Source organism: Streptomyces sp. NPDC030799 (genome assembly GCF_055572255.1).
The window spans coordinates 115,344-170,652 of sequence record NZ_JBVIDS010000010.1; the positions used below are offsets into that span (position 1 = coordinate 115,344).

Sequence of the window (55,309 nt, forward strand, 5' to 3'; positions counted from 1 at the left end):
TCAGGGCATCGTAATGGCCGCACGCAACAGGAGGGAGCGAGTTCCGGCCGACGGGTGCCGTAAGAGCCAGCCCCGACGGATTCAGCGGTCGGCGGACACCGTCACCGAGACGCTGCGCGCGGAGTCGTCGTCGTACGGGTCGGAGTGGGTGCGGCCGTCATGGATGGCGGCGGTGATGCCGATCGCGAGCAGGGCGATCACGACGATGCCGAGCACGATGCCGATGACCCCCATGATCAGACCCGCCTGGGCCTGGCCGTGGTTGGTGGCCTCGCCGCGATCGGCCCGCCGGCGGCCCTTGATGCCGAAGACCACCGCGAGGATGCCCAGCACCACCGAGACGACGCCGTACATGCAGAACAGACACAGGGACAGGATGCCGAGCACCATCGCGGCGGTGCCCATGCCGTTCTGCGGGGCCATCGGCATGCCGGGCCAGCCGTAGCCCGCGGGGTAGCCGGGGTAGCCGTAGCCACCGGAAGCCGGCGGTGCGGGTATGCCGGGGCCCGAGGGAGCGATCGGCGGGGGCGGTACCGCCTCGCCTCCCACCGGGGCCGTGCCCGGCACGCCGAATCCGGACGCGGCGGCCGGCGGTGCGAAGCCGGGAGGAGAGGCGGGCGGAGCGAAGCCAGGGGCAGACGCGGGCGGTGCGAAGCCGTCGGTCGGCAGGGAGGTCATGGTCGCCTGGTCGTGCACGGACGGCGGCTGCACGGGCGGCTGAGCCTCCGCATGGGACGGCTTCTTCTCCAGCGAAGTCCGCTGCTCGGGCGGCGCCCACGGGTTGTAGTCGCCTCCCGAGGTGCCGCTCGCCTGCGCTCCGTCACTCACGGGCATGTCCCCCTCGGTCGTTCGTCCCGCCATGCTACGGCCTCGCCTCCGCACCCCTGCGGCCCGGTCCCGCCGCTTTCCAGCGGGCGAACGGCCGGTCGCCGTACGCCCAGTGACAGACGGCGGGGGAAGCAGTCCGCGAGGCGCCGGGTGTCCACGAGCACCGCCGTGACGAGCACCACCGCGCCGATCGCGCCACGCCGTCGCGCCGGACCTCGTGCGGGCGCCGCGGCCGCACCGCTCCTCCACCGGCCGGTCAGCACGCGCCGCCCGCCTACGATGTCGTCCGTACCGCCGATCAGCCGATCACCCGCGCCTCGCCCGCACCGGGCCGCCGGCGCCCTGCCCGGGGAGGACCCCATGACCGACAGCAGCTCCGTACCCGCCACCGGCACCGCCGACCGCGACCTGCGGACCTTCATCGCCGGGCTGCCCAAGGCCGAACTGCACGTCCACCACGTCGGCTCCGCCTCCCCGCGCATCGTCTCGGAACTGGCCGCCCGCCACCCCGACTCCAAGGTGCCCACCGACCCCGAGGCCCTGGCCGACTTCTTCACCTTCACCGACTTCGCGCACTTCATCGACGTGTATCTGTCGGTCGTCGACCTGATCCGCACCCCGGAGGACGTCCGGCTGCTCACCTACGAGGTGGCCCGCGACCTGGCCCGGCAGCAGGTGCGGTACGCCGAGCTGACCATCACGCCCTTCTCCTCGACCCGGCGCGGCGTCGACGAGGCGGCGTTCATGGCGGCGATCGAGGACGCCCGCAAGGCGGCCGAGGCCGAGTTCGGGACCGTGCTGCGGTGGTGCTTCGACATCCCCGGTGAGGCCGGGCTGGAATCCGCCGAGGAGACGGCACGGCTCGCCACCGACGACCGGATCCGCCCGGAGGGGCTCGTGTCGTTCGGGCTGGGCGGGCCCGAGATCGGCGTACCCCGGCCGCAGTTCAAGCCGTACTTCGACCGGGCCATCGCCGCCGGCCTGCACTCCGTGCCGCACGCCGGCGAGACGACCGGCCCGGAGACGGTGTGGGACGCCCTGCACGAGCTGCGCGCCGAGCGCATCGGGCACGGCACCAGCTCCGCGCAGGACCCGGAGCTGCTCGCGCATCTCGCCGAGCACCGCATCCCGCTGGAGGTCTGCCCGACCTCCAACATCGCCACCCGCGCGGTCCGCACCCTGGACGAACACCCGGTCAAGGAGTTCGTGCAGGCGGGGGTGCTGGTCACGATCAACTCCGACGACCCGCCGATGTTCGGCACCGACCTCAACAACGAGTACGCGGTGGCCGCGCGGCTGCTGGACCTGGACGAGCGGGGCCTGGCCGGCCTCGCCAAGAACGCCGTGGAGGCCTCGTTCCTGGACTCCGCGGGCAAGGCCCGGATCGCGGCGGAGATCGACACGTACACCAGCACCTGGCTGGCCTCCTGACGCCCACCACAATGGGGGGCATGCAGACCGTGACCGCCGTGGCGCACCGCGGCGACCCCTACCGCTTCCGCGAGAACACCGTCGACTCACTGCGTTCCGCGCTCGACCAGGGCGCGGACGCGGTCGAGATCGACGTACGGCTCACCCGCGACGGCGTCCCCGTGCTGCTGCACGACGAGACGCTCGCGCGGCTGTGGGAAGTCGACCGGCCGCTCGGCGCGCTGTCCGCGGAGGAACTGCGCGGGCTCACGGCGGGCGGGGTGCCGACGCTCGCGGAGGCGCTGGCGGCGACCGGTGACTGCCGGGTGATGGTGGATCTGTGCGGGCGGCCCGACCGGCGGACGGTGGACCGGGTCATGGACGTGGTCCGGCAGAGCGGGGCCCGGGAGCGCGTCTACTACTGTGCGGGCGCCGAGGCGATGCTCGCCGTGCGCGCCGCCGACCCGGCCGCGGAGATCGCCCTGACCTGGACGACCCTCGCCCCGCCCCGGCCCGCGCTGCTGGACGTGGTCCGCCCGCGCTGGCTCAACTACCGTTTCCCGCTGGTGAGCCGGGAGCTGGCGGCCCGTGTCCACCACGACGGACACCTGCTGTCCGTGTGGACCCCGGACACCCGCCGCTCGATGAGCCGCCTGCTGGACCTGGGCGTCGACTCGATCACCACGAACCGGATCGACGCCCTGCACGCGCTGCGCAACGGCGGCGGCATCGGCCGTTAGGGGGTGTCGTTTGGATCATCCCGGCGTCGCGGGCCGGCACCGCTCGTCACGGCCGGCCTGATCCAAACGACACCCCCTAGCCCCCGGCGAACTCCAGCGGGGGCGCGATGGCCTGGGCGTCCGCGCCCTCCCCCACCCACAGCCCGATCAGGAGTGCCGCCGTCGCCTCCAGCAACCCGGCCCGGTCCAGTCCTCCTGCGTTCAGCGGCTCGCAGCCCAGGTCCCGCACCAGCCGTCGTACGACCGTGAGCGCGTCCTCGTCGTCCCCGCACAGCGGGACGGCGAGCGGGCGGCCGGCGAACACCGGTGGGGTCAGGCGCCAGACGCTCTCGTGGCAGAGGTTGAACGCCTTGACCACACGGGCGCCGGGCGCGGCGGCGGCGATGCGCTCGGCCGCCGCCGGGCCGCCGGCCGTGAGCAGTGCGAAGTCCGGACCGCCCACCGGATTGGTGCAGTCGATCAACATCCGGCCGTTCAGGCCGAGTTCAGCGACCACGTCCACGACCGCCGGGTACGGCAGGGCCAGCAGCACCGCGTCGGCGCCGTGCTCCACCGCCGCCCGCACATCGCCGCGCGACCGGCTGCCCGCGACCACCTGGTGGCCGGCCCGCCGCCACTGCCCGCCCAGTGCGTCCGCCATCGCACCGGTACCGAGAATCCCTATGTGCACAACTGCCTCCCCTTGCAGGTGGGTTGGATACGGGCACGACAGTAGGAGGCGGCTCGGGCACCATTCGGTGTGTGACCGACGACCACCCCTTCCTCGCCGACTGCCGGGCCCGGCTCGCCTTCGACCTGCTCGCCAACACCTGGAACGCGGTGGTGCTGTGGGCGCTCAGGGACGGCCCGTGCCGGCCGGGCGCGCTGCGCGACCGCATCGGCGGGATCAGCCAGAAGGTGCTCACCGAGACGCTGCGCCGGCTGCAGTTCAACGGCCTGGTGGAGCGACGGGCCCATGGCGGCTCTCCGCCCCGCGTGGAGTACGGGCTCACCGCGCTGGGGCGGACGCTGCTGGGGCCGATCGACGCCTTCGGCGCCTGGGCGTTCGAGCACGGCGACGAGGTCATGGCCGCGCAGGAGCACTACACGCGCGAGCGCTGAGCCACCGCCGCCGGATCGGCCAGGGTGGCGGGGGCGACGTGCTGCGGGACCGGGGTGTCGCCCTTGCCGGTGCCACGGACCAGGCGGTAGCGCCGCGCGACCGGGGCCGGTGCGGGCCCCGTAGGGGATGTCCCGGAGAACTCCCCCAGTGCGGGCGTCCGTTACTCGGGGACAGGGGCCGGGTCGGGCGTCCTCCTCGATGAGGATCCGTGCCGCGGCACGGCAGCGGAGGATAATCACGAACCGTTCACCGGCAGGCCCCCACCGACCGGACCCGCCCGGAAACCGCCCCTGGAGCAGCAGCCATGCGTCCGCGCACTCGTGTCACCGTCCTCACCACGTCCGCCGTGGTCCTGGCCCTGTCCGCCACTCCCCTGGCGGCTCCCGCCTTCGCCTCCCCCGCGGCGAACACCGTCTGTGACACGAAGCCCACGACCGTCACGAAGACCGCCCCCGCCACGACGGCGGCCCACCCGGCGGCGGACCACCGCCCCACGGCGGACCACCGGACGGCCGGCCCGGATGCCAAGGCGCTGCGTGCCGCTCTCGGCGGTCTGCCCGACACCGATGCGACCGCCGCGCTGGTCCGGGTCGGCGGCCGTGACGGCAGCTGGCGGGGCAGCGCGGGCGTGCACGATCTGACGAGCGGTCGGGCGGCGGACCCGGATGCCCGCTTCCGGGCCGGTTCGACCACGAAGGTGGTGACGGCGGCGACCGTACTGCGGCTGGCGGCCGACGGCCGGATCGACCTGGACGCACCGGTCCAGCACTACCTCCCGGGGCTCCTCACTGCGGCCTTCCAGCCCATCTCCGTACGGCAGTTGCTCAATCACACCAGCGGCATCCAGGCGGGTGACGGCTGGGGCGACGACTTCGAGGACCAGTACGCGCACCGCTTCGACACCGTCACCCCGCAGCAGCTGGTGGCGTCAGCCGTGGCGAAGGGCCCGGAGTTCTGCCCCGGCAGGGGCCAGGACTACCTGAACATCAACTACACGGTCCTCGGGATGCTGATCGAGAAGGTGACCGGGCACTCGTACGCCGAGGAGGCGACCCGGCTGGTGCTGCGCCCGGCCGGCATGCGGCACACGTACTTCCCGGGGACCGACCCGCGTATCCACGGCCCGCACAACCACGGCTACCAGAAGGTGACCCGCCCCGACGGGACGGCTCGGTTCGTGGACGTCACGGAGTGGAACCAGGCCGCCAACTGGGCCGCCGGCGACATGATCTCCACGACGGCCGGTCTTGAGCGGCTGATCACGGCGCTGTTCGGGGGCCGGATCGTGCCGCAGCCGCAGCTGCAGGAGATGTTCACGGTGCCGGCGGGCATCAAGGACGCCACGTACAGCGCCGGGCTCCGGCAGTTGACGTACAAGGGCACGGTCTACTGGACGAAGTCCGGCGCCCGCTACGGCTACAGCACGGGAATCGTCGCGACCCAGAACCTGAGCCGCACCCTCGTCTACTCGGTGAACTCCACCGACGCCAAGGGCGACGGAATGAACCCGGTGGCCCAGCGGATCGTGCTCGCGGCCGTCAAGCAGCAGCCGGAGCAGCAAGCGGCGCGCTGAGCGCCTCCAGGCGCTTGATCTTCTTCCGTACGACGTACAGCGGGACGACTCCGAACACCCCGAAGGACATGTCGATCAGACTCCACCAGAAGGGAATCCCGCGGATCGGACCGCAGACGAGGGCGAGCGGGATGATGCCGGCGCAGGCGATCATCCCGAACTCGACCACCCAGATGTTGCGGACGGGGTCGCGGTACGGGCCGTAGAAGGCGACCGCGATGACGAGGTGGGCGAAGGCCAGCCAGTCGGTGCCGTAGAGCAGGAACGGGTAGTCGGCGTCGGCGGTGTCGAGTCCGTCCCGCACCCGCGTGATCCACGCCATGAGTCCGGGCAGGTGTTCCGGCACGGACAGGGCGCGCAACGCGCTGTCGGTCCAGCGCAGTTCGTGCACCAGGGGGAAGGCGGTGGCCCCGCTGAGCACGAGGCACACGACGAAGAGGACCAACCAGACGCGAATGCCCTTGAGCAGGGCGGCTCTGTCGCTCATGGGAGTGAGCGTACGCCTCCATTTGAACGCGTTCAAAACCGCCCTGCTCCCTGCTCACCCCAGCCGGTCGTCCAGCGGCACCTGCCACACGCCCGGCAGATGCCCGTCCAGCTCCCCCGGCTCGAAGCGGCACATGCCGACCGCGTGCCAGAACTCGCCGGTGACGTCCCCCTCGTACTTGTAGCCGCCGGACGGGGACAGCGCCGCCCAGCCGCCGGGCATGCCGACCAGGGTGACCCGCAGGGTGGCCGGGGCGTCGGCGGCGACGTTCCACAGCCGTACCGTGCCGTCCTCGCCGCCACTGGCCAGCAGGGAGCCGTCGGGGCTGAACGCCACCGCGAGGATCCGGCCGGTGTGGCCCGTCAGAACAGCCGTCTGCTCGCCGGTGTCCGGGTTCCACAGACGGACGGTCCGGTCGTCGCCCGCCGTCGCCAGCAGCGGGCGCAGCGGGTGGACGGCCGCCGTCCAGAGCTTGCCGGTGTGGCCCGTCAGCCGGTGGTCGATCTCGCCGTCCCTCCAGATCACCGCCGTACCGTCCCAGGAGGCGCTGGCCAGCCAGGAGCCGTCGGGGGCGAAGGCCACGGCGTACACCCGGTCGGTGTGGCCGTCGAATGCGCCGGTGACCCGGTGGCCGTCCACGTCCCAGATCCGCACCTTGCGGTCGTCGCAGCCGGTGGCCAGGACCGCGCCGTCGGACCGGAAGTCGATCGCGCGGACCCGCCCGTAGTGCTCGCCGATGGTGGCGACATGCGCTCCGGTGGCCCGGTACCACAGCCGTACCGTGTCATCGTCGTTCGCGGTGGCCAGCAGTTCGCCGTCGGCGCTGAACGCCTCCGCCCACACATGGTCGGTCTCGACGTCCAGTTCGCGCTGGTACTCACCGGTGGCCGCATTCCACAGATAGACGTCGCCGTCGCTGCTCGCGGTGGCCAGCAGCGGACCCACGGGTCCGAACACCGCGGAGACCAGGCGGTCGCTCTGCCCGGTCAGTTCGCGCAGCCGCCGCCCCGTGGCGGAGTGCCACACCCGCACGACACCGTCGTTGCCGCCGGCCGCCAGCATCGAGCCGTCGGCGCTGAAGGACAGGGTGCCGATGCGCCGCCCGTGGCCGCGCAGGATGCGCCGGCCCTGGCCGGTGGCCGGCTCCCACAGCCGTACGACACCGTCGTTGCCGCCGGTCACCAGCAGGGTGCCGGGGCCCTGGGCGGGTGTGTCGCCGTGCGGCCGGAACTTGCACACCCACACCGAGCCGCGGTGCTCGGCGGGCTGCCGGCTCAGGGGCGCCGCGACCGGGTCGGCCGCCGGGTCGATCCGCCACAGCCGGACCGCCCCGGCGCTGTCCCCGGCGGCGAGCAGGGTCCCGTCGGGGTCGAACAGCACCTGGTACACGGCCCCGCGGCAGCCGCCGAGCAGCCCGGCCGAGCGTCCCGCCGCCAGGTCCCACAGCCGTACCTCCCCGTTGGTGTCGCCGCTGACCAGCAGGGCGCCGCCGGGGTGGAAGTCGAGGGTGTAGACGCGGCCGGAGTGCCCGGTGAACGTGTGGCGCGGCGTCCCGGTGGCGAAGTCCCACACCCGCACGGTGCCGCCGTGCCCCTCGTCGCCGCGGTCGGCGGTGGCCAGCAGGGTGCCGTCCGGGCTGAACCGCGCCCGGTACACCACGCCGTGGTGACCGGGCAGCTCCCCGGTCTGCCGCCCGGTGGCCAGGTCCCACAGCCGTACGACGGTGGAGGCGTCCCCGGTGACCAGGGTGGCGCCGTCGGGCCCGAACGCCACGGTGTAGACGGGCGCCGCGTGTCCGGGCAGCCGGTGCAGCGGGGCGCCGGAGGCGGTGTCCCAGAGGGTGACCACGCCGTCGGCGTCGCCGGTGGCCAGGCGTGAGCCGTCGGCGTCCAGGGCGAGCGGCCACACGCCGTTCGCGTGGATCTCCAGCCGGTGCAGACAGCGGCCGGAGACCGGGTCCCACAGCCGTACCGTGCCGTCGGAGCTGCCGGTGGCCAGCACGCGTTCGCGGAACTTGACGGCGTAGACCCGGCCGGTGTGGCCCTGCAGGGTGCGCAGGGCGATGCCGGTGGCGGCGTCGCAGACCAGGACGCCGCCGTCCTCGCTGCCCACGGCGAGCAGTTCGCCGTCGGGGCTGTAGGAGATGGGCTCGGGCAGCCGGATGCGGGCCTCGTAGCCGTACGGCACCCCGACCGTGGAGGGCCGGAAGCCGGAGTCGACGGCCATGCCGGGCGCGATCGCGGCGCCCTGGAGTTCCGGGGTCCGAGCCAGGGGCCCGGTGGTCGCCGAGATCAGTGCCGCCCGCCGCCACCGGCCGCCGTCCACCCGGGCGCCGGTCAGGTCGGTGCCGATGAGCCGGGCCCGTCTGAGGTCGGCGCCGCGCAGGTCGGCGCCCGTCAGATCGGCCCCGTCCAGCCGGGCACCGGTCAGCCGGGCGCCGCGCAGAACGGCGCCGGAGAGGTTGGCGCCGACCAGCCGGGCGTCGGTGAGGTCGGCGCGGGTCAGGTCGACGCCGGAGAAGTCGCGGTGCGACAGGTCCTCGCCGGCCAGGGCGGCGCCGCGCAGATCGGTGTGGGCGGGCACCCGGAGCCGGCTGAGGATCTTCACGGCGTTGGCGTGACCGGCGTCCGAGGAGGCGTCCCCGGGAGTGCCGGACAGCTCCCGCTCGGCCCACGCCTGACAGATCCGGTGGTCGGCGAGGTCGCACAGGAACTCGACGGCGAGCTGGCTCAGTTGGCGCCGCCCCAGCAGGGCGCTGTCGCCCTCGGTGAGCCCACGGGCGCACTCCCGGGCGACGAGCCACTCCACCACCGAGCCGTGGATGAACCGGAACACACCGTCGTCGCTGCGCACCAGCAGGCTGCCGGAGCCGATGGCGTGCGCGGTCTGCGGCACCGACAGCCGGGCTTCCGCGAGCCCGCTCAGGGTCTCGGCGACATCGGTCAGCTCGTCCAGCCGCAGCGAGTCCTGCCCGCTCTCCCACAGCCGCAGGGCGAGCGCGGTGACCGCGTCCCACAGCTGGTCCAGGGAGAGCCCGGGGGCCCGGCCGGGGCTGCCGCTGCCGCGCTCGACCTCGAAGTTCAGCCAGGCCGTGAGCACCTCCTCGTACAGTCCGGCGGGGCTGAGGGCGCGCCCGGCGCCGGCGACCGCGCGCAGCCGGTCGTCGTCGAGGTCGGCGACGAAGCCGAGCAGGCGGGGGTTGCGGCACAGGGCGAGCAGGTCGGGGATGGCGTCGAGCAGCCGCAGCCGGTGGTCGGCGGCGCGTTCGTCGCCGTCGTAGCGGTTGACCAGGTAGGCGCGGATCTGCTGTGGAGAGAACTCCTGGACGGCCAGGACCCGGCGGTGCGGAAGCAGGCCGACGCGTTCGCCGAGCGCGGTCAGCACCTGGCCCTGGGAGCGGAAGTGCTGGGTGCGGCTGGAGACCACGATCTTGGCGCTGTCCACGGCGGAGTCCAGCAGCACCTGCAGGCGTTCGGCGGCGCGGTCGTAGGTGACCTGGTTGACGAGTTCGTCGAAGCCGTCGAAGAGCAGCACGATCCGCCCCTGCTGGAGCATGTACCGGAAGGCCCGCAGGTCGATGTTGTCGACGCCGTGGGCGGCGAGGTGCGCGGCGACCAGTCCCTCGAAGGAGTACGCCCGGTCCAGCGCGTGCAGCTCCACCAACAGCGGGATCAGGTGCGGCAGTTCGGCGGGGACACGGCGGGCCAGCTCGCGCAGCGCGAAGGTCTTGCCGTGCCCGAAGTCGCCGAGCAGCAGCAGGAAGCGGCCCTGGTCGGAGTCGAGCAGCCGGAGCATCTCGTCGACGAGCCCGTCGCGGTCCTCGGCGTCGAGGCGCTCCACCTCCCGGTACCGCTGCGGCAGGTACATGCCCGGGGGATAGCGCGGGTCGGTGCGCAGCCGCTCGCTCTGCGCGCCGACGTATCCGCGCAGGTCCAGCAGCCCCTGGAACTCGGTGAAACTGCGCACCCTGACGCCCCGGCGACGGGCGGCGTCCCGCAGCTCGCGGGCGGGCGGCGGGCCGTCGTGGACGAGTTCGGCCTCGCTCTCGGCGTCGGCGGCGTGCACGAGGGCCACGAACCGGTCGACGTCCTGCGCGGTCGGGGTGCCGGTGTGCACGGCCACGCGCTGCTGCCGGACGAAGCCGGACTGGGTCCAGGTGACCAGCAGTTGCGGCAGCGGCCCGTCGACCTGGCGGATCTGGGCGCCCTCGTGGCGGGTGCGGCACACCTCGGCGACCCGGGCGAGCAGTATCTCCGCCGGGCTCGTCAGGGCGCGCGGCTCCGGCTCGGGCTCGGGGAGGCCGTTTCGGCCGGCCGGGGTCACGGGGTCGGTACGGGGCATCCCGCCCGCACGGTCCCCGGGATCCTCGGGCCCGAAGGCGCGGTGGGCCCGGTGCCACCGGACCGGCCGCCGCTGCGGATCCCGCGGCCCGTCCCAGACGGCCAGTCCCTCCCGGCCCACCCGCAGCAGCTGGTGCCGGCCGGGCCCGACGGCGCCGACCACCGGCACCTCGCCGGAGGCGGTGGTGAGGACGGGCAGCGCACCGGCGTCGGCCGGGCCGTGCAGCAGCAGGTGCAGCCGGGGAGCGGTCAGCCGGGTCAGCACATCGGTGTCCCGCAGCGGCCCGGCGCCGTCCAGGGCGGCCGTACCCGGCGCACCGCCCCGGCGCACACCGGAGGGGACGGCCCGGGCGGCGCCCGGCGCATGCCGCACGACCCCGATCCGCAGCCATCCCTCCGTCTCGTGCGGCCGCAGCGCCTGCGCGAACCAGGCGGCCTGCTCACGCCCGACCATCCCGTACTGGTCGTCACGCCGGTGGCTGTAGGCCATGGACGAGTTCAGTCCCGCGACCACGGTGTGCAGCTCCGGCACGGGAAAGAGGGTCCACGGCTGATCACTGTCGAAGACGACGTCCAGCCCCTGGTACAGCTCCTGGAACAGCCGGGCGAAGTGCCGCCACTTGGGCCAGTACGGCGGCCGGGGAGGCATCTCGTCCGCCTCGCAGGTGCTGAAGTAGGCCTGACAGGCGGCCTGGTTGACGTCCTGCCCGCCCGGGACGAGGGCGACCCGGTGCGGTTCGAGCCCGAGCAGGGCCCGCATCCCGGTGAGGAAGGCGAGGGCCTGCTCGAACTCGCGCCGGCTGCCGGAGGCGGTCAGATCACCGGTGACGACCAGCAGGTCCGGGGAGGGCGCCCCGGCATCCGCCAGCTCGACCAGGTCGCCCCAGATCGCCGCCTGCAACTCGGCGGGGTCCTGCCCCCGGCCGAAGGCGGGTCCGGCCAGCTGGAGCACGGTGACCGCCTCCTGCTCGCCGGCCGCCGCGGACAGGCGCGGATACGACGGCGGCGCGGCGGGCCTGCGCCGCCCCGCCCACCCCGGTCCGCCGAGCGGCCGGCCGGGACCCGGGGCGGACGGGGCGGACGGTACGGCGTGGCCGTTCGCCCCCGGGTAACCGGGCGGCAGGCTGGGCCGGGCCCGCCCGTCGAGGGCCTGCCGCACCCGGGCGAGCAGCAGCTCCCGCGCCGCCCCCGCATCGGCGACCGGCACCAGATCCACATAGGTGATGGTGGCCAGCAGCCCCTCCACCGGGATGTCCTCGACCCGCACGGTGATCAGCCGGCGCTCCGGCGCATCCGGATCCGCCCGCAATGCGGCCTGCCACTCCATCCGCCCGTACCGGGACCGCTCGTAGTTCCGCGACAGTACGGCGATGACGGCGGCGGACTCGCTCACCCCCCGGTCCATGAAGTCCACGAAGTTCGTGCCCGGCACGAAGTCCCAGGCCTGCAGGACCGTGCGGTATCCGGCCTCCTCCAGGGTCCAGGCGATCCAGGACGCCCAGCGTTCGTCGGCGGGTGAGTAACTGATGAAGAAGTCCAATGGCCCGGTGCTGTCCCCCGGGGCGTTCTGACGAGCCACCATGTATTGATAATGCCGTGAAAAGAGAGGTTGATACCGGTCGTTTCCAGGCGTTCGACGACGCCCTGGTCACAGGAACGCACAAACGTGCGACCCTTCCAACCGTGCGTGCCTTATTGCTGCGTCTGCATGTCCTCGACCGGGTGGCGATCGGTCTGCTGGTGACCGGACTGCTCTGCGTGGCCACGGGGTTGCTGCCGACGGATTCCGCATCCGATGCGATGCAGCGCATCGCCCCGCTCCTCGCCTTCCTCGGCACGGTCATCGTGCTGGCCGAACTGACCAGCAGGGCCGAGGTGTTCGACGTGGTGGCGGCGCGCGTGGCGCGGGCCGGGCGGGGCAGCTATGCGCTGCTGTTCCTGCTGTGCGTGCTCTTCGCCTCCGTCACGACGATCGCCCTCAACCTGGACACGACGGCCGTCCTGCTGACCCCGGTGATGCTGGCGCTCGCCTCCCGGGTGGGCATCGCGCCGGTGCCGCTGGCGATGACCACGGTGTGGCTCGCCAACACCGCGAGCCTGCTGCTGCCGGTGTCCAACCTGACGAACCTGCTGGCCGCCAACCGGGTCGCGCTGTCCCCGCTGGGCCTGGCGGGACGGATGTGGGCCCCGCAACTCGCCGCGCTGGCGGTGACGATGGCTTGTTTGTGGCTGTTCTTCTGGCGGCGGGGCAGGCGTGGGGGTCCTGTTGCGGAGGAGTCCGGCCTGGTCGCCGTACCGGTGTCGGGGCCGGGTGCGGCCCGCGCCGACGACGTGCGCGTGGACGCCGCCGACCGCTATGTGCCGCCCGCCGTGCACCGCCCCGCCGACCCGGTGCTCTTCCGCGCCTGCGCGCTCGCGTGCGCCGGCTTCCTGCTCGCCATCCTGGTGGCCGACGTACCGCTGTGGACGGCGTCCGCGACAGCGGCGCTCGTCGCCGTGGCGGCGTTCGGGGTACGGCAGCGCTCCGCACTGCGACTGTCGCTCATCCCCTGGCGGCTGCTGGTGATGGTGCCCGGCATGTTCCTGGTGGTCGAGACGTTCGACGCGCACGGGCTGCACCATCTGCTGGCCTCGGCGGTCGGCACCGACGGCGGCGCGCTGGGCCTGTTCCGCGCGGCGGCGGTCGGCGGCGGCCTGTCCAACGCGCTCAACAACCTCCCGGTGTACCTGGCGGGAGAGGCGGCCGTTCCCCCGGGCAACCACGACCAGCTCCTCGCCCTGCTGATCGGCACCAACGCCGGTCCGGTGGTCACGCCGTGGGCGTCCCTCGCGACGCTGCTCTGGTACGAGCGCTGCGTGTCGTACGGGGTACGGGTGCCGTTGGCACGGCTGATGGGGACGGGGGCGGTGCTGGCCGCCTCGGCGGTGGTGGCCTCGGTGAGCGCGCTGGCGCTGACACGCTGGTAGACCGGTCCGGCGATGGACCCCACTCAGCTCCTCCCTCAGCGGGTGGGGCCCTCCGCCGCATGGGGGAGACGGTCTGCCACAGCGGACGAAGCGCGGCCGCCACGTCCGCGGCCAGCATGTACGTCATGACCACGGAAACCGCTCCCCTCCCCGCTCCCGCGCCCGTCTGGGCCCGGCGCGCCGCCCACTCCATCGCCCTGTGCGCCGTCCCCTCCGGCCTGTGGCGCATCGCCATGGCATCCGGTGTCTACGTCGGCTACAGCGACCGCGTGCTGCGGGACGTCTTCGACATCCCGGGCTGGGGTGTCGCGTACGTCGTCGGCCTCTCCGTCCTCACCGAACTGGCCGCCCTGCTCCCGCTGCTCCTCGTGAGCGACCGGTGGCGGCCGCTGCGGCCCCGGACCCTCGCCACGCTGGCCTGGACCGCCTCGGCCGTCCTGGTTCTGGTGGCCCTGTGGCAAGTCGTGGTCGCCTTGACGGTCGAGAGCCGGACCTACATGTCGAGCGGTACGGCCCAGACCGTCTGGGCCTGCGCCTACGCCCCACTGCTCGCCGTCCCGGCCCTCATGACGGCGGTGACCTGGTCGTACACGAAGCGGCTGCGCTAGGGCGTGTATCGAAAGCGGATCTTTACCGAGCTGCAGGCCCGTGCCGACGCCCAGGACCTGATCACCTGGGACCTCAATGTCGACTCCGCCATCGTCCGGGCCCACCAGCACGCGGCCGGGGCAAGGAAAAGGGGGACCTGCAAAAGGAACCGCCCGGCGGCATCGTCATCGAGCCGCACGACCATGGGCTCGGGCGCTCCCGCGGCGGCCTGACCACCAAGCTGCACCTGGCTGTCGAGCAGGGGCAGAAGCCCATGTCCATCGTGGTCACAGCCGGACAGCGCAGCGACTCTCCGCAGTTCGAGCCCGTCCGCGCTTACCTGCGCAGACGTAGAATCCGCTGCACCATCCCGGACAAGGTCGACCCGGGCCGTCGCCACGCGATACGACAAACTTGCTGTCCGTTACGAAGCGACATTGCTGGTCGCCGCCATCAACGAATGGCTGTGACCGGCACGCGACCACGTCTCAAGCCCACACCGCCCTGACCACGGCGTGGCCTGCTGCAGCCGCCCGCTCATAGAACCCTTGGAGGCCCCTGTGATAGTTGAGGAACTCCTGCCTGACCTGCGCCTCGTCCCAGCCGGCCCAGACGAGCTTGGCACCAGCGACGTTCCACAGCTCGTCGAACGAGACACGTGCGAGGAAGCCTGCGGCCTGTGACACCCCAGGCGGCTCGAGAATCCCCAGGGGCGGGTTGGAGGGGTCGGCATCGGCACTGTGTGCCACTGGCCGCCCGCCGTAAATCGGCAGCTCCCAGGAGTCGTCGGCATCCGCATCGAGGACATGGGCAGCGGCATAGAGGTCATTGACGGAGCCCCAGACCTTGTCGATCGACTCGGCGATGCCCGCTGCGTACTCGTCGGGGTGGTTCTCCCAAGCCTCCCACATGAACGCCGCAAGCCAGGTGTGGTCGTCCCGGATCTCGGATTCCGCGACGGAGCGCATGTGCATGTGGATGCTCACGGCGACGAGTCCTCCCAGTTCGGCGGCCCGCCTGTCGGGCCGAACGGAGAGAACCTACTCGACGGCACTGACGGCGCGATGCCCGTCTCTCAACGCCGGGATGCCCGGCTCTGCCAGGACGCCCTCCGACACCCGAGCGCCGCGTGTCGTCGAGATCGACCACCGCGGACAGGTACACATCCGTACGGACTTTCGCAACAGGCCCTAGCCGCCGACGGGGCATTCGAAGCCGCTGTCGTTCGCAAAGCGCACGGGCGCCCCCCTTCGGGGAGTTCGCGCTCGGTCATCTACCGCTGAGGATCTCCCGGGACCGGGGCCGGACCTGGCGGGGCGGCTTCCGCCCTGTGAATGTGCGCGGTGCCCGGAGGCGAAGAGCTGACGAGGTCCAGTAGGTGCGGCAGCATGTCCGGGCGGCCGGCGACGAAGGAGCGTGCGGTGTCGGGGCCGGCGTACCCGCCGGTGAACTCGGCGCCGTCCAGGTGCCGCAGGGCGATGCCGGCCTCGCGGGCGAGCAGCGCACCGGCGGGCAGGTCGATCGCCTCCGCGCGGTAGCCGACGAAGCCGTCGATGTCGCCGCGGGCCAGCATCGCCCAGGCCACCAGGGGCGCCCAGAGCTGGAGCAGGCGGCGGGAGCGCAGTTCGAGGGTGTGCCGGAGGGAGCAGGCCACGGGGTCGTCGCGGGAGACGCCGTGGCCCTGGGTCCAGGCCAGCAGGGGTCCGGCGGCCGGAAGCGGGCGGCCCGGCGCGGCCACGGCGAGCCGCCCGTCCGGACCCCGCGCACCATCGCCGCGCAGGGCGGACCACGTACGGCCGGTCATCGGGTCGTGGACGACCCCCACCACGGGCGTGTCATCGACGCACAGCGCGATGCCGACGACGTAGACCGCCAGCCCGATGACCACGTTGTTGCTGCCGTCGAGGGGATCGATGAGCCAGGTGCGGCCGCCGCCGTCGCCGGCGAGTTCACCGGACTCCTCGGCCAGGATGCGGTCGTGCGGGAAACACTCCCTGATCCGTCCGATCACGAGCTTCTCGGCGGCTACGTCCAAGTCGGTGACGACGTCACCGAGTTCGCCCTTCTGCCGCGCGGCGAAGCCGTCGGGGAAGCGGGACCGCAGCAGTGCCCCGGCCTCCTCGGCGGCGCTCACGGCCGTCCGGTGCTCGCTGCGGTAGCCGGGGTCAGGGTTCGGGCTCATGGATCCTCCTGAGGGCGGCCCGAGCGATCCGGGCGGTCTGGGGCGCGTCGCACGTGCTGCGGACCATGCGGTGCCCCGGCGCGGACAGCGGGCCCAGCGAGAGGTCCACCCGGCCGGGCAGGGTCCGCCCCAGTACCAGGGTGGCGGTGGGGCGGCCGTCCGGCACCACGGTGGTGTGGAATTCACCCGCCGGCAGGGCATAGGTCTGGCCGGGTGCGCTGGTGTGTTCGGCGCCGGGCCGGCAGCGCACCAGCCGCTCGGTGGGCCGCAGTTCGTCGACGCCCGAGGGATCGCTGAACACCTCGAAGACCCGGTGGGTGGGTGCGCCGGCGTCCTCCTCGATGTGCATGCGCCGGTTGCCGAGCCGCCCGTACAGCACGGTGCTGGTCAGGTCCCAGCTGTGGCAGTGGATTTGAGGGGCGGCGCGGTCCGGTTCCGCCTCCGGTGTGCGGAAGACGTGGACGCAGACGCCGTCGCCGCCGTCACGCAGGACGGGGAAGCAGACGAACCCCAGCGGATGGCGCACCGCGCGCAGGGCGCGGCGGCCCGAGGCGATCCGGTCCAGTTCCGCTGTGGCGTGCCGTATCAGCTCGGCGGTGGCGTGCCGCCGGGCGGCCCGTTCCAGGGCCGGATAGTCCATGTTCCATCCCCCTTGGCCGGAACACGACGCTCACCTGCGGTACGGGTTCTCCGCGCGCAGCGCCTTGTCGATGATGTCGCCGACGTCACGATCGGTGAAGCTCGGCGGAAGTGGCAGGCCGAGCCGGTCGAGCAGGCGTCTGACCTCGTCGACGGTCGGCTCCTCGGCGAGGGGGACGGCCTCGCGCAGATCGAGCTTGACCGCCTGTTCGCGGCTCTGGTGCAGCTCGGTGACGTAGTAGTCGTAGAGCGGCCGGTCCCGCTCCACGTACAGGCTGACCCGGCTCGGGTCGTCCTGGGTGATGATCAGGCAGGTGTCCGAGAGGTCGAACCGCAGGGCCGGTGCCACCGACGACAGGTGGACGTCGATCTCCAGCGTGTCCAGCCGCTGCCGGTGCCAGCCGGCGGCGACGACGGTGGCGTACGCCTCCTTGCGGGTGCGCTCGACGGTCCACTCGCCGAAGCCGCCGCCGAACGTGCTCCGGAAGCGGGCATACGCGGTGCAGACCTGGTCGTCGGCCGGGTTGATGATGTCGATCTTCATGCTGAGGGAGCGCCGCTGACGTTGTGCCTCCAGCACGCACTCGGGCAGCGTGACGGCGCGCAGATAGGTGCCGGTGCCGCCCTTGAACACCCAGCGGGTGGTGGCGCGCCGGGCCCGCTCGTGCGCGAGCGCGACCTCGGCGCCGGACAGCGTGCGGACCATCGCCAGGTCCTCGATGGCCCGGCTGGTCCCGGCCGCCGCGGCCCGGATGTCGGCCAGCCGCCGGCGGCGCTCGGTGAGCCCGCCGTACACCAGCGCCGCCAGGACGAGCAGCGTGGCGCCGGAGACGATGTTGGTGTCCATGTTCTGGTTGAGGACGTCCATGAGCCCGACGACCAGGGCGACGCCGATGGCGACGATCCCGTCCGCGTTCCGGACCGCCCAGGCGATCCCGTCCTCCAGCCGGCGCCCGGCCCCCTGCGGCGTACTGCGCGTCACGTCCACCCTCCCCCGACGGTGGCCTCCATCGTAGGAGCAAGGACACCTCGTCAACCATGCAGCAATCAGCCGTGCACCCTGCGTGGTTGAGACTCCCCGGCGACCTTATATCCCAAATACGCCGTATGTGGCAATATTGTCGTGTGTGGTTTTTGGCACTGAAGACAGGCGAGAGGAGTGCATCATGATCGCCAAGCTGCTCGCCAAGCTGTCCTTCACCCGCCACTACGGTGCGTACGGAGCCCATGAATGGGATGCGTACGCCGGCGACGACTAGGACTCACCGCACTGCCGGCGGGCGCTTCTGGGCGCCCGCCACTTCCCAGCCACGCTGCCGACGGCATCGGCCTGGACAGGTACCAGAGCCAGGGACGATCTCATGGGCCGAAGGAATGAGCCGCCGCGGTTGCCCGGAGGCAGCTTCGCGGCCTGGAGCCGCGACCGGCTGGCGCTGGCGCGCCGTGGCGCTGAAGAGTGTGGGGACGTCTGGCAGATGGAGCCGCGTGTCTACGTAGCCGCTGCGGCCGGGCCGTGTGAAGCAGTCCTGCACCGCTCGCAGGACTTCCCCAAGGCATCCTCGCCTCTCTTCCCGCCGCTGAAGCGGTCGAGCGGAGCACCGACACCCGAGGAGCGTGCGTACGCTCACGCCGCTCGCATGCGTGGACTACGTGCGCAGGCGGTCGCAGCCCGGATCGGTGAGATCGCGCCCCGGACCGCTCGATTTGCCGACGAGTGGCCGACGGGCCAGGACGTCGAGATTCTGCCTCTGGTCCGGCACGCCCTGGCAGAGATCGGCGTGAGCTACCTCTTCTCCGAGGACGCACCCACGCTGCTGCCCCATGCCTCACAGCTCTTCCTGGCCCGGGAGGCGCTGGTACGCCCCTCGCGTTGGGTATGGCCGCCCTGGATCCCCACACCGGCACGGCGGTTCCGCACGCGGCAGCAAGTCGCCTTCACCGACGCCTTGCGGCCCATCGTCCGCCGGCGTCGTTCATCGGGCCGGCTCGGTGACGACATGCTGGGACAGATGCTCCGGCCCTCCCCCCACTACGGCCTGCTGCCGGAAGAGGCCATCCTCGACACTCTCCCCGGAATCACCGTCGCCACCTTCGAGACCCCTTCCCGGGCAGCCGGATGGATCCTGCTCCACCTGGCCCGGCACCCCCAGGCAGCGGGCCGCGTCGCGGCCGAAGCCGCCTCGCTGCCCGCGGACCCGGCCGCGACGACCAGCAGCCACCTCGCCAGCCTGCAATACACCCGGGCACTGGTGAGTGAGGTGCTCCGGCTGTACCCCCCGAGCTGGCTGCTGACCCGGCGCGCCCCACGGCAGACCCAGCTCGCCGACTACACCATCGACGCCGGGTCCACCGTTCTCGTCTGCCCTTACACCGCCCACCGCGATGCACGGGAATACTCCGAGCCGGACGAGTTCCGGCCCGAGCGCTGGCTCGACGATTCGGGTTCGCCGGCGAAACCCGGGGTCTTCCTCTCTTTCGGCACCGGGCCGCATGGCTGCGAGGGAGCCGCTCTGGCCATGGCGATGCTGACGCTCCTGACCGCGCAGACCGCCCGCTGCCACCACTTGAGCGAGCCGCCCGGACCGGAACCCGGCTACCAGGTCACCACCCTCGAGGGTCTCGCAACGGTGGGCTTGCGCCTGCGGGCCACCTTGCGCAGCTGAGGCCGGTCCTGCTTTCGGCGACAGGCCGCCTCCACTCATGGTTCGCTCATCGTGTGCCGCTGGTCGAATTCGTCGGCGAGCATGCCCATCATGACGAGGTCGTGGTGCCGGCCGGCGAAGAAAACGTGTTCCCGCAAGCGCCCCTCCTCGGTGAAGCCGAGCCGACGGAAAAGTCCCAGTGATGCCTCGTTGTGGGAAAAGATCGCTGCCAGGCATTTGTGATAGCGCCGCTCGGCGAACATGAAGCGCAGCAGCAGCACCACGGCTTCCGCCGCGTAGCCCTTGCGCCGGTGGTCAGCGCCGATCATGACATCACACTCGAACCAGCCTGAACGAGGGCCGGTGCGATGTGAGCCGACTGTGCCCACCAGCTCCCCCGTGGCCGTCGCTTCAACTGCCAGCCCGAAGCGGTCGTCATGGCACTTGGCAACGGCCTGCTCCTTCGCCCAGGCACGGTGGCTCTCGGCGGACCGCGGCAGATCCAGCCGGCTCCCTCGCCGCCCGTCGTCGTCGGCGAAGCGCATGAACGCTGTCCAGTCGTCAGGCTCGATGGCGCGCAGGCGTACCCGATGACCAGTCCAGGACGATGCCATGCCCCATTTGATCACGCTGCCGGGCGCGCGAGGCGGAGAGGCACACCGAGGCAGTGCTGGTGCGCGCAGGAGTGGCGCCGGCTTGAGGGTCTGCAGCGCGCCCTCGCCGCCGGGCCCTCCCGCGTTCTGGTCATCGGTGCGGGATTCACCGGCTCCGAGATCGCCTCCATCTGCCGCGAGCGGGACATCCCGGTGGCCGTCGCCGTACTCGCGCCGGCCCCGCTGGTCGGGGCGCTCGGCGAGGTTGCGGCCGTCATTCCCTGGCGGGCGGCGTACAGCGACATCACCGTCGCCGGCACCGTCATCCCTCGGGGCTCGCGGATCATGCTCATGCCGGCCTCGGGCAGCCGCGATCCGAAGCGCTTCCACGATCCGGACCGCTTCGACCCGGATCGGCGTGACAACCAGCACCTGGGGTTCGGCAGCGGCAGACGCGGCAGCCGGGGGCAGTGGCCAGGGCGCGCCGCGGACGGCGCCCCCTCCATCCCGGTGCCGGCCGATCCCCCGCCGGAGGAAGCCCTGGTCACAGGCCCACGATCGTGTTCCAGCGCTTGGCGAACTCCGTCCGTTCCGTGGCGGTGATGTCGCGGGCGATGGCGAGGCGCCCGCGCATCCCGGCGTCGGGGAAGATCAGCGGGTTGCCGGCGAGGGCGGCGGTGTCCTTGTCCTTCGATGCCGCCAGGACTTCCTTGGCGGCCGGGACCGGGCAGACGTAGTTGACCCAGGCGGCGAGCTTCGCGGCGGTCTCGGGGGCGTAGTAGTAGTCGATCAGCCGCTCGGCATTGGCCTTGTGGCGGGCCCGGTCGGGGATCATCAGGGAGTCCGACCACAGCTCGGCGCCCTCCTCGGGCACGACGAAGCGGATGTCGGGGTTGTCCGCCTGCAGCTGGATGACGTCGCCGGAGTACGCCTGGCAGGCCAGCACGTCCCCGCTGACCAGGTCCTTGGTGTAGTCGTTGCCGGTGAAGCGGCGTATCTGGCCGCGGTGGACCTCGCGCTCCACCTGGTCGCAGACGGTGTGGAAGTCGTCCGCCGTCCACTTGGTGATGTCCACGCCGTTGCCCTGCATCAGCAGCGCGAAGGACTCGTCCAGACCGGACAGGAGCGTCACGCGGCCCTTCAGATCGCTCGCCCAGAGGTCCTTGACGTGCCGTATCTCGCGGCCCAGCCTCTTGCGGTCGTAGGCGATGCCGGTGATGCCCGACTGCCAGGGCACGGAGAACCTGCGGCCCTTGTCGAAGGCGGGCGAACGGAGCAGCGGGTCGAGGTACTTCGCCACGTTCGGCTGGCGGGCGCGGTCCATCTCCTGGACCCATCCCAGCCGGACGAACCGGGCGCACATCCAGTCGCTGATGACGATCAGGTCGCGGCCGGTGGACTGGTGGTTCATCAGGGCGGGGCTGATCTTGCCGAAGAACTCGTCGTTGTCGTTGATCTCCTCGGCGTAGTCCACCCGGATCCCGGTGCGCCTCCCGAACGCCTCCAGCGTGGGCCGCCGGTTGGGGTTGTCGTCGTCGGTGTCGATGTACAGCGGCCAGTTCGCCCAGGTCAGCTTCTTGTCGGCCGCGGACTGGTCGGCGACGGCCCGGTCACCGGGCGCGACACGGGCGGCGGGCACCCCGCAGCCGGCGAGGGCACCGATCGCGGCGGTGCCGCCGAGGGCGCGCAGCAGGGAACGGCGGGACGGCGCGGATGTACGAGAAGAAGTCTGGGGCACCCAGGAAGAATGCCGCCCGGCACGGATGAGGGACAATCGACGCTGCGTCGAGCATGGCCGCGCCGGTCCGACAGGTTGTCGATCAAGGCTGTTCACGCATCGGTCAGGCCCCAGCTCCCCACCAGCCCCAGCGCCTCGGCCGCGTCCTGTTCCGGCGCCGGCAGGTAACTGACCAGGACCTGGCCCGGTTCGGGAAGGTGCAGCACCTCGAAGTCCAGGGTGAGCGGGCCGACCAGCGGGTGGTGCAGGGTGTAGCGGCCGGGGCCCTTGTCCGCCACGTCCTGCCTGGCCCACAGCGCGGCGAACTCCTCGCTCCGCATGGCGAGCGTGCCGATGAGCGAGGCCAGCGCCGGGTCGTCGGGGTAACGGCCCACGCTCACCCGCAGAAAGGCCACGGTCGCCTCGGCCTTCGAGCGCCAGCTGTCCGCGAACAGCTCGCGGTAGCGGGCGTCGAAGAAGACCAGATGCGCGAACGTCCGCCGCTCGCAGGGCAGTTCGCCGAAGTCGCCGAAGACGGCGGCGGCGAGCGGGTTCCAGGCGAGCACCTGGGTGAGGTGACCGCAGACGTAGGCGGGTCCGGGCTGGGCGTCGATCAGCCGGCGCAGGGAGGGCCGTACGGTCTCGGTGGCCGGTGCCGCGTCCGGCAGGGCGCGGTCGGGGCGGGCCAGGTTGCGCAGGTGCGCGCGCTCGGCCGGGTCCAGGCGCAGCGCCCGGCCAACGGCCTCCAGCACGGCGTCCGACACATGCGGATTGCGGCCCTGCTCCAGGCGTACGTAGTACTCGACGCTCACCCCGGCCAGCTGCGCCAGTTCCTCGCGCCGCAGCCCGGGCACGCGCCGGGGGCCGTACGCCGTCAGCCCCACGTCGGCCGGGGTGAGCCGGGCCCGCCGGGACCTGAGGAACTGGCTGAGTTCGGTGCGCCGTTCTCCGGGTGTCGTCATGTCCACGAGTATCCGGGACACACGCGGAAGAAGGGTGGGCAAGTCTTTCCCCCCTATAAAACGTGCCTGTCGAGGGGGGTTCCGGGGGTCGCACAGTGGTGGACGTCAGCGAACGACGAGTGCGACAAGGACGTACGACGATGACTCTTCCCCTCCGCCCCCTCGGCGCCTCCGGCCTCGACATCTCCGTGATCGGGCTCGGCGCCTGGACGTTCGGCGGCGACGGCTGGCGCTTCACATGGGGTGCGCAGGACGACCGCCGGTCCATCGAGACCGTGCACCGGGCGGTCGAGCTGGGCGTCAACTGGATCGACACCGCCGCCGTGTACGGGCTCGGCCACTCCGAGGAGGTGGTCGGCAAGGCGCTGGCCGGACTGCCCGAGGCCGACCGGCCGTACGTCTTCACGAAGGTGGGCCTGGTCTGGGATCCGGAGAACCCGGCCGCGGCACCCCGCCGGATCATGCGGCCCGACAGCGTGCGGCGCGAGGTCGAGGACTCGCTGCGCCGGCTCGGCGTGGAGGCGATCGACCTGTACCAGGTGCACTGGCCGGACACCGGCGCGTCCCTGAACTGGGACGGCACCGAGCCCCCCGAGGATGCAAAGGCCACTCCGCTGGAGGAGTACTGGCAGGTGATGGCCGACCTGAAGGCGGAGGGCAAGGTGCGGGCGATCGGGCTGTCCAACCACTCGCCCGAGCAGCTGGCGGCGGCGCACCGCATCGCCCCGGTCGACGCGATCCAGCCCCCGCTGTCCCTGCTCAACCGCTCCGCCGAAGCGGAGATCGACTGGGCCGCCGACCACGGCACCGGTGTGATTCCCTACCAGCCGCTCCACTCGGGCCTGCTCAGCGGCACCTTCACCCGGGAGCGCCTGGCCCTGCTGGACCCGTCCGACTGGCGCCGCACCCACCCCGACTTCACGACGCACCTGGACACCAACCTCCGTACGGTGGACCGGCTGCGGTCGGTCGCGCAGGCGCACGGTACGACGGTGGGAGCGGTGGCGATCGCCTGGGTGCTGGCCCGCAGGGGCGTCACCGGGGCGATCGCAGGAGCGCGGCGACCGGAGCAGATGGCGGACTGGGGGCGGGCGGCGACGCTGCGGCTGAGCGAGCAGGAGCTGGAGTTCGTCGCGGGGAAATGAGACAGCGCGGCCCCGGGCAGGGAAGTGCCCCTGCCCGGGGCCGCGCTTTGGGTGCCGGTTGCCGAAGAGCGGCCGAACCCGGCGGAGCGCTACTCGCCGAGGGACGTCATCACGTGCTTGATCCGCGTGTAGTCCTCGAAGCCGTACGCCGACAGGTCCTTGCCGTAACCGGACTTCTTGAAGCCACCGTGCGGCATCTCCGCGACCAGCGGAATGTGCGTGTTGATCCACACGCAGCCGAAGTCGAGCTTCTTGGACATGCGCATCGCGCGGGCGTGGTCCTTGGTCCACACCGAGGAGGCGAGGGCGTACTCGACGCCGTTGGCCCACTCGACGGCCTGGTCCTCGTCGGCGAAGGACTGGACGGTGATGACCGGGCCGAAGACCTCGTTCTGGATGATCTCGTCGTCCTGCTTCAGCCCGGAGACGACGGTCGGGGCGTAGAAGTAGCCCTTGTCGCCGACCTGGTGGCCGCCCGCCTCGACCTTGGCGTGCGCGGGCAGGCGGTCGATGAAGCCGGAGACCTGCTTGAGCTGGTTGGGGTTGTTCAGCGGGCCGAAGAGGACGTCCTCGTCGTCCGGCTGGCCGGTCTTGGTCTCGGACGCGGCCTTGGCGAGCGCCGACACGAACTCGTCGTGGATGGACTCGTGGACGAGGACGCGGGTCGCGGCCGTACAGTCCTGGCCGGCGTTGAAGAAGCCCGCGACGGAGATGTCCTCGACGGCCTTGGCGATGTCGGTGTCCTCGAAGACGACGACCGGGGCCTTGCCGCCCAGCTCCAGGTGGACCCGCTTGAGGTCCTTGGACGCCGACTCGGCCACCGACATGCCGGCGCGGACCGAGCCGGTGATGGAGGCCATGGCCGGGATGTCGTGCTCCACCATCAGGCGGCCGGTGTCACGGTCGCCGCAGATGACGTTGAAGACGCCCTTGGGCAGGATCGAGCCGATGATGTCGGCGATCAGCACGGTGGAGGCCGGGGTGGTGTCCGAGGGCTTGAGGACCACGGTGTTGCCGGCCGCGATCGCCGGGGCGAACTTCCACACCGCCATCATCATCGGGTAGTTCCAGGGGGCGACCTGGGCGCAGACGCCGACCGGCTCACGGCGGATGATCGAGGTCATCCCCTCCATGTACTCGCCGGCCGAGCGGCCCTCCAGCAGTCGCGCCGCACCCGCGAAGAAGCGGATCTGGTCGACCATCGGCGGGATCTCCTCGGAGCGGGTGAGCCCAGTCGGCTTGCCCGTGTTCTCCACCTCGGCCGCGATCAGTTCCTCGGCGCGCTCCTCGAACGCGTCGGCGATCTTCAGGAGGGCCTTCTGCCGCTCGGCGGGGGTGGTGTCCCGCCAGGCCGGGAAGGCGCGGGCGGCGGCCTCCATGGCGGCGTTGACGTCCGCCTCGCCGGACAGCGGCGCGGTCGCGTACGCCTCGCCCGTCGCGGGGTTGACCACCTCGGTGGTCCGTCCGTCGGCGGCGTCCCGGAACTCACCGTCGATGTAGTTGCGCAGACGACGCAGCTCGGTGCTCACTGCCGGCCTCCTGATCAGGTTCTTTGCGTCCACTGACTGAGACACCCACCCTAGCCGCCGGACCCACGTTTTCAACACCCCCGTCGCCCACCGTTCTGCGAAATCCGCAAGACACGGAGTCCCAAACAACGGATTTCATCGATCGGGCCTTGCGAAACTGTCGAGACGTCGTGCACAGTGAGGTCGTGGCCAGTCGAAGCGCAGACCAGAGGGACTCCTCCCGCGAGTCCAGGAACGGCACCCCTCAGCTGGATGCCGTCTCCCTCGCCATCATCCAGCAGCTCCAGGAGGACGGCCGCCGGCCGTACGCCGCGATCGGCAAGGCCGTCGGCCTGTCCGAGGCGGCCGTGCGCCAGCGTGTGCAGAAGCTGCTGGACCAGGGCGTGATGCAGATCGTCGCCGTCACGGACCCGCTCACCGTGGGCTTCCGCCGGCAGGCGATGGTCGGGATCAACGTCGAGGGCGATGTCGAGTCGATCGCGGACGCGCTGACCGGCATGTCGGAAGTCGAGTACGTGGTGATGACCGCGGGCTCGTTCGACATCCTCGCCGAGATCGTCTGCGAGGACGACGACCACCTGCTGGACGTCATCAACAAACGCATCCGGTCCCTGCCCGGAGTGCGCTCCACCGAAAGCTTCGTCTACCTGAAGCTGAAGAAGCAGACCTACATGTGGGGAACCCGATAACCGTGAGGACCCGATAACCGTGAGCACCAAGGACCTCAGCCGCACCGCGTACGACCACCTGTGGATGCACTTCACCCGCATGTCCTCGTACGAGAACTCCCCGGTCCCGACCATCGTCCGGGGTGAGGGCACCTACATCTACGACGACAAGGGCAAGCGCTACCTCGACGGTCTCGCGGGTCTGTTCGTGGTCCAGGCCGGTCACGGCCGTACGGAACTCGCCGAGACCGCCTTCAAGCAGGCCCAGGAGCTCGCCTTCTTCCCGGTGTGGTCCTACGCCCACCCCAAGGCCGTCGAGCTGGCCGAGCGCCTGGCCGACCACGCCCCGGGCGACCTGAACAAGGTCTTCTTCACCACCGGCGGCGGCGAGGCCGTCGAGACCGCCTGGAAGCTCGCCAAGCAGTACTTCAAGCTGCAGGGCAAGCCGACCAAGTACAAGGTCATCTCCCGTGCGGTCGCCTACCACGGCACCCCGCAGGGCGCCCTGTCCATCACGGGTCTGCCCGGTCTGAAGGCGCCGTTCGAGCCGCTCGTCCCGGGCGCGCACAAGGTGCCGAACACCAACATCTACCGTGCCCCGATCTTCGGTGACGACCCGGTCGCCTTCGGCCGCTGGGCCGCCGACCAGATCGAGCAGCAGATCCTCTTCGAGGGCCCGGACACCGTCGCCGCGGTCTTCCTGGAGCCGGTGCAGAACGCCGGCGGCTGCTTCCCGCCGCCGCCCGGCTACTTCCAGCGCGTGCGCGAGATCTGCGACAAGTACGACGTGCTGCTCGTGTCGGACGAGGTCATCTGCGCCTTCGGCCGCCTGGGCACGATGTTCGCCTGCGACAAGTTCGGCTACGTCCCGGACATGATCACCTGCGCCAAGGGCATGACCTCGGGCTACTCCCCGATCGGCGCCTGCATCGTCTCCGACAAGCTCGCCGAGCCGTTCTACAAGGGTGACAACACCTTCCTGCACGGCTACACCTTCGGCGGCCACCCCGTGTCGGCCGCGGTGGGTCTCGCCAACCTCGACCTGTTCGAGCGCGAGAACCTCAACCAGCACGTCCTGGACAACGAGGGCGCCTTCCTGCAGACCCTGCAGAAGCTGCACGACCTGCCGATCGTCGGCGACGTCCGCGGCAACGGCTTCTTCTACGGCATCGAGCTGGTGAAGGACAAGCACACCAAGGAGTCCTTCAACGAGGAGGAGACCGAGCGCGTCCTGTACGGCTTCCTCTCCAAGGCGCTGTTCGACAACGGCCTGTACTGCCGTGCCGACGACCGCGGCGACCCGGTGATCCAGCTCGCCCCGCCGCTGATCTCCAACCAGGAGACCTTCGACGAGATCGAGCAGATCCTGCGCGCCACCCTCACGGAGGCATGGACGAAGCTCTGAGCCTTCCGTGGAAGGTCCGATCATCCGACCGGCTGATCGGCACCGGCCCCGGTGCCTCCGTTCGAGTGGGAACGGCGGCCCGGGGCCGTGTGCTGTCCGGGCTGCCGCAAGGGATCTGCCTAGCGTTCAGTGACCGATCGGCCCAGCCTTCGTTCCCCCGCACGAGGGACCAGGCAGGGAAAAACGGATCAGAACCGAGGTGTACGCGCATGGAGGCCCCGCCGGACAACGACGTGCTCTGGGCACGCTCCCTGCACTTCAGGTACCCGGACGGATCGCCCGGGCTCGCCGGGGTCGCGCTCGCGGTGCGCGAGGGCGAGATCGTGGCCGTCACCGGCCCGCGCGGCAGCGGCAAGACCACCCTGCTGCGCTGTCTGTCCGGCCTGCTGCCGGTGCGGCACGGCGAGGTGTGGTTCAACAGCACGCCCCTGCACACCCTCGGCCCGATGCGCCGGGAGCGGCTGCGCCGGGACCGCTTCGGCTGGATCGACTCCGCGCCCGTCCTGGTCCCCGAACTGAACGCCTGGGAGAACGTCGCGCTCCCGCTGATGCTGCGCGGTGCCGGCCGCCGCAGGGCCAAGGTCGCCGCGCTGGAGTGGCTGGAACGGCTCGACGTCGGCGAAAAGGCCCGCAACCGCCCGCACGCGCTCCAGCAGGCCGAACGCCAGCGGGTGTCGATCGCCCGGGCGCTGGCCGCGGCCCCCATGATCCTCTTCGCCGACGAGCCGACCGCGCCGCTGCACCGCTCCGACCGCATCCAGGTCCTGCGCACCCTCATCACGGCCGCCCGCTCGCACGGCATCACCGTGGTCCTCGCCACGCACGACCCCGAGACCGCCGCCCTCGCCGACCGCGCCGTGGGCCTGCTGGACGGCCGGAGCGTGCGCACCGTACACCTGCCGGAGGCACCCGACACGGAAGGGCGCGCCGCGTGGTCGCTCTCCGTCTGACCCGTGCGGGACGTCCCGCCGTCCAGCTGCGCCGCCTGCTGGTGGCCGCGGCCTCGGCGGGCACCGGTTTCCTGCTCCTGTCCTGCCTCGGCTACGCCCTGCACCACCCCGAGTCGGCGGGCGCCGCCACGCTGCGCCTGGCCTGGTGCACGGTGCCGCTCGCCGCCACGGTGTACCTCGCGCTCGCCGTCGCCCGCACCGACCCCGGCACCCGGCCACGCCCCGGCCTGTCCGCCGTGGGCCTCGGCCCGGCACACCTGATGGCCGTCTCCGCGCTGACGACGGCGCTGTCCTGCGCCCTGGGCTCGGTGCTGGCGCTGCTGGTCTTCCTGCACCTGCGCGGCGACCTGACGGGCATGCCCTTCGACGGTGCGGCGGCGGACGTCCTGGCAGCGGACCAGCCCCTCCCCGCCCCCGCGACCCTGACCCTGCTGACCCTGCCCCCCGCCCTCGCCTCGGCAACGGTGGCCCTGGCCCTGCGCCCCAAGGACCCGCACGCCACCACCCCGGCCCACCACAGGTACGGCCGCTTCGGGGCGTACGGCTCGATGGCCCGGGAGACATTCGGCACGTACGCACGGTTCGGGGCGCGGTTGCTGCCGGGGGCCGATGGCGCCCGCGCCCCGCGCGGCCGGGACGAGCACGAACCAGCCGACGCCGGCACACAACCGCACCGGCACCCCGCGGACAACCACGCCACCACAACAGCCGACCACAGCACACAGCCGCAGCGGCATCCCACGCACCACAGCGTCACCGGCACGGCCGACCACGGCACACAACCCCACCCACACCCTACGAGCAACCACACCACCGGCACCGCCGACCACAGCGCACAACCCCATCCGCACCCCACGGACAACGACACCACCACAACAGCCGACCACCTCGCGCAGCCCCATCCGCACACCGCGCACCACGGCGTCACCGGCACAGCCGACGACGGCGCACAGGCCCTTCCGCATCCCGCGGGCAGTCGTGCCGCCGGGGCGGCTCCCGGCCCGCAGCAGGGCGGCAACGGCACAGCGCCGGGCAGCGTGGCCGGCCCCGAACCGCGGACCCCGGACGCGGACTGGGCCGACCTCGGCGAACACCCGCCCACGGACGCCCCCGTCGGCTTTCCCTGGGGCGTCGCCCTCCTCGCCACCGGCCTGACAGCCCAGGCATACGCAGACCGGTCCGCCTTCGCCGTACTCACCGGCTGGCTCCTCACCACGACCGGCCTCGTCCTTGCCGCTCCCGGCCTCACCCACCTGTGCGGTCGCCTCCTGCAGTCCACCCGTCCCGGCGCCCTCCGCCTCCTCGCCGGCCGGGTCCTCATGACGGAGGCCACCCGCATCGGCCGGCCCCTGGGCGTCGTCTGCGCGGTCGCCTCCGCCGGCCTCGCCAGGACCACCCCGTACGCCGGCTCGGCACCGGCGTTCGGCCCCCTGACCACCTTCGGCACCCTGCTCGTCGCCGGCTGCACGGTCGCCACCCTCCTCACCGCGGCCGTGGAGACCCGCCAGTGCCGGGCCGGCACGACCGCCGCGCTCCTCCGCCTCGGCGCTCCGGCCTCGATGCTGCGTACGGCCGCGGCCCTCCGCGCGGCGGCCCTGCTCGCGTTCTTCGGCCCGCTGACCCTCGGCGTGGCCGCCCTGACGGCGCTCCCCGTGACCCGCTGAGCGGCCCGCCGAAAAAAATCTCCTGCGACCGATGAGTTCTCCCGGGGCCCGGGGTCTACCCCGCCGAACACGCTGTACCCAAGGCGAACCACGGAAGCGAGAACCTCATGTACCAGCAGATGATCTTCGTCAACCTGCCCGTGAACGACCTCGACGCCTCGAAGAAGTTCTTCACGGAGCTCGGCTACACGATCAACCCGCAGTTCAGCGACGAGAACGCCGCCTCCGTGGTGATCAGCGACACGATCTTCGCGATGCTGCTCACCAAGCCGTTCTACGCGACCTTCACCAAGAAGGAGATCGCCGACGCGACCACCACCAGCGAGGTGCTGGTCTGTCTGAGCGCCGAGAGCCGCGAGAAGGTCGACGAGCTGGTCGACAGGGCGATCGCGGCGGGCGGCACGGCGAGCGGCCCGACCCAGGACCACGGCTTCATGTACGGCCGCGCCTTCGACGACCTCGACGGCCACACCTGGGAGGTCATGTGGATGGACCCGGCCGCGGTCGAGCGTCAGGACTGAACCGGGATCAAACGTAACGGCAGTTAATAAGCAGGTAAAGCCAACTGCCCTGGGCGGCATATGCATTGACACTGCTTACGGAGCGCTTATAGACCTGTGAGCCTCCTGGGGGTGATGGGGCCTCACCTCATCCGTAGCTCCAACGCCCCCACAGCCCCCCGCAGTTATGCACCTGTAAAGGACAAACGTGTCCATAACTCGCCGCAGTGCACGCCGTTCCGTGCGCATTCTGGGTGTCACCTCCGCCTCGGCCGCCGTGGTGCTGGGTCTGTCCAGCTCCGCGCTCGCGTGCACCATCCGTGACTTCAAGGCCGAAGCCAAGTGCGACGGCGAAAAGGGCGTCATCGTCGTCACCGACAGTGACGCCGCCCGTACCCCCGCCACCATCTCGGTGTTCCTCAAGAGCAACGGCGGCGTCGAGACCCAGGTGGGCAAAAAGGAGGTCAGGGGCTCGGCGCAGGGCACTCCGGTCAGCTTCCCGGAGGACTGGAAGCCGAACGCGACCTACCGCGTCCACATCAAGGCGGCCAACCTCGTCGACGAGGACATCCAGCCCGACCTGCTGGCCCCGTCCACCGCCTGCAAGACCGAGAGCAGCACCCCCACCCCTACGGCCAAGCCGAAGCCGAAGCCGAAGCCGAAGCCGTCGAAGTCCGCCCCGGCCGAGTCGGCGACCCCCACTCCGTCGGCCTCCGAGTCCAGCTCCGCCCCGGCGGCCGCGCCGAGCAACGCGCCGTCCCCGGCGGCCGGTAACTCGAACCTCGCCGAGACCGGCGCCGGCTCCAACACCGGCCTGATCGCCGGTATCGCGGGCGCGCTGGTCGTCGTCGGCGGCGGCGCGGTCTTCTTCGGCATGCGCCGTCGTGGGACGCGCGGCAACGGCTGACGCCCCGCCCTCCGTACACCGCCGCGGCCCGTCCTCCTATCCCCAGGGGACGGGCCGCGGTCGTTCCTCCGCCCGCCTCAGCCGAAGTCGCCCGCTCCAGCCAGAACTCCAGCGCCTCCCGCTCACCGAGGACTTCGAGGCCGGGGCCGTCCCGCGGCAGCCGGCGACAGAAGGCCGGCAGCACGGAGGTGAGCGGGCCGCGCAGGGCGACCGTGGCCTTCCCATGGCCGTGCCGGCGCACACCGTCCGGGCCGAACTCCACCAGCCACTCGGCGTTCAGCGCCGGGCCGGCGCGGAGTCCGGACCGGCCTCGCGCAGCGTCGCGACGACCAGTTCACCTGGTCGCAGGGGACGCTCTCCTGGGTCCGGGTGCGCACCGGGGTCTCCACCCACCGCCGGGCGCCGCCCACATGCCGTACGAGGTCTCCCAGCGACCAGTCGGGGCAGGTCGGCACGGCCCCCAAGGGGCCCGTTGATCAGCCGAGCACGACGATTTCGGCCGCGTCGAACTCCACGCCGACCCCGTCCCCGGCCTCCGGCGCCTCCCGCAGCGCGCAGGCCGCCTCCAGGCGCGGCCCGTCCTCGGGCTGGAGCTGGACGGCCACATGGGTGCCCTTGAAGGTGCGGGCGGTCACCGTGCACGGCAGGCCGGTGTGGGCGGCCACGAGCCGTACCCCGGCGGGCCGCACCAGTACGCTGTGGGCGCCCTGGGGAGAGCCCTCGGGTACCGGCAGCTTGCCCCAGGGGCTGTCGGCGGCCGTCCCCGCGACGGTCGCCGGGACCACGTTGTCGAAGCCGAGGAAGCGGGCCACGAACGCGTCGGCGGGCCGCTGCCACACCTCAAGCGGCGTACCGGACTGCGCGATCCGCCCGTCCCGCATCACCACCACCCGGTCGGCCAGCGCGAACGCCTCACCCTGGTCGTGGGTCACCGCGAGCACGGTGGTGCCCAGCCGGCCGAACAGCTCGCGCAGTTCGACCACCAGCCGTTCCCTGAGCGAGCGGTCGAGCTGGCCGAGCGGCTCGTCGAGCATGAGCAGCCGGGGCCGCGGCGCGAGCGCCCGGGCGAGGGCCACACGCTGCTGCTCGCCGCCGGACAGCGAGGCCACGGCCCGCCGGGCGGCTCCCGGCAGCCCGACCAGCTCCAGCAACTGCCCGACCTCGGCGTCGCGTTCACTCCTGGCCACGCCGTGCATCCGCAGCCCGAACGCCACGTTCGCGCCGACGTCCCGCTGCGGGAAGAGCTGGTGGTCCTGGAACATCAGACCGACACCGCGTTTGTGCGCGGGCACGCCCGACTGGTCACGGCCGTCGAGCAACACCCTTCCGCCGGACAGGGGTTGCAGCCCGGCCACCACCCGCAGCAGCGTGGACTTCCCGCTCCCGCTGGGCCCGAGCACGCACACCACCTCGTGCTCGGCGACGTCGAGGCCGACCGCGTCGAGCACGGCCCGCCCGCCGAAGCGCACGGTCGCGGCGTCGAGGCTCAGCAGCATCGAGAACTCCCCCGTCGGGCCGGCAGCATCTAGAACTCTCCCGTCCGGTCGGTGCGCAGCCGCTCCAGGACCAGCAGCGCGGCGGCGCACACCACCATCAGAATGGTCGAAAGGGCCATCGCCTGGCCGTAGTTGAGGTCCCCGGGGCGGCTGAGCAGCCGGGCCACGGCGACCGGGAGGGTCGGGTTGTCGGGCCGGGCGATGAACACGGTCGCCCCGAACTCGCCCAGCGAGACGGCGAACGCGAACCCGGCCGCGACCAGCAGCGCCCGTCGCACCAGCGGCAGGTCCACCTCCCGCCACACCCGCCAGGGCGAGGCGCCGAGCACGGCGGCGGCCTCCCTCAGCCGTGCGTCGACCGCGCGCAGCACCGGCAGCATCGTCCGTACGACGAAGGGGGCGCCGACCAGCGCCTGGGCGAGCGGGACGAGCATCCAGGACTGTCTGAGGTCCAGCGGCGGCTTGTCGAGAGCGATCAGGAAACCGAAGCCCACGGTCACGGCGGACACGCCGAGCGGCAGCATCAGCAGCGCGTCGAAGCCCCGCACCAGTCGTCCGGCGTCCCGGCGGGCCAGCGCGGCGGCGGCGAGACCTCCGATCAGGACGGCGACGGCGGTGGCGGCGACCGCGTACTGCAGCGAGGTCCACACCGCGTGCACCGGCGCCACCAGGAACGTACCGCCGTCGGAGTGCGCGAGCGCCCGGTAGTAGCCGAAGCCGGGCGCGTCGAGGGAACGGCGGACGAGCACGGCGAGCGGCAGGACGAGGAGCAGCACGATGGTCGCGAGGACGCCGGCGAGCAGGGCCCACTGCCCGGCGCCGCGCGGCCGGCGGGCGGTCGCCCTCGGGTCGACGAGCCGCAGGGCGGCCTCCCGGCGCCGTACCGTCCAGGCGTGCACGGCGAGGATCGCGCCGACGGCGGCGAACTGGACGAGCGTGAGGACGGCGGCCGTGGCCAGGTCGAAGACCTCGGAGGTCTGCCGGTAGATCTCCACTTCGAGGGTGGAGAAGGTGGGACCGCCGAGGATCTGGACGACACCGAAGGAGGTGAAGGTGAACAGGAACACCATCAGCGCGGCGGCGGCCACGGCGGGCGCGAGGGCGGGCAGCGTCACCTTCCGCCAGGCGTGCCACGGGGAGGCGCCCAGCATCCGGGCGGCCTCCTCCTGCCGGGGGTCGAGCTGGGACCACAGGCCGCCGACGGTCCGTACGACGACCGCGAAGTTGAAGAAGACGTGGGCCAGCAGGATCGCCCACACCGTGGTGTCCAGCCGTACGCCCCACAGCTCGTCCAGCAGCCCGCCGTGCCCGACGAGGGCCAGGAACGCGCTGCCGGCGACGACGGTCGGCAGCACGAACGGCACGGTGACCACGGCCCGCAGCAGCTGCTTGCCCGGGAAGTCGAAACGGGCGAAGACATGGGCGGCGGGCAGCGCGAGCAGCAGTGTGAGCGCGGTGGAGGCCAGCGCCTGCCAGGTGGTGAACCACAGCACGTGCCGGATGTCCGGCCGCATGACCACGTCCGTGAGCCGCCCGAACTGCCAGGCGCCGCCCACCTTCAGCCCGCGCGCGACGATCGCGGCCACGGGCCAGGCGAAGAACAGCGCGAAGAACGCGACGGGCAGGGCCATGAGCCCGAGCCGCGCCGCGCTCCCCGCGCGGTCCTTCCGAGGGGCTACTTCAGTACGAGCGAGGTCCACGACTTGACCCACTGGTCACGGTTGGCGGCGATCTTGCCGGGGGCCATGGTCTCGGGATGCTGGGCGGCCTTGCCGTACTCGGTGAACTCGGCGGGGACCTTCGCCCCCTGCACCACCGGGTAGACGTACATGTTCAGCGGCATGTCCTCCTGGAACTCCTTGGAGACCAGGAAGTCGATGAACGCCTTGGCGCCCTTGGGGTTCTTGGCGTTGCCGAGCAGTCCGGCGAACTCGATCTGCCGGAAGCAGGTGCCGTACGCCACGCCGGTCGGGGCGGTGCTGGGCCGCTTCTTGGCGTAGATCACCTCGGCGGGCGGGGAGGAGGCGTACGTCACCACCAGCGGCCGGTCGCCGCCGGCCTTCTTGCCCTCGGACGATCCCGAGAACTCCTGGTAGTAGGCCTGCTCCCAGCCGTCGACGACCTTGACGCCGTTGGCCTTCAGCTTCTTCCAGTAGTCCGGCCAGCCGTTGTCCCCGAACCGGGCGGCGCTGCCGAGCAGGAAGCCGAGGCCGGGCGAGGAGGTGGCGGCGTTCTCGGTGACGAGGAGGTCCTTGTACGCCGGCTTCGTCAGGTCGGCGAAGGACTGCGGCGGGGTGAGGTGGTGGTCTGCGAAGTACTTCTTGTCGTAGTTGACGCAGATGTCGCCGTAGTCGACGGGCGTGACCCGGTGCTTGGCCTGGTCGAGTTGGTAGGCGGCGCCGACCTTGTCGAGGCCCTTGGCGGTGTACGGCTGGAAGAGGCCGTTGTCCAGGGCCCGGGACAGCAGCGTGTTGTCGACGCCGAAGAAGACGTCGCCCTGCGGGTTGTCCTTGGTCAGGACGGCCTTGTTGACGGCCTGCCCGGCGTCACCGTCCTTGAGCACGTGGACCTTGTACCCGGTCTTCTTCTCGAAGTCCTGGAGCACGTTCTTGGACACGGCCCACGAGTCGTGGCTGACGAGGGTCACGGACGTGGAGTCCGCGGACGACGTGCCCTCGCCGGAACCGCACGCGGAAAGGCTGATCAGGCCGAGCCCGACCGCCACGGCCACGAAGGTCTTGTTCTGCACTGGATGTCCTCCTGGGGTTGGCCAGGAAGAGACGCGGCCCTGCCCGGGCTTCGCGAGGAAGACCCGGGCAGGGCGCAACAGCTTGAGTGATGACCGAACTCCCTACCCAGAATGACCTGGGCGAGGTTCAGAGGGTCTGCGGCCCTGTCCGCCGCACTCTCAGCGCTGTGGCGCTCCCCTGTCGGAATATGAAGATGTGTGGACCCGGCCAGATTACCGCTCGGTGGCCGCCAGCTGACCACAGGCTCCGTCGATCTCCTGGCCCCGGGTGTCCCGGATCGTCACCGGCACACCATGAGCGGCGATGGCCTCGACGAAGGCCTTCTCGTCCTCCGGCCGGGAGGCGGTCCACTTCGACCCCGGCGTCGGGTTCAGCGGAATGAGATTGACGTGCACGGGCTTGCCCTTGAGCAGCCGCCCGAGCCGGTCACCGCGCCACGCCTGGTCGTTGATGTCCCGGATGAGGGCGTACTCGATGGACAGCCGGCGCCCGCTCTTCTCCACGTACTCGAACCCGGCGTCCAGCACCTCGCGCACCTTCCACCGCGTGTTCACGGGGACGAGGGTGTCACGCAGCTCGTCGTCGGGGGCGTGCAGGGAGATCGCGAGCCGGCACTTGAAGCCCTCGTCGGCGAACCGGTGGATGGCCGGCACGAGCCCGACGGTGGACACGGTGATCCCGCGCTGCGACAGCCCCAGCCCGTCCGGGGCGGGATCGGTCAGCGCCCGGATGGCACCCACGACCCGCTTGTAGTTGGCGAGCGGCTCGCCCATGCCCATGAAGACGATGTTGGACAGCCGGGCCGGGCCGCCCGGCACCTCGCCGTCCCTGAGCGCCCGCATCCCGTCGACGATCTGGTGGACGATCTCGGCCGTGGACAGGTTCCGGTCCAGCCCCGCCTGCCCGGTGGCACAGAACGGACAGTTCATGCCGCAGCCCGCCTGCGAGCTGATGCACATGGTGACCCGGTCCGGATACCGCATCAGCACGGACTCGACGAGGGTCCCGTCGAACAACCGCCACAGCGTCTTGCGTGTGGTTCCCTGGTCGGTCGACAGATGCCGGACGACGGTCATCAGCTCGGGGAACAGTGCTTCCTGGAGCTTGGCGCGCGCCCCGGCGGGGATGTCGGTCCACTGCTCCGGATCGTGCGCGTACCGCGCGAAGTAGTGCTGCGAGAGCTGCTTGGCACGGAACGGCTTCTCACCGATCTCGGCCACGGCGTCCTTGCGCTCGGCGGGCGTGAGGTCGGCGAGATGCCGCGGCGGCTTCTTGGCTCCGCGGGGGGCGACGAAAGTGAGTTCTCCGGGCTTAGGCATGGCTGTACCAGTGTCGCAGATCCAATTGGGTGACCTGGGGCTGTTGCTCAACGACCGAGTCAAGGCGACGGGCGCCGGCCGATGCCGTGGCCGGCGCCCGTACAGGCCAAGGCTTTGAAACCGACCGCTCGCGTCCGCACCTGTTGGTGTCAGGCAGTGGTGTCAGCCGGCAGGGGCAGTCCTCTACAAGCGGGAGTGCAGAAATGACATGAAAGCAGGGATCGGTCGACTGTCTACGTGCTTACAGCAGTCGGCGCAGGTCCGGCTCTTCGGTGACGGCTGGATCAGGAGAGGGCGGCGTCGTCCACGGTCTCTCGTATCTCCAGCACGGCGTCGGCTCCGGTGATCACAAACAGGCGCTGAAGCTGCCTTGGCGGCGCTGCCACGCGCACGGTGCCCGTCTGGTGGGCACGGATCAACAGGTTGAGGAACGACGAGTCCGCGAAGTCGACCCCGGAGGCGTCCAGGACCACCTTCGCATGCTTCCTGACAGCGGCGTTCAGTGCCTCCGCCAGAGGCGGGATCGAGTGGATGTCATAGGAGCCGTGAGCGGCGATCACCCAGGCGTCGCCGCATTCGTACTGGTGCAACGCAGCCACTGGTCCGGGCCCGCCGACGTGGCCCGACCCCTCCATGGCACCAGCGCTACTCATGAGCTTTGGCATGACGGCCTCATTTCAGGACACCTTCGACGCCCCTTACCGCTGCGCGCAGCGCGGAGCACGCCATCAGTTACCGGAAAAGTATGTCATGTATCTGGCTTCGTCAATGAGGGTCCCCTAAAATGCTGGGCATGGTTGGAGTGCCCGAACCTCACAGCGGATGGACGTTCATCACCAACCACGCGCGCGTACTGGCGGCCATCGCCGACAACCCGAACGTCCGGATCCGCGACATCGCCGCCCGCTGCCGGCTCACGGAGCGCGCCGTCCAGCGCATCATCTCCGATCTTGAGCAGGACGGTTACCTCTCCCACACTCGGGACGGGCGCACGAACACCTACCGCATCGAGCCCGACAAGGTGCTGCGCCATCCGGCAGAAGCCGGCCTCTCCGTAGCCTCCCTGCTGTCCCTCCTCGTACAGGATGAGACCGATCGGGGCAAAGAGCAGAGGCCGACTATGGCGCACACCCCCTAAGCCCACCACTGACCCCAGCGCCCATCCCGTACGCCGTCGACCCACACACCGAGCTCCCTTACCAACACGTCCCACAAGGTGGCTTCACCTCTTGCCTCAAGGGGCACACGGCCAGTGAGATCCACGGAGGTACCGAGATGAGCGCCGGAGAACGGGCCAAGGCAAAGGCCGAACAGATCGTCGGAAAGACCGTGCGGACGGCGGCCCACGCGATGCACAAAGAAACCCTCGCGGCGAAGGGAGCCGCTCTCGAAGCACGAGGCAGGATGCGGGGCGCGAAGGAACAGGCCAAGGGCTCCTTCAAGCGCTGAGCGCGCTGCCGCAGGCTTGAACCCGTCCGGGGAACGGCTGGAGGCCCGGGAGATGGGAACAACCTCTTGCCCGGGCCTTCGGCGTTCGGAGCGGGCGGCACGCCGGATCGGGCGCAAGAGGGTCACGTATGCCCTCACCGGACGAAGTGTCGATGAGAGCGCCGGGACCAGCGCACACCGAACAGGACCAGGTCCGCCACGAAGACCACGATGCCGATGATCAGGAGGTAGGACAGCCCCGCCGCCACCGTACCGATGAGTCCCAGAACGACGGCCACGAGGATCAGGAACAGGAAAAGCGCCATGGTGAGCACATCCTCAGCCTCTGCTGCGGGCGATGAGTCGCCGCTGTGACCAGCGATTTGGTCGGGCTTCGGCCCTCTTGGGAGGGAGGCCGGTCAGCGGCGTGCGAGGCGGCGCCCCTTACCGCGCTCGTAAGGCCTCTCGTAGTGTTTGAAGACCTCTTCTTCCCGCTCGACCGGCAGGACGTCATCCATGCCTATGGACGGAGCCTTCCTCACCAGCCCTCTCCCGTGCGCCACCTTTACGTACCCGGGGCCCAGCGTTGCTTCGTCGAGGGGCACGAAGACCAGCCGGTGCCGAGTCGGCAGGCCGGTACGGACAGTGGCCATGGTCGGCGCGTCGGTGGTGGTGTCCACGTAGACCGCTTCCAGGGCTCCGATCTTGCGTCCCTTGGGATCGATCACGTCCCGGTTGCGCCACTCGCGGATATCGGCTGAATGGATCATGCCTTGCTCCCTGCGGCCTGCGCCTCCCGAAGGCATCGCATCCGATAGAGGAGTGGCTACGGAAGGTTTACCGCCTCTTCATCGTACTCTGACCGCTTGTGAATGCCGTCGAAAAAGCCTGATCGCAGGCCGTCGCCTCCCCGCCTCCCGCCCACGCCGTTCGTACGCTTCGGTCACATCGTCCGGTACTTGCCGGCTGATCCGCTGTGCGTGTGTGACGGTCCGGGTGCGGGCGGTGAGCTGTGAAGTTCTGCCGACGAACGGTCGGGTTTCCTGGTCGGTCCTTGTCGCCGCCCCGCGGCCTGCCGTAACCACATGGGCCATGAACCTATTCGGCCGCAACTCCTTCCAGCGGCGCGCGCAGCCGTCCCCCACCCCCGTGACGAGCGCGGCCCCGGTGGCCAGAGCCACCGCCGTACTGCCCGATCCCGAGCTGGCGGGTCTCACCGGCGAGTGGCTGATCGATCCGGCGCACAGCAGGATCGGGTTCTCCGTGCGGCACGCGATGGTGACGACGGTGCGGGGCTCGTTCGCGGAGTACGAGAGCCGGCTGTACTTCGACGGACGCGACCCTGCCCGCTCCCGGGCCGACATCGTGCTGTACACCGCCAGCGTCGACACCGGTGTCGAGCAGCGCGACGCCCATGTGGTCGGCCGCCAGTTCCTGGACTCGGCGACGTACCCGCGGATGACCTTCACGAGCACCGCCGTGCGGCTCGCCGGCAAGGACGTCTACCTCATGACCGGCGACCTCACCATCAAGGGCACCACCCGCCCGGTCGACCTGGAGCTCACGTACATCGGCCATGTGACCGACGCGTTCGGTGACGAGCGGGTCGGCTTCGACGGCACCACCACCGTCAACCGCTCCGACTGGGGCCTGTCCTACGACGCCAGGCTGGCCCAGGGCGGCTCCATGGTGAGCGACAAGGTCCGCCTCCAGTTCGACATCGCCGCCATCCGCGCCACGCCGTCGGCCTGAGAGGCTGAGGAACCTGCCGTACGCGACGGGCCCCCGCCCTGTACCAGGACGGGGGCCCGTGAGCCGTACGGCGCGGGACTCACGACTCATGCGGACGACTCATGCGGAGCCGACGAAGAGCACCAGCAGCAGCCACACCACAGGGGCCGTCGGCAGGAGTGAGTCGAGGCGGTCCATGATGCCGCCGTGGCCCGGGAGCAGGGTGCCCATGTCCTTGATCCCCAGATCCCGCTTGATCATGGACTCGCCGAGGTCGCCCAGCGTGGCGCTGGCCGCCACCGCGAGGCCCAGCAGCAGGCCCTGCCACCAGGTGCCGTGGTCGATCAGGAACTGCATGCACAGGGCGCCCGCCACCATCGCGAACAGCACCGCGCCGAGCAGGCCCTCGCGGGTCTTGCCGGGGCTGATGCGCGGGGCCAGCTTGTTCCTGCCGAACCGCCAGCCGACCGCGTACGCGCCGGTGTCGCTGACGACCGTGAGGAGGAGGAAGACCAGGACGCGCCACGGCCCGTCCTTCGCCGTCAGCATCATGGCGACGAACGTGGCCAGGAACGGCACGTAGAAGGCCGCGAAGACGCCCGCCGTGACGTCCTTGAGATAGCCCTCCGGCGACTCCGTCATGCGCCAGACCAGGACCGCCAGGGCCGTGAGGGCCATGGCGACCCAAGCGCCCTCGGCGCCGCGGACGTACCCGGCGACGACCATCGCCGCACCGCCGACCGCGAGCGGCGCCAACGGCGCCTTGATGCCCTTGCGTTCCCGCAGCCTGCTGGTCAGCTCCCACAGGCCGACGACCACGGCGACCGCGATGACACCGACGAACACGGCCTTCCAGACGAACAGGGAGGCGACGATGACCACACCGAGCCCGACGCCGACCCCTATGGCCGCGCTCAGGTCACGGCCCGCGCTCTTCTTCTGCGGCGCTGGCGCCGGCTGGTGGGCGTCGGGCATGGGCTCCGGATTCTGGTTCTCGGCCGGGACTGTCCGGGTCGACGCGGGCTCGGAGCGGAACTCGTCCTGGAACAAGGAGCCGCTCACCCGAGCGGCCCCCCGGTCGTCGGCTCCGCCCTGGGCGGATTCGTCGGGCACGATGGGCATGGGGCGAGTGTGCTGCGCCTCAGGCGCATCGTACGCGGGACCCGCCGGGGCGGCCCCCTGGACAGGCCCACCCGCGGTGGGCCCCCAGTAGCGGGCCTGCCCCGCCGGTGGCGGCGCCCCCCAGGAAGAGTCGCTCATCAGACTTCGAGCAGCTCCGCTTCCTTGTGCTTGAGGAGCTCGTCCACCTGGGCGACGTACTTCGCCGTGGTGTCGTCCAGCTCCTTCTCCGCACGGCGGCCCTCGTCCTCGCCGACCTCGCCGTCCTTGATCAGCTTGTCGATGGCGTCCTTGGCCTTGCGGCGCACGGAGCGGATCGAGACCTTCGCGTCCTCGCCCTTGCCCTTGGCGACCTTGATGTACTCGCGGCGGCGCTCCTCGGTCAGCTCGGGGAACACCACCCGGATGATGTTGCCGTCGTTGCTGGGGTTGACGCCCAGGTCGGAGTCGCGGATCGCCTGCTCGATGTTGCGCAGCGCGCTCTTGTCGAACGGGGTCACGACCGCCATGCGCGGCTCCGGCACGGAGAACGAGGCCAGCTGGTTGATCGGCGTCGGGGCACCGTAGTAGTCGGCCACGATCTTGTTGAACATCGCCGGGTGCGCACGGCCGGTGCGGATCGCGGCGAAGTCCTCCTTGGCGACCACGACGGCCTTCTCCATCTTCTCCTCGGCCTCGAGGAGGGTCTCTTCGATCACCACTTGCTCCTGCGTGTCTTGAGTAAGGCCCGGCTGCGGTTCCTGAAGTCGGTCGGCGGCCGGCTGCGTCGCGTCTTCTTCCTGCACGGTTCCCGACCGGCAGGACATTGTCCATCCCCCGGCCGGGGTCCGGTCCCCTTACGGGGCCGCGCGCCACCGGCCGGGTTGCTGCCGGGTCAGTCCCGGCTGCCCTGGTCACCCACCAGCGTGCCGATCTTCTCACCCTTGACGGCGCGGGCGATATTGCCCTCCGCGAGAAGCTCGAAGACGAGGATCGGAAGCTTGTTGTCGCGGCACAGCGTGATGGCGGTGGCGTCGGCGACCTTGAGGTCGCGGGTGATGACCTCGCCGTAGCCGAGGGCGTCGAACTTGACGGCGTCCGGGTTGGTCTTGGGGTCCGAGTCGTAGACCCCGTCCACGCCGTTCTTGCCCATGAGCAGCGCCTCGGCGTCGATCTCCAGGGCGCGCTGGGCGGCAGTGGTGTCGGTGGAGAAGTACGGCATGCCCATACCGGCGCCGAAGATGACCACGCGGCCCTTCTCCAGGTGGCGCACGGCGCGCAGCGGGATGTACGGCTCGGCGACCTGGCCCATGGTGATGGCGGTCTGCACCCGGCTGTCGATGCCCTCCTTCTCCAGGAAGTCCTGGAGGGCGAGGCAGTTCATCACGGTGCCGAGCATGCCCATGTAGTCGGAGCGGGCGCGGTCCATGCCGCGCTGCTGGAGTTCGGCGCCGCGGAAGAAGTTGCCGCCGCCGATGACGACCGCGATCTCGGCGCCGTCCCGGACGACGGCCGCGACCTCGCGGGCGATCTTGTGCACCACGTCCGGGTCCACGCCCAGGCCCCCGCCACCGGAGAAGGCCTCTCCGGACAGCTTCAGCAGAAACCGGCCGCGTACTTTGCCGTCGTCGCTCTTCTGGGCCTTGGTGGTCATGGGGATCCCGCCTCTTTCACGTGTTGCACATACGAAGAAGACCATTGCCGGTGGGGTCGCTTTTCGCTCCCATGCGCGGCAATGGCCTCCTCGTCAGATCTGCTGCCGTCCGCCCCACGCCGGGGTGTGGCGGTGTGCGCGGACGACTGCTTACGACCCTATCGGGATTCCTCCCGGGATTGTTCCCGGAATCTCCCCGTGGGTCGTGCGTCGATCGCGGTACGGACTCAGATGCCGACCTTGATGCGCGAGAAGCGCTTCAGGGTGACACCGGCCTCGTCGAGCACCTTCTGAACCGACTTCTTGTTGTCGAGCGCGTACGGCTGGCCGAGCAGCGTGGCGTCCTTGAAGAAGCCGTTGAGGCGACCCTCGACGATCTTGGCGATCGCGGCCTCGGGCTTGCCCTCGGCGCGGGTGGTCTCCTCGGCGATACGACGCTCGGACTCGACGACGTCGGCCGGGACCTCGTCCTTGGACAGGTACTTCGGCGCGAAGGCGGCGATGTGCTGGGCGACGCCCTTGGCGACCTCGGCGTTCGGCTTGTCCAGCTCGACCAGGACACCGATCTGCGGGGGCAGGTCGGGCATGGTGCGGTGCATGTAGGCGAGCACGAAACCGTCGGAGAACTGCGCGAAGCGGTCCAGGACGATCTTCTCGCCGAGGTTGGCGTTGGCCTCGTCCACGAACGCCTGGACGGTCTTGCCGGCCTCGATCTCGGAGGCGAGCAGGGCCTCCAGGTCGGCCGGGGAGGTCTTGGCGACGTGCTCGGCGATGGCCTTGGCCACGGCCTGGAACTTCTCGCCCTTGGCGACGAAGTCCGTCTCGCACTTCAGCTCGACCAGAACGCCGGAGGAGTTGTCGTCGGCGATGATGGAGACGACGGCGCCGTTCTCGGCGGAGCGGCCCTCGCGCTTGGCGACGCCCTTCTGGCCCTTGATGCGCAGCGCCTCGACGGCCTTCTCGACGTTGCCCTCGGCCTCGTCCAGCGCCTTCTTGCAGTCCATCATGCCGGCGCCGGTGAGCTCACGGAGCTTCTTGACGTCGGCGGCGGTGTAGTTCGCCATGAGTCTGTGAGTCTTTCTCGAAGTCTGGAGATCTTGAGATCCGCACGGTGTGCGTTCCACATGTAGCCGCGGAGCGCGTACGTCGTGCCGACCTACGGGTGAACAGCGGGGGCGGACTTCACCGCGCCAGGGGTGCTGCCGGATGCAGTGCCGCCCCCGCCGTCGAACGCTGAACGGACCGGCGTCAGGCCTGCTCGCCCTCGGCGGCCTTCTCCTCGGCCGGAGCGGCCTCGGCGGCCGGAGCGGCCTCGGCGGCCGGAGCGGCGTCGGCAGCCGGCGCCTCCTCCTTCTTCTCACCCTCGAGCAGGTCGCGCTCCCACTCGGCGAGCGGCTCGCCCGCGGCCTTCTCGCCCTTCTCACCGGCGGCGACGCCGGAACGGGCGATGAGGCCCTCGGCGACGGCGTCGGCGATCACACGGGTGAGCAGGGTGACGGAGCGGATCGCGTCGTCGTTGCCCGGGATCTTGTAGTCGACCTCGTCGGGGTCGCAGTTGGTGTCGAGGATCGCGACGACCGGGATGTTCAGCTTCCGGGCCTCACCAACGGCGATGTGCTCCTTCTTGGTGTCCACGATCCAGACGGCGCTGGGCACCTTCTGCATCTCGCGGATACCACCGAGGGTCTTCTCCAGCTTGGCCTTCTCGCGCGAGAGCACGAGAAGCTCCTTCTTGGTCAGACCCGAAGCGGCGACGTCCTCGAAGTCGATCTGCTCCAGCTCCTTGAGGCGCTGCAGACGCTTGTAGACGGTCGAGAAGTTGGTGAGCATGCCGCCCAGCCAGCGCTGGTTGACGTAGGGCATGCCGACGCGGGTGGCCTGCTCGGCGATGGCCTCCTGCGCCTGCTTCTTGGTGCCGACGAACATGACCGTGCCGCCGTGGGCGACGGTCTCCTTGACGAACTCGTAGGCGCGGTCGATGTACGACAGCGACTGGAGCAGGTCGATGATGTAGATGCCGTTGCGCTCGGTGAAGATGAAGCGCTTCATCTTCGGGTTCCAGCGACGGGTCTGGTGACCGAAGTGGACGCCGCTCTCCAGCAGCTCCCGCATCGTGACGACGGCCATGGCCGTTTCTCCTTGTTGTTCTCGGTTGTGCCGCGTCCGCCGGACGGCGGCCGCGCCTGACGCCCGCAATGCGCCTTGCCGCGAAGGACCGAGGGGCGCTGACAGGGACCGTTGCCGGCCGCCGTGTCGGGGCGTGCGAAGTCGACCCGGTGACCCGGATCGCCAGAAGAAGTGTACGGGACCGCCGGGGCACCGGGTGACGCCGCTGTCCACAACCGGGCAGCTGTCCACAGACTCCGGCCATGGCCGGTGGGGATGCGGGACGGTTGTCGCATGCGACGAGCGATGCGATACGTGTCTGTGCGGGCGGTTCTGCTGCCGGCCCTGACGGTGGCGGTGCTCACCCCGCCGGCCTGGGCGGATCGCCCTGCCCCGGCGCCCGGCCCGACCCCTGCGTCCCCGGTGCCGGCCGTCGCCCGCACCTGGCCCGTGGGCGTGCACCCGTTGGTGTTGCGGGGCTGGGAACCCCCGGCGACGGTGTACGGCCCCGGCCACCGGGGAGTCGACCTGTCGGCGCCGGCCGGTGCACCCGTCCGTGCCGTCTCGGCCGGCCGGGTGACCTTCGCGGGCCGGGTGGCGGGGAGAGGGGTGGTCTCGGTCGACCTGTCGGGCACGGATCTTCGTACGACGTATGAACCGGTGACTCCGTCGGTGCGGAAGGGAGACGAAGTGGGGCCCGGCGACGTCGTGGGGACGGTGGAGCGGACGGGTTCCCACTGCGGCACGGCGACGTGCGTCCACTGGGGCTTGCGGAGAGGCGGGACCTACCTGAACCCCCTCTCCCTCCTCCCGCCCTGGCTCCTGCACCGGGGCCCACCAAGACTGCTGCCGGTGCTGGAGGTGCCCCTGCTGTCCTAGCTGCGCAGCCTCGCAGCGGCGGCCGAGGTCAGCCCTTCACGCCGTGCAGCACCATGGCCACGGCCGCGTCCGTCACGACGGAAGGATCCTCGGCGGCACCGAGCTCGATGCGCCGGACCGCCGCGTCCACAACGCCCTGCAGCAGCATCGCGGCCAGCCGAGGCTGCTCGTGCCCCATCTCCCCGAGCGCCTCCGCGATCATCGCGACCAGCTCCCCGTGCGCCGCCCGGATCTTCTCCCGGGCCCCGGCGTCCAGCTCGCTCGCGGAGATGGCGACGACCGCCCGGTGCCGCCGGTCCCCGACCAGCGCCAGCTGCTGCCGTACATACGCCTCGACCTTGCCCTCGGCGGACTCGGCCCGCTCCATCGCGGCGGCCACCTCCGCCGCCCACAACGGAAAGTCGACCTCGCACAGCTCCTCGACCACGGCGGCCCGCGACCGGAAGTACTCGTACACGGACGACCGCGCCAGCCCCGTCCGCTCGGCCAGCGCGGGAAAGGTCAGCGCTTCGGTCCCGCCCTCGGACAGCAGAGAGCGAGCCGCGTCCAGCAGGGCGGCTCGCTGCATCGACCGGTGCTCGGCCACGGAGGCCGCTCGAATCCTTGGCACGTCAACCACTTTACGGAGGAGGCCACCCGAACGGGAGCCTCTCACCGCCGCGCCGCCGGTTCGCACCAACCGCGCCGCCGGCGTCAGCGCCCGAAGCTCGCCAGCTTGGCCCGCAGCTGCAGCACCGACTTGGTGTGGATCTGACTGACCCGGCTCTCGGTGACTCCGAGCACATTGCCGATCTCGGCGAGGGTGAGCCCTTCGTAGTAGTACAGCGTGACCACGGTCTTCTCCCGCTCGGGCAGCGTGTTGATCGCCCGGGCGAGAAACCTCCGCAGTTCCCGGTCCTCGGCCACCTCGACCGGGTTGTCCGCGGCGGTGTCCTCCAGCGTGTCCATGAGACTGAGCCGGTCCCCGCCCTCGCTGCCGACGTGCAGCAGCTCCTCCAGCGCGACCACGTTGGCCAGCGACAGCTGGCTGAACACCGCATGCAGCTCATCGACCTCCATGCCCAGTTCCGCGGCGACCTCGCCCTCGGTCGGGGTGCGCCGCAGCCGGGCCTCCAGGGTGGCGTAGGCCCGCTCCACGTTCCGCGCCTTCTGCCGCACCGACCGTGGGATCCAGTCCAGCGCCCGCAGCTCGTCGATCATCGCGCCCCGGATCCGGGTGATCGCGTACGTCTCGAACTTGATCTCCCGGTCGATGTCGAACTTCTCGATCGCGTCGATCAGCCCGAAGACACCCGAGGAGACGAAGTCGGCCTGCTCCACATTGGGCGGCAGCCCGACGCTCACCCGCCCCGCCACGTATTTCACGAGCGGCGAGTAGTGCAGGATCAGCTGCTCCCGCAGCCGCTCGTCCCCCGTCGCCTTGTACGACCGCCACAGCTCGTCGAGCGTCGAGGGAGCGGGCGGCCGCACGCTGCCACCGTCGCGGGCGGCTGGGGGGATCGCCGCCCGGTCGGACCCGGAGGTGTGCTGGGGCATTCGTCGCCTTGTGCCGTTCTGCCGTGAAGTGCCGTGAAGTGCTGCGAAGTGTGCGGGGTGGGACTGACTGGGGTGAGGTGGGCTGCCTGGGTGAGCTGTCGGTCTGGTGTCGAGTTGGCGCGATCTGTGTGGCCGCCTTCGTGAGCGTAGCGTGACTGAGCTGTCGCGGTGTGCGAACAGCGAGGCGCCACCCGTGCGCGGGGCGCTCCAGCCGGTCTCGCGCGCGCCTGCCGCGGCTCGCTCTGCGTGACCGGCCGGAACGCCAACTCCGGGAAACTTCAAGGGCGTCGGCGGTTCCCCCGGACGGCCGAACACGCTCGGTCAACACGGACCGCGACCCGTGCGGACCGACATCACCGCCTGGCGTGTCAACTTCCAGCCGTCGCCGTGTCGTTCGACGTAACCAAGTGCTCGGAGTTCGTACAACCTCGCGATCGCCTCGTCCCGCGTGGTCGGCGCGCCGAGCGCGATCTCGTCGACGGGGGCCGCGCGGTTGCCGGGCAGGGCGGCGAGGACCGCCCGGGCGGCGGGTTCCAGCAGGTCACGTGGGAGGACGGGGCCCCGGCGGGCCGGGGCCAGCTCACCCATGTCACCCACGAGTTCCACGACTTCCGCGGCATCGGTGACCAGCGTGGCCTCTCCGCGCAGCAGTTCGTGCACGCCTGCGGAGAGAGCGCTGGTGGCGGGGCCGGGCACGCCCATGGTGAACCGTCCGAGGCGCGCTGCGGCCCGCGCGGTGGCCAGCGAGCCGCTGCGGGCGGCGGCCTCCACGACGACGGTGCCCCTGGTCAGTGCGGCGATGACGCGGTTGCGCAGGATGAACCGGCTCGGCGTCGGATGGTCCCCCGGCGGCAGCTCTCCGACCACCAGTCCCTGTTCCGCGATCCGGCCGATCAGGGCGGCGTGGCCGCGGGGGTAGGGCCGGTCGACGCCGCAGGCCAGGACGGCGGCGGTGGCTCCGCGGGCGGCGAGGGCGCCCCGGTGGGCGGCGCCGTCGACGCCGTACGCGCCGCCCGAGACCACGACCCAGCCCCGCTCGGCGAGCCCTGCGGCGAGGGTGGCGGCCATATGGGTGCCGTACTCGGTGCAGGCGCGTGCCCCCACGACGGCCACGGATCTGAGCGCCCACATCCGCAGACGGGGCCGGCCCCGCACCCACAGCCCGATGGGCCGGGCGTCCCCGAGATCGTCGAGCTGCCGGGGCCACTCCGCGTCGTCGGGCCCCACGAACCGCGCCCCGGCGGCCCGCGCCACGGCAAGATCCCGCTCCGGTTCGGCCCGCCGGGCCCGCGCGACCAGCCCGGCCCACCGCACGTCACTCACCCCGGGCAGGGCCCGCACGCCCTCCTTCAGCCGCCGCACCACCTCCCCCACCCCGAACTCCCGAACCCACCGCCCGCCCACCTCGTCCCCCGGCTCGACGACCCGACAGAGAAACACCCGCCCGAGCAGCTCGTCGTCCGCGTCGTCGTCCGTGGTCATGTCAGCGCCCCGATGGCCATCGGCACCCCTCGGGGGACTCCGGTGCGCAGCTGCAGGGCCAGGGCGACGTCGGTCGCGTCCGGACGGTCGTGCCCGACGAGGTCGGCGACGGTCCAGGCGACGCGCAGGACACGGTCGATCCCGCGGGCGGTGAGGACACCCCGCTCAAGGTTGCGTTCGGCCTCGTCCATGGCGCCGGCGACGGGGTGGTGGCGGCTGCGCAGTTCCCGCCCCGGTACTTCGCTGTTGGTGCGCCACGGTGTGCCGGCCAGGCGGGCCGCCGTACGGTCGCGGGCCTGCCGCACCCGCTCGGCCACGGTCGCCGTGGACTCGCCCCGGGCCTCGGGCTGGGTGAGCTGGGCGCGCGTGACCGGGTCGACCTCGACGCGTAGGTCCACCCGGTCCAGCAGGGGGCCGGAGAGCCGGGACTGGTAGCGGCGGATGGCCGACGGCGGGCACTCGCACAGGGAGTCGCGTTGCGAGAAGCGTCCACAGGGGCAGGGGTTGGCCGCCAGCACCATGAGAAAGCGTGCCGGGAACCGGACGACGCCCGCGCTGCGTGCGATCACCACGTGCCCGGACTCCAGCGGCTGCCGCAGGGCGTCGAGGGTCTGGCTGTGGAACTCGGGCGCCTCGTCCAGGAACAGCACGCCACGGTGGGCGAGGGAGACCGCACCGGGCCGGGCGATGCCGGGGCCTCCGCCGACGAGTGACTGCATCGTGGCCGAGTGGTGCGGGGCGCAGTAAGGAGCGACGTCGATGAGCGGCTTGCCCGGTGGCAGCAGTCCAGCCACCGAGTGCACCGCCGTGACCTCCAGCGACTCCGCCCGGGTGAGCCGGGGAAGGACGGCGGGCAGCCGCTCGGCGAGCATGGTCTTGCCCGCGCCGGGCGGTCCCTCCAGGAACAGGTGGTGTCCTCCGGCGGCGGCCACTTCCACGGCCGTGCGGGCCGAGGTCTGGCCGACGACGTCCGCCAGGTCGTGATCGTGGTCGTGCTGAGCGGCGCCGACGCTGTGCATACCGGTGGCCGCGCCGGTGCCGGGCATGCGCAGCCCGGCCAGCAGGGGGTCGGGGCGCCCCTGCTCGTCCGGTTCCTCGTCGGGGACGGGCTCTTCGGTGAGGACCGCGATGAGCTGCCGCAGACTGCGGACGCCGAGCACCGATACGCCGGGGACCAGCGAGGCCTCGGCGGCGGCGCACTCGGGCACGACCACCTGCTCGTAGCCGGCGTCGGCCGCGGCGAGGACGGCCGGGAGGATGCCGCGGACCGGTCGGACCCGGCCGTCCAGGCCCAGCTCCCCGATCATGACGATGTCCGCGAGGACGCGCGGGTCGATCCGTTCGGCGGCGCCGAGCACCGCGCAGGCGACGGCGAGATCGAAGCCGGAGCCGGCTTTGGGCACCGACGCGGGGCTGAGTCCGACGGTGAGCTTCTTCTGCGGCCATTCGCCGCCCGAGTTCACCACCGCCGCCCTGACCCTGTCGCGGCTTTCCGTCAGGCTCTTGTCCGGGAGGCCGACCAGGGTGAAGGCGGCGACGCCGGGTTCCAGGTCGGCCTGGACCTCGACGACGACTCCCTCGACACCGACCAGGGCCACGGAGCATGTGCGGGCGAATCCCATTCAGGCCACCCCCCGTGCGTGCTCGACGGACGGGCCGCCACGGTGCGGCAGCAGGACGCCGATCAGGTCGATGCGGACGCCTCCCGGCGGGGCTCCTCCGTGGGCCTGGATCCAGCGTTCCGCCAGGCCGCGCAGGCGTTCGGCCTTCCGGGGTGTGATCGCGGCCATCGGATGCTGGAAGGCCCCGCCCCTGCGGGTCTTCACTTCGCAGACGACCAGGGCATCTCCGTCCCTGGCCACGATGTCGATCTCGCCGGACCTGCCGGAACGCCAGTTGCGCTCCAGGATCGTCATGCCGGCCTCGGCGAGTCGCCGGGCGGCCAGGTCCTCGCCGTACTTGCCGAGTCCACTGCGTGTCTTGCTCATGTCGGCACCACCTCCGGCGCCAACGGTCACGCATCCCGGCTTCAGTTGTTGATCTTGGTGCGCTACCCGGCGGTTGTGGAAAACTCCGTCACCCGCACAGGTGAGGCGGGATCACCCGCCCGGCAGCTCCAGGTCGCTCTTGTTGAGCTCCTCGATGTTCACGTCCTTGAACGTAAGGACCCTGACCTGCTTCACGAAGCGGGCCGGCCGGTACATGTCCCAGACCCAGGCGTCGGCCATCGACACCTCGAAGAACACCTCGCCCTGCACCGAGTGCACCTGCATCTCGTAGTCATTGGTGAGGTAGAAGCGCCGCTCGGTCTCGATCACGTATTTGAACAGACCGACGACATCTCGGTACTCCCGGTAGAGCTTCAGCTCCATCTCGGTCTCGTACTTCTCGAGGTCCTCGGCGCTCATGGCATGTTCCCCTTCAGCCGTGCGATCCCCCCATTGTGCGCCAGTCCGACGGGCCCTCAGACGATTTCCGGGTCGAGGGTCACGGGACTGGCCGGGGGACCCTCGTCGAGCAGCGTGCGCAGCAGCTCGGCGAGTCTGGTCGGATACACCGTCTCATGTGCCCGGGTCAGTTCCTGACACGTCCACCAGCGTGCTCCGGCGACACTGCGCCGCTCCAGTTCCGTGAGCCCCTGCGCCGCGGTGGCCGTCTGTGTCGTACGGGCCAGGTAGTACCACTCGTCCTGGTTCCAGCGGCGGCCCGCGAACGGGAAGGAGCACCTGCGCCGCCACAGCACCGGCCCGAGGTCGACATCGGTGATTCCGGTCTCCTCGGCGAGTTCCCTGAGTGCGGCCTCCTCGCGCGTCTCGGCGCCCTCCAGACCGCCGCCCGGGGTGAACCACCAGTCGTCGGCCTTGTCGTCCGGCTCATGGCCGTGCAGGAGGAGGATGCGGTCCTGGGGGTCCAGGAGGACCACTCGGGCCACCTTGCGCGGGGCGCCCTCGCCCCCGTCCCCGCCCCCGTCCTCGCCCGTCCGCGTGGGCTCAGCGGACACCGGCCGTCTCCGTGCGGGCGGTACGGGCGCGGGAACGGCTCATGCGCCCCGCGATCGGGCCGTAGGCACCGCCGGCCAGGACCAGGACGGCACCGGCGACGATCAGCAGCTCGATCGTGCTCAGCGGGCCGGGCTGCGAGAGGGCACCGAGCGTCTGGAAACCGGTGGGGCGCTCGAGGGGGCCCTTCCAGGGCCATACGACGGCGTCCACGCGGGCGGTCACGGCGTCCCGGGAGACCGTGCCCTTGGCGGCGTCGGTGAGGTGGGCCGTGGAGTCCAGGGAACCCTGGCGCTCGTCACCGAGGAGGAACAGGCGGCCCTGGGGGACGGTCACCGTCGGGATGGTCTTGGTCTCGGCGAGGCTGCCCTTGGGCAGATACGGCTCGTCGATCTGCTTGCCGTTGACGGTCAGCTTGCCGTCGGTGCAGCAGGAGACGGTGTCGCCGCCGACCGCGACCACGCGCTTGACCACCTTGGAGCCTGCGACCCAGCTCCGGTCCTCGAAGACGACGACGTCGCCGCGCTTGACCTCGCTGCCGTCGACCTTCTGCGCCAGCACACGGTCACCGACGTCGATCGTGGGGGTCATGGAGCTGGTGGGCACGGTGTACGGCCGGTAGCTCACCGCTGCCCAGCCGAACCCGCCGAGGAACAGCACCAGCCCCAGCGCCACCGCGACTCCGGACAACCGCTGTCCGAGCCCCTGCCTGCTCTCACCAGTCATGGACCCGGACCCTACCCGGCGGTACCCGGGCTTGCCCACCCACCTGGGTGACTTCGGCGGGCGGGCCCGATCGCCCGTTGTGTCGCGGCCCGCTTGTCAGCCGCGCTTCGTCTTCACCGCACGCCGGCGCCGCCACACCGCCACCGGCAGCACCGCTCCGACGGCCATGCCCTGCGGGGCCACCGTCAGGGCGGCGGACGCCGAGGTCTGCTGCCCGATGCCGGGCTGGTCGAAGGTGTCCGGGACCGGCAGGGTGCCCCAGCGGTTGATCGGCCAGGCCTTGACGATCGCGCGGCCGACGACCTTGCCGACGGGGACCATGCCGTGGTTCTTGTCGGACTGGTTGTAGCGGGAGTCCTTGGAGTTCTGGCGGTGGTCGCCCATCACCCAGATGTAGCCCTTGGGGACCTTCACCTTGAACTGGCCACCGACCTGGTCGTCGGTGCAGGGCGTGTTGCCGGGGTAGACGTACGGCTCGTTCAGCGCCTTGCCGTTGACCAGCAGCGGGCCGGTGCCCTTGCACTGGACGGTGTCGCCGCCGACGCCGATCACGCGCTTGATGAGGTCCTTCTCGTTGGCGGACGGCATCAGGCCGATCCAGCTGAGGACCTGCTGCACGGCGTTCGGGGTCGGCGCCGGTTCGCCCGCCAGCCAGTCGTCCGGGTCGTGGAAGACGACGACCTCACCGCGCTCGGGCTGGGAGCCGAACCACGGGGTGAGCTTGTCGACCAGGACGCGGTCACCCACCTGGAGGGTGTTCTGCATCGAGGCGGAGGGGATCGAGAACGCCTGCACCAGGAACGTCTTGATCAGCAGCGCCAGGACCAGCGCGATGACGACGAGGATCGGCAGCTCCTTCCAGAAGGAGCGCGGCTGCTTCTTCGGCCGGCCGGCCGCCTCGCCCGCACCCTCGCCCTGGGTCCTCGGCCGCTGCCCGTGCTCCGGCGTGCCCTCGCCGCCGGCTGGTTCATTCTCTGAGGTCATGGCGCTGTCCGGTGCGGGGGCGTTCGCTTCCACGGGGTGCCCGCGGTGCTCCTCGCCGTCGTGCCCCGACCGTGCGCCAACCGCCACATCCCCCACGCCAACTCCTTACTCTGTGCCGCCGCCTGCCCCACATACGACGCAGGCCCACCACTCCCATAACGAGCGGGAGTTCCGCAGGGGTCGGGAGCTCGGTCATTCCGTTCGGATTCTCGGAGGCAACCCTATGCGACGCCCGGGGACCGGCGGTCGCCCCCGACACGGAGTCGGCGACGCTTGCGAAGGTTTTAGGTTCCCGCAGACGTGCCCAGTGGCCCATCGGCCAGCCGATGACGATGGCCCGGCCGACGACGGAGTCCTCGGAGACCGTGCCGCCGTAGGGAGTGTTCTGGTGGGCGCGGGAGTCGGCGGAGTCCTCCCGGTGGTCGCCCATCACCCACAGGCGGCCCTTGGGCACGGTGATGTCGAAGGGTGTGGAGGCGGGCGACGTGCCCGGGTAGAGGTAGTCCCCTTCGGTGAGCGGCACACCGTTGACGGTCACGCGGCCCTGCGCGTCACAGCACTTGACGTGGTCGCCGCCGACCCCGATGACCCGTTTGATCAGGTCTTTCTCGTTGTCCGACGGAAGCAGGCCGATGAAGGTGAGGCCTTCCTTGAGCTGTTTGACGACGACCGGGTCGTGCTTCTTGGCCGTCTGCTCGTCGGCCAGCCAGCCGCCCGGGTCGTGAAAGACGACGACGTCCCCGCGCTGCGGCGTGGAGCCGAACCACGGGGTGAGCTTGTCGACCAGGACGCGGTCGCCGATCCGGATGGTCTGCTCCATCGAGCCGGACGGGATCACGAACGCCTGGACGAGGAAGGTCTTCAGGACCAGCGCTATCAGGACGGCCACACCGACCAGAAGCGGGATCTCCCGAACGGCCGAACGACGGCGCTTGCGTTTGACCTTGCGCTGGAGTTTCCGGCGCTCCGCGCGCGTACGGCCGCCGCCGGGCGCGGAGGCGCGACGCGACCCGGTGGGCAGCAGTTCGTCGGCGGGGCTGCTGGGCACCCCGCGCCGTTTTCCGCGGTTACCCATGGGCGCCCTCCGGCGAAGCGGCGGGCACGCGCGCGTAGGCGGACGGCCGCGTCAGATGCGTCCAGTGGGCGTACGGCCACAGGATCCAGTCGGCGCGGCCGATGACGTCGCCGACCGGGATCATACCGCCGCCGGGCGAGCCGAGATGGTCCCGGGAGTCGCTGGAGTCGCTGCGGTGGTCGCCGAGGACGAACAGACGGCCGGCGGGCACGGCGACGTCGAAGGGCACGCCGGAGGCGCTGTCCCCCGGATAGAGGAACGCCGACTCGTCGACCGCGCGGCCGTTCACCTCGATCCTTCCCTTCTTGTCGCAGCAGACGACATGGTCTCCCCCCACCCCCACGACGCGCTTGACGTAGTCCGCGTCCCCGAAATACCCGGTGCCGTCGAAGACGATCACATCACCGCGGCGTGGCTGAGCACCGAAACGGTACGCCAACTTATTTACGAGAACGCGGTCCCCGATCCTCAAACCCTGTTCCATGGATCCGCTCGGAATCTGGAACGG

The 55,309-nt window shown here is 71.1% G+C and carries 54 protein-coding genes and 2 pseudogenes (1 of these 56 running past the window's edge); 20 read left to right on the forward strand and 36 right to left on the reverse strand.

All coding sequences use genetic code 11. From position 1 onward, the window contains the following. Nucleotides 1-81: 81 nt before the first annotated feature. Complete coding sequence (locus ACZ41I_RS24780; protein WP_468515150.1) at nt 82-834, reverse strand: DUF4190 domain-containing protein; 753 nt, start codon at nt 832-834, stop codon at nt 82-84. Nucleotides 835-1,133: 299 nt separating this feature from the next. Between ACZ41I_RS24780 and ACZ41I_RS24785 the strand changes: the two are divergent. Beyond that, nucleotides 1,134-2,259, forward strand: a pseudogene (locus tag ACZ41I_RS24785) (adenosine deaminase). Nucleotides 2,260-2,279: 20 nt separating this feature from the next. Continuing rightward, nucleotides 2,280-2,978 carry a glycerophosphodiester phosphodiesterase gene (locus ACZ41I_RS24790; protein ID WP_363218108.1) on the forward strand — a complete coding sequence of 233 codons (699 nt, stop codon included), beginning with the start codon at nt 2,280-2,282 and terminating at the stop codon, nt 2,976-2,978. 76 nt (nt 2,979-3,054) lie between these two features. Here ACZ41I_RS24790 and ACZ41I_RS24795 read toward each other — a convergent pair whose 3' ends face one another. Next, a complete protein-coding gene (locus ACZ41I_RS24795) occupies nt 3,055-3,648 on the reverse strand; it encodes an NADPH-dependent F420 reductase (protein ID WP_468515082.1) in 594 nt (197 codons plus the stop codon). A gap of 71 nt (nt 3,649-3,719) precedes the next feature. Between ACZ41I_RS24795 and ACZ41I_RS24800 the strand changes: the two genes are divergently transcribed. Together ACZ41I_RS24800 and ACZ41I_RS24805 are read left to right on the forward strand one after the other, a co-directional pair. Continuing rightward, a complete protein-coding gene (locus ACZ41I_RS24800; protein ID WP_363218106.1) occupies nt 3,720-4,079 on the forward strand; it encodes a winged helix-turn-helix transcriptional regulator in 360 nt (119 codons plus the stop codon). A gap of 305 nt (nt 4,080-4,384) precedes the next feature. Beyond that, entirely contained in the window at nt 4,385-5,653 is a 1,269-nt protein-coding gene (locus ACZ41I_RS24805) for a serine hydrolase domain-containing protein (RefSeq protein ID WP_468515083.1), read from the forward strand. Here the strand turns inward: ACZ41I_RS24805 and ACZ41I_RS24810 are convergent. Both ACZ41I_RS24810 and ACZ41I_RS24815 read right to left on the reverse strand, forming a co-directional pair. Then, entirely contained in the window at nt 5,619-6,140 is a 522-nt protein-coding gene (locus ACZ41I_RS24810; protein WP_399770879.1) for a hypothetical protein, read from the reverse strand. The two genes, ACZ41I_RS24805 and ACZ41I_RS24810, sit on opposite strands and share 35 nt — an antisense overlap. Nucleotides 6,141-6,194: 54 nt before the next feature. Further along, on the reverse strand, nt 6,195-12,062 hold the full coding sequence (locus ACZ41I_RS24815; RefSeq protein ID WP_468515084.1) for a WD40 domain-containing protein: 5,868 nt from the start codon (nt 12,060-12,062) through the stop codon (nt 6,195-6,197). A 101-nt stretch (nt 12,063-12,163) separates the two neighbouring features. Here ACZ41I_RS24815 and ACZ41I_RS24820 point away from each other — a divergent pair, with 101 nt between their 5' ends. From ACZ41I_RS24820 to ACZ41I_RS24830, 3 genes and pseudogenes are all read left to right on the forward strand, one after another. Beyond that, a complete protein-coding gene (locus tag ACZ41I_RS24820; protein ID WP_399770873.1) occupies nt 12,164-13,447 on the forward strand; it encodes an ArsB/NhaD family transporter in 1,284 nt (427 codons plus the stop codon). 116 nt (nt 13,448-13,563) lie between these two features. Then, nucleotides 13,564-14,055, forward strand: coding sequence for a hypothetical protein (locus tag ACZ41I_RS24825; protein ID WP_399771075.1), 492 nt, complete (start codon nt 13,564-13,566; stop codon nt 14,053-14,055). 188 nt (nt 14,056-14,243) lie between these two features. Beyond that, nucleotides 14,244-14,420 (forward strand): annotated as a pseudogene (locus ACZ41I_RS24830) (IS5 family transposase); the annotation flags it as partial. Nucleotides 14,421-14,523: 103 nt separating this feature from the next. On the opposite strand, the gene ACZ41I_RS24835 reads toward ACZ41I_RS24830, so the two are convergent. The 4 genes from ACZ41I_RS24835 to ACZ41I_RS24850 all read right to left on the reverse strand — a co-directional run bounded on the left by ACZ41I_RS24835 (nt 14,524) and on the right by ACZ41I_RS24850 (nt 17,838). Beyond that, the gene (locus tag ACZ41I_RS24835) at nt 14,524-15,021 is read right to left on the reverse strand and encodes a DUF1877 family protein (protein WP_468322495.1); all 498 of its coding nucleotides are present in this window, start codon (nt 15,019-15,021) and stop codon (nt 14,524-14,526) included. Nucleotides 15,022-15,308: 287 nt separating this feature from the next. Then, nucleotides 15,309-16,217 carry an inositol monophosphatase family protein gene (locus ACZ41I_RS24840; protein ID WP_363219794.1) on the reverse strand — a complete coding sequence of 303 codons (909 nt, stop codon included), beginning with the start codon at nt 16,215-16,217 and terminating at the stop codon, nt 15,309-15,311. Further along, nucleotides 16,201-16,857, reverse strand: coding sequence for a hypothetical protein (locus ACZ41I_RS24845; protein ID WP_363219793.1), 657 nt, complete (start codon nt 16,855-16,857; stop codon nt 16,201-16,203). Before ACZ41I_RS24845 ends, ACZ41I_RS24840 begins: the two co-directional genes overlap by 17 nt. 30 nt (nt 16,858-16,887) lie before the next feature. After that, nucleotides 16,888-17,838, reverse strand: coding sequence for a hypothetical protein (locus tag ACZ41I_RS24850; protein WP_468515085.1), 951 nt, complete (start codon nt 17,836-17,838; stop codon nt 16,888-16,890). A 655-nt stretch (nt 17,839-18,493) separates the two neighbouring features. Between ACZ41I_RS24850 and ACZ41I_RS24855 the strand changes: the two genes are divergently transcribed. Continuing rightward, a complete protein-coding gene (locus ACZ41I_RS24855; RefSeq protein ID WP_468515086.1) occupies nt 18,494-19,519 on the forward strand; it encodes a cytochrome P450 in 1,026 nt (341 codons plus the stop codon). 35 nt (nt 19,520-19,554) lie between these two features. On the opposite strand, the gene ACZ41I_RS24860 is transcribed toward ACZ41I_RS24855, so the two are convergent. Beyond that, the gene (locus ACZ41I_RS24860) at nt 19,555-20,523 is read right to left on the reverse strand and encodes a GNAT family N-acetyltransferase (RefSeq protein WP_468515087.1); all 969 of its coding nucleotides are present in this window, start codon (nt 20,521-20,523) and stop codon (nt 19,555-19,557) included. Here ACZ41I_RS24860 and ACZ41I_RS24865 point away from each other — a divergent pair. Then, nucleotides 20,437-20,694, forward strand: coding sequence for a hypothetical protein (locus tag ACZ41I_RS24865; protein ID WP_468515088.1), 258 nt, complete (start codon nt 20,437-20,439; stop codon nt 20,692-20,694). The two genes, ACZ41I_RS24860 and ACZ41I_RS24865, sit on opposite strands and share 87 nt — an antisense overlap. On the opposite strand, the gene ACZ41I_RS24870 is transcribed toward ACZ41I_RS24865, so the two are convergent. Continuing rightward, on the reverse strand, nt 20,636-21,829 hold the full coding sequence (locus ACZ41I_RS24870) for a polyamine ABC transporter substrate-binding protein (RefSeq protein WP_363219789.1): 1,194 nt from the start codon (nt 21,827-21,829) through the stop codon (nt 20,636-20,638). The genes ACZ41I_RS24865 and ACZ41I_RS24870 overlap by 59 nt on opposite strands. 92 nt (nt 21,830-21,921) lie before the next feature. Continuing rightward, entirely contained in the window at nt 21,922-22,770 is an 849-nt protein-coding gene (locus ACZ41I_RS24875) for a helix-turn-helix transcriptional regulator (RefSeq protein WP_399770853.1), read from the reverse strand. A gap of 140 nt (nt 22,771-22,910) precedes the next feature. Here ACZ41I_RS24875 and ACZ41I_RS24880 point away from each other — a divergent pair, with 140 nt between their 5' ends. After that, on the forward strand, nt 22,911-23,915 hold the full coding sequence (locus ACZ41I_RS24880; protein ID WP_468515089.1) for an aldo/keto reductase: 1,005 nt from the start codon (nt 22,911-22,913) through the stop codon (nt 23,913-23,915). Nucleotides 23,916-24,004: 89 nt separating this feature from the next. On the opposite strand, the gene ACZ41I_RS24885 is transcribed toward ACZ41I_RS24880, so the two are convergent. Then, entirely contained in the window at nt 24,005-25,444 is a 1,440-nt protein-coding gene (locus ACZ41I_RS24885; protein WP_363220071.1) for a gamma-aminobutyraldehyde dehydrogenase, read from the reverse strand. Nucleotides 25,445-25,614: 170 nt separating this feature from the next. Here ACZ41I_RS24885 and ACZ41I_RS24890 point away from each other — a divergent pair, with 170 nt between their 5' ends. From ACZ41I_RS24890 to ACZ41I_RS24915, 6 genes are all read left to right on the forward strand, one after another. Further along, a complete protein-coding gene (locus tag ACZ41I_RS24890; protein WP_360095292.1) occupies nt 25,615-26,133 on the forward strand; it encodes an Lrp/AsnC family transcriptional regulator in 519 nt (172 codons plus the stop codon). 19 nt (nt 26,134-26,152) lie between these two features. Next, a complete protein-coding gene (locus ACZ41I_RS24895; RefSeq protein ID WP_363220070.1) occupies nt 26,153-27,517 on the forward strand; it encodes an aspartate aminotransferase family protein in 1,365 nt (454 codons plus the stop codon). Nucleotides 27,518-27,726: 209 nt separating this feature from the next. Then, nucleotides 27,727-28,467, forward strand: coding sequence for an ABC transporter ATP-binding protein (locus tag ACZ41I_RS24900; protein ID WP_399770848.1), 741 nt, complete (start codon nt 27,727-27,729; stop codon nt 28,465-28,467). Further along, on the forward strand, nt 28,449-30,131 hold the full coding sequence (locus tag ACZ41I_RS24905) for a hypothetical protein (RefSeq protein ID WP_468515090.1): 1,683 nt from the start codon (nt 28,449-28,451) through the stop codon (nt 30,129-30,131). Before ACZ41I_RS24900 ends, ACZ41I_RS24905 begins: the two co-directional genes overlap by 19 nt. Nucleotides 30,132-30,238: 107 nt before the next feature. After that, nucleotides 30,239-30,652 carry a VOC family protein gene (locus ACZ41I_RS24910; RefSeq protein ID WP_363220067.1) on the forward strand — a complete coding sequence of 138 codons (414 nt, stop codon included), beginning with the start codon at nt 30,239-30,241 and terminating at the stop codon, nt 30,650-30,652. Between the two features lie 187 nt (nt 30,653-30,839). Beyond that, the gene (locus ACZ41I_RS24915) at nt 30,840-31,538 is read left to right on the forward strand and encodes an LAETG motif-containing sortase-dependent surface protein (protein WP_468515091.1); all 699 of its coding nucleotides are present in this window, start codon (nt 30,840-30,842) and stop codon (nt 31,536-31,538) included. 122 nt (nt 31,539-31,660) lie between these two features. Here the strand turns inward: ACZ41I_RS24915 and ACZ41I_RS24920 are convergent, their stop codons facing one another. The 6 genes from ACZ41I_RS24920 to ACZ41I_RS24945 all read right to left on the reverse strand — a co-directional run bounded on the left by ACZ41I_RS24920 (nt 31,661) and on the right by ACZ41I_RS24945 (nt 37,702). Next, a complete protein-coding gene (locus ACZ41I_RS24920) occupies nt 31,661-31,993 on the reverse strand; it encodes a maleylpyruvate isomerase N-terminal domain-containing protein (protein ID WP_468515092.1) in 333 nt (110 codons plus the stop codon). Nucleotides 31,994-32,014: 21 nt separating this feature from the next. Then, nucleotides 32,015-33,034 carry an ABC transporter ATP-binding protein gene (locus ACZ41I_RS24925; RefSeq protein ID WP_399770837.1) on the reverse strand — a complete coding sequence of 340 codons (1,020 nt, stop codon included), beginning with the start codon at nt 33,032-33,034 and terminating at the stop codon, nt 32,015-32,017. A gap of 29 nt (nt 33,035-33,063) precedes the next feature. Next, the gene (locus ACZ41I_RS24930; protein WP_468515093.1) at nt 33,064-34,665 is read right to left on the reverse strand and encodes an ABC transporter permease; all 1,602 of its coding nucleotides are present in this window, start codon (nt 34,663-34,665) and stop codon (nt 33,064-33,066) included. 44 nt (nt 34,666-34,709) lie between these two features. Beyond that, nucleotides 34,710-35,783, reverse strand: coding sequence for a thiamine ABC transporter substrate binding subunit (locus tag ACZ41I_RS24935; protein ID WP_399770831.1), 1,074 nt, complete (start codon nt 35,781-35,783; stop codon nt 34,710-34,712). A 213-nt stretch (nt 35,784-35,996) separates the two neighbouring features. Beyond that, nucleotides 35,997-37,103 carry a dual-specificity RNA methyltransferase RlmN gene (gene rlmN, locus ACZ41I_RS24940; RefSeq protein WP_363218151.1) on the reverse strand — a complete coding sequence of 369 codons (1,107 nt, stop codon included), beginning with the start codon at nt 37,101-37,103 and terminating at the stop codon, nt 35,997-35,999. 284 nt (nt 37,104-37,387) lie between these two features. Beyond that, nucleotides 37,388-37,702: an STAS domain-containing protein gene (locus ACZ41I_RS24945; RefSeq protein ID WP_468515151.1), complete on the reverse strand. Its 315-nt coding sequence runs from the start codon at nt 37,700-37,702 to the stop codon at nt 37,388-37,390. Nucleotides 37,703-37,896: 194 nt separating this feature from the next. Between ACZ41I_RS24945 and ACZ41I_RS24950 the strand changes: the two genes are divergently transcribed. Together ACZ41I_RS24950 and ACZ41I_RS24955 are read left to right on the forward strand one after the other, a co-directional pair. Further along, nucleotides 37,897-38,241, forward strand: a complete 345-nt coding sequence (locus ACZ41I_RS24950) for a helix-turn-helix transcriptional regulator (protein ID WP_468515094.1) — start codon at nt 37,897-37,899, stop codon at nt 38,239-38,241. A gap of 137 nt (nt 38,242-38,378) precedes the next feature. After that, a complete protein-coding gene (locus ACZ41I_RS24955; RefSeq protein WP_399770824.1) occupies nt 38,379-38,552 on the forward strand; it encodes a hypothetical protein in 174 nt (57 codons plus the stop codon). A gap of 134 nt (nt 38,553-38,686) precedes the next feature. Here the strand turns inward: ACZ41I_RS24955 and ACZ41I_RS24960 are convergent, their stop codons facing one another. Both ACZ41I_RS24960 and ACZ41I_RS24965 read right to left on the reverse strand, forming a co-directional pair. After that, nucleotides 38,687-38,857, reverse strand: coding sequence for a hypothetical protein (locus ACZ41I_RS24960; RefSeq protein WP_363218155.1), 171 nt, complete (start codon nt 38,855-38,857; stop codon nt 38,687-38,689). A gap of 93 nt (nt 38,858-38,950) precedes the next feature. Continuing rightward, nucleotides 38,951-39,301, reverse strand: coding sequence for a PRC-barrel domain-containing protein (locus ACZ41I_RS24965; protein WP_363218156.1), 351 nt, complete (start codon nt 39,299-39,301; stop codon nt 38,951-38,953). Between the two features lie 322 nt (nt 39,302-39,623). Here ACZ41I_RS24965 and ACZ41I_RS24970 point away from each other — a divergent pair, with 322 nt between their 5' ends. Beyond that, nucleotides 39,624-40,283 (forward strand): YceI family protein, encoded by a 660-nt coding sequence (locus ACZ41I_RS24970; RefSeq protein WP_363218157.1) that lies wholly within the window; start codon nt 39,624-39,626, stop codon nt 40,281-40,283. 99 nt (nt 40,284-40,382) lie between these two features. Here the strand turns inward: ACZ41I_RS24970 and ACZ41I_RS24975 are convergent, their stop codons facing one another. The 5 genes from ACZ41I_RS24975 to rpsB all read right to left on the reverse strand — a co-directional run bounded on the left by ACZ41I_RS24975 (nt 40,383) and on the right by rpsB (nt 45,141). Further along, nucleotides 40,383-41,522 (reverse strand): phosphatidate cytidylyltransferase, encoded by a 1,140-nt coding sequence (locus tag ACZ41I_RS24975; RefSeq protein WP_363218158.1) that lies wholly within the window; start codon nt 41,520-41,522, stop codon nt 40,383-40,385. Further along, entirely contained in the window at nt 41,522-42,079 is a 558-nt protein-coding gene (gene frr, locus ACZ41I_RS24980) for a ribosome recycling factor (protein ID WP_014675285.1), read from the reverse strand. The genes ACZ41I_RS24975 and frr overlap by 1 nt, the downstream gene beginning before the upstream one ends. 176 nt (nt 42,080-42,255) lie before the next feature. Next, on the reverse strand, nt 42,256-43,014 hold the full coding sequence (pyrH, locus tag ACZ41I_RS24985) for a UMP kinase (protein ID WP_363218159.1): 759 nt from the start codon (nt 43,012-43,014) through the stop codon (nt 42,256-42,258). Between the two features lie 227 nt (nt 43,015-43,241). Continuing rightward, nucleotides 43,242-44,078: a translation elongation factor Ts gene (gene tsf, locus ACZ41I_RS24990; RefSeq protein ID WP_363218160.1), complete on the reverse strand. Its 837-nt coding sequence runs from the start codon at nt 44,076-44,078 to the stop codon at nt 43,242-43,244. 184 nt (nt 44,079-44,262) lie between these two features. After that, the gene (gene rpsB / locus ACZ41I_RS24995) at nt 44,263-45,141 is read right to left on the reverse strand and encodes a 30S ribosomal protein S2 (RefSeq protein ID WP_399770814.1); all 879 of its coding nucleotides are present in this window, start codon (nt 45,139-45,141) and stop codon (nt 44,263-44,265) included. A 285-nt stretch (nt 45,142-45,426) separates the two neighbouring features. Here rpsB and ACZ41I_RS25000 point away from each other — a divergent pair, with 285 nt between their 5' ends. Then, nucleotides 45,427-45,999 carry a murein hydrolase activator EnvC family protein gene (locus ACZ41I_RS25000; RefSeq protein ID WP_468515095.1) on the forward strand — a complete coding sequence of 191 codons (573 nt, stop codon included), beginning with the start codon at nt 45,427-45,429 and terminating at the stop codon, nt 45,997-45,999. A gap of 28 nt (nt 46,000-46,027) precedes the next feature. Here the strand turns inward: ACZ41I_RS25000 and ACZ41I_RS25005 are convergent, their stop codons facing one another. The 11 genes from ACZ41I_RS25005 to lepB (ACZ41I_RS25055) form a co-directional block, all read right to left on the reverse strand. Next, nucleotides 46,028-46,585: a TetR/AcrR family transcriptional regulator gene (locus ACZ41I_RS25005; RefSeq protein ID WP_468322637.1), complete on the reverse strand. Its 558-nt coding sequence runs from the start codon at nt 46,583-46,585 to the stop codon at nt 46,028-46,030. A 107-nt stretch (nt 46,586-46,692) separates the two neighbouring features. Then, complete coding sequence (whiG, locus tag ACZ41I_RS25010; protein WP_363218163.1) at nt 46,693-47,535, reverse strand: RNA polymerase sigma factor WhiG; 843 nt, start codon at nt 47,533-47,535, stop codon at nt 46,693-46,695. A gap of 321 nt (nt 47,536-47,856) precedes the next feature. Beyond that, nucleotides 47,857-49,017, reverse strand: coding sequence for a DNA-processing protein DprA (dprA, locus tag ACZ41I_RS25015; protein WP_468515096.1), 1,161 nt, complete (start codon nt 49,015-49,017; stop codon nt 47,857-47,859). Then, on the reverse strand, nt 49,014-50,639 hold the full coding sequence (locus tag ACZ41I_RS25020) for a YifB family Mg chelatase-like AAA ATPase (RefSeq protein ID WP_468322443.1): 1,626 nt from the start codon (nt 50,637-50,639) through the stop codon (nt 49,014-49,016). The genes dprA and ACZ41I_RS25020 overlap by 4 nt, the downstream gene beginning before the upstream one ends. After that, nucleotides 50,640-51,005, reverse strand: a complete 366-nt coding sequence (locus ACZ41I_RS25025) for a YraN family protein (RefSeq protein WP_399770803.1) — start codon at nt 51,003-51,005, stop codon at nt 50,640-50,642. Between the two features lie 111 nt (nt 51,006-51,116). Next, nucleotides 51,117-51,425, reverse strand: a complete 309-nt coding sequence (locus ACZ41I_RS25030; protein ID WP_003965949.1) for a DUF2469 domain-containing protein — start codon at nt 51,423-51,425, stop codon at nt 51,117-51,119. A gap of 56 nt (nt 51,426-51,481) precedes the next feature. Then, a complete protein-coding gene (locus ACZ41I_RS25035; RefSeq protein ID WP_399770801.1) occupies nt 51,482-52,018 on the reverse strand; it encodes an NUDIX hydrolase in 537 nt (178 codons plus the stop codon). Further along, nucleotides 52,008-52,742 (reverse strand): signal peptidase I, encoded by a 735-nt coding sequence (gene lepB, locus ACZ41I_RS25040; RefSeq protein ID WP_468515097.1) that lies wholly within the window; start codon nt 52,740-52,742, stop codon nt 52,008-52,010. The genes ACZ41I_RS25035 and lepB (ACZ41I_RS25040) overlap by 11 nt, the downstream gene beginning before the upstream one ends. 96 nt (nt 52,743-52,838) lie before the next feature. Beyond that, the gene (gene lepB, locus ACZ41I_RS25045; protein WP_399770796.1) at nt 52,839-53,822 is read right to left on the reverse strand and encodes a signal peptidase I; all 984 of its coding nucleotides are present in this window, start codon (nt 53,820-53,822) and stop codon (nt 52,839-52,841) included. Beyond that, the gene (lepB, locus tag ACZ41I_RS25050) at nt 53,710-54,801 is read right to left on the reverse strand and encodes a signal peptidase I (RefSeq protein WP_363218170.1); all 1,092 of its coding nucleotides are present in this window, start codon (nt 54,799-54,801) and stop codon (nt 53,710-53,712) included. Before lepB (ACZ41I_RS25050) ends, lepB (ACZ41I_RS25045) begins: the two co-directional genes overlap by 113 nt. Continuing rightward, on the reverse strand, nt 54,794-55,309 hold the 3' portion of the coding sequence (lepB, locus tag ACZ41I_RS25055; RefSeq protein ID WP_468322435.1) for a signal peptidase I. The gene runs 186 nt beyond the window's last position; only the last 516 of its 702 coding nucleotides appear in the window; its start codon lies beyond the right edge, outside the window — the gene reads right to left on this strand; the stop codon is at nt 54,794-54,796. Before lepB (ACZ41I_RS25055) ends, lepB (ACZ41I_RS25050) begins: the two co-directional genes overlap by 8 nt.

Excerpts from the sequence above, each read along its gene's own strand:
- ACZ41I_RS24970 (WP_363218157.1), top strand. The coding sequence starts at position 39,624 with ATGAACCTATTCGGCCGCAACTCCTTCCAGCGGCGCGCGCAGCCGTCC.
- rpsB (WP_399770814.1), bottom strand. The coding sequence starts at position 45,141 with ATGGCCGTCGTCACGATGCGGGAGCTGCTGGAGAGCGGCGTCCACTTC.
- whiG (WP_363218163.1), bottom strand. The coding sequence starts at position 47,535 with ATGCCCCAGCACACCTCCGGGTCCGACCGGGCGGCGATCCCCCCAGCC.
- ACZ41I_RS24930 (WP_468515093.1), bottom strand. The coding sequence starts at position 34,665 with ATGGCCCTGCCCGTCGCGTTCTTCGCGCTGTTCTTCGCCTGGCCCGTG.
- ACZ41I_RS25025 (WP_399770803.1), bottom strand. The coding sequence starts at position 51,005 with ATGAGCAAGACACGCAGTGGACTCGGCAAGTACGGCGAGGACCTGGCC.
- ACZ41I_RS24845 (WP_363219793.1), bottom strand. The coding sequence starts at position 16,857 with ATGGACTATCCGGCCCTGGAACGGGCCGCCCGGCGGCACGCCACCGCC.
- ACZ41I_RS24790 (WP_363218108.1), top strand. The coding sequence starts at position 2,280 with ATGCAGACCGTGACCGCCGTGGCGCACCGCGGCGACCCCTACCGCTTC.
- ACZ41I_RS24880 (WP_468515089.1), top strand. The coding sequence starts at position 22,911 with ATGACTCTTCCCCTCCGCCCCCTCGGCGCCTCCGGCCTCGACATCTCC.
- ACZ41I_RS24960 (WP_363218155.1), bottom strand. The coding sequence starts at position 38,857 with ATGGCGCTTTTCCTGTTCCTGATCCTCGTGGCCGTCGTTCTGGGACTC.
- ACZ41I_RS24925 (WP_399770837.1), bottom strand. The coding sequence starts at position 33,034 with ATGCTGCTGAGCCTCGACGCCGCGACCGTGCGCTTCGGCGGGCGGGCC.
- tsf (WP_363218160.1), bottom strand. The coding sequence starts at position 44,078 with ATGGCGAACTACACCGCCGCCGACGTCAAGAAGCTCCGTGAGCTCACC.
- ACZ41I_RS24780 (WP_468515150.1), bottom strand. The coding sequence starts at position 834 with ATGCCCGTGAGTGACGGAGCGCAGGCGAGCGGCACCTCGGGAGGCGAC.
- ACZ41I_RS24950 (WP_468515094.1), top strand. The coding sequence starts at position 37,897 with ATGGTTGGAGTGCCCGAACCTCACAGCGGATGGACGTTCATCACCAAC.
- ACZ41I_RS24910 (WP_363220067.1), top strand. The coding sequence starts at position 30,239 with ATGTACCAGCAGATGATCTTCGTCAACCTGCCCGTGAACGACCTCGAC.
- rlmN (WP_363218151.1), bottom strand. The coding sequence starts at position 37,103 with ATGCCTAAGCCCGGAGAACTCACTTTCGTCGCCCCCCGCGGAGCCAAG.
- ACZ41I_RS24815 (WP_468515084.1), bottom strand. The coding sequence starts at position 12,062 with ATGGTGGCTCGTCAGAACGCCCCGGGGGACAGCACCGGGCCATTGGAC.
- ACZ41I_RS24865 (WP_468515088.1), top strand. The coding sequence starts at position 20,437 with ATGCTCATGCCGGCCTCGGGCAGCCGCGATCCGAAGCGCTTCCACGAT.
- ACZ41I_RS24855 (WP_468515086.1), top strand. The coding sequence starts at position 18,494 with ATGCGTGGACTACGTGCGCAGGCGGTCGCAGCCCGGATCGGTGAGATC.
- ACZ41I_RS25000 (WP_468515095.1), top strand. The coding sequence starts at position 45,427 with ATGCGATACGTGTCTGTGCGGGCGGTTCTGCTGCCGGCCCTGACGGTG.
- ACZ41I_RS24965 (WP_363218156.1), bottom strand. The coding sequence starts at position 39,301 with ATGATCCATTCAGCCGATATCCGCGAGTGGCGCAACCGGGACGTGATC.
- ACZ41I_RS25030 (WP_003965949.1), bottom strand. The coding sequence starts at position 51,425 with ATGAGCGCCGAGGACCTCGAGAAGTACGAGACCGAGATGGAGCTGAAG.
- ACZ41I_RS24840 (WP_363219794.1), bottom strand. The coding sequence starts at position 16,217 with ATGAGCCCGAACCCTGACCCCGGCTACCGCAGCGAGCACCGGACGGCC.
- ACZ41I_RS24875 (WP_399770853.1), bottom strand. The coding sequence starts at position 22,770 with ATGACGACACCCGGAGAACGGCGCACCGAACTCAGCCAGTTCCTCAGG.
- ACZ41I_RS24955 (WP_399770824.1), top strand. The coding sequence starts at position 38,379 with ATGAGCGCCGGAGAACGGGCCAAGGCAAAGGCCGAACAGATCGTCGGA.
- ACZ41I_RS24805 (WP_468515083.1), top strand. The coding sequence starts at position 4,385 with ATGCGTCCGCGCACTCGTGTCACCGTCCTCACCACGTCCGCCGTGGTC.
- ACZ41I_RS25020 (WP_468322443.1), bottom strand. The coding sequence starts at position 50,639 with ATGGGATTCGCCCGCACATGCTCCGTGGCCCTGGTCGGTGTCGAGGGA.
- dprA (WP_468515096.1), bottom strand. The coding sequence starts at position 49,017 with ATGACCACGGACGACGACGCGGACGACGAGCTGCTCGGGCGGGTGTTT.
- ACZ41I_RS24810 (WP_399770879.1), bottom strand. The coding sequence starts at position 6,140 with ATGAGCGACAGAGCCGCCCTGCTCAAGGGCATTCGCGTCTGGTTGGTC.
- ACZ41I_RS24825 (WP_399771075.1), top strand. The coding sequence starts at position 13,564 with ATGTACGTCATGACCACGGAAACCGCTCCCCTCCCCGCTCCCGCGCCC.
- lepB (WP_363218170.1), bottom strand. The coding sequence starts at position 54,801 with ATGGGTAACCGCGGAAAACGGCGCGGGGTGCCCAGCAGCCCCGCCGAC.
- ACZ41I_RS24975 (WP_363218158.1), bottom strand. The coding sequence starts at position 41,522 with ATGAGCGACTCTTCCTGGGGGGCGCCGCCACCGGCGGGGCAGGCCCGC.
- ACZ41I_RS24900 (WP_399770848.1), top strand. The coding sequence starts at position 27,727 with ATGGAGGCCCCGCCGGACAACGACGTGCTCTGGGCACGCTCCCTGCAC.
- pyrH (WP_363218159.1), bottom strand. The coding sequence starts at position 43,014 with ATGACCACCAAGGCCCAGAAGAGCGACGACGGCAAAGTACGCGGCCGG.
- lepB (WP_468515097.1), bottom strand. The coding sequence starts at position 52,742 with ATGACTGGTGAGAGCAGGCAGGGGCTCGGACAGCGGTTGTCCGGAGTC.